This window comes from Ralstonia sp. RRA (assembly GCF_037023145.1).
Classification (GTDB): domain Bacteria; phylum Pseudomonadota; class Gammaproteobacteria; order Burkholderiales; family Burkholderiaceae; genus Ralstonia.
In genome coordinates, this window is sequence record NZ_CP146092.1 from 1,779,311 (window position 1) to 1,835,653 (window position 56,343).

54 protein-coding genes and 3 pseudogenes (1 of these 57 running past the window's edge) are annotated in these 56,343 nt (G+C 63.8%); 29 read left to right on the plus strand and 28 right to left on the minus strand.

All coding sequences use genetic code 11. The annotated features are described in order from the left end of the window. Positions 1-292 precede the first annotated feature (292 nt). Positions 293-712, minus strand: coding sequence for an Hsp20/alpha crystallin family protein (locus V6657_RS26050; RefSeq protein ID WP_048931624.1), 420 nt, complete (start codon positions 710-712; stop codon positions 293-295). 33 nt (positions 713-745) lie between these two features. Further along, positions 746-1,189 (minus strand): Hsp20/alpha crystallin family protein, encoded by a 444-nt coding sequence (locus V6657_RS26055; RefSeq protein WP_048931447.1) that lies wholly within the window; start codon positions 1,187-1,189, stop codon positions 746-748. 461 nt (positions 1,190-1,650) lie between these two features. Here V6657_RS26055 and V6657_RS26060 point away from each other — a divergent pair, with 461 nt between their 5' ends. Together V6657_RS26060 and V6657_RS26065 are read left to right on the plus strand one after the other, a co-directional pair. Next, positions 1,651-2,574, plus strand: coding sequence for a LysR family transcriptional regulator (locus tag V6657_RS26060; RefSeq protein WP_048931448.1), 924 nt, complete (start codon positions 1,651-1,653; stop codon positions 2,572-2,574). A gap of 141 nt (positions 2,575-2,715) precedes the next feature. Then, positions 2,716-3,441: an alpha/beta hydrolase gene (locus tag V6657_RS26065; protein WP_048931449.1), complete on the plus strand. Its 726-nt coding sequence runs from the start codon at positions 2,716-2,718 to the stop codon at positions 3,439-3,441. 60 nt (positions 3,442-3,501) lie between these two features. Here V6657_RS26065 and V6657_RS26070 read toward each other — a convergent pair whose 3' ends face one another. After that, positions 3,502-4,413 (minus strand): LysR family transcriptional regulator, encoded by a 912-nt coding sequence (locus tag V6657_RS26070; RefSeq protein ID WP_048931450.1) that lies wholly within the window; start codon positions 4,411-4,413, stop codon positions 3,502-3,504. A gap of 110 nt (positions 4,414-4,523) precedes the next feature. Between V6657_RS26070 and V6657_RS26075 the strand changes: the two genes are divergently transcribed. Beyond that, entirely contained in the window at positions 4,524-5,720 is a 1,197-nt protein-coding gene (locus V6657_RS26075; protein WP_048931451.1) for an alpha-hydroxy acid oxidase, read from the plus strand. An 88-nt stretch (positions 5,721-5,808) separates the two neighbouring features. Further along, the gene (locus V6657_RS26080; protein ID WP_048931452.1) at positions 5,809-7,116 is read left to right on the plus strand and encodes an MFS transporter; all 1,308 of its coding nucleotides are present in this window, start codon (positions 5,809-5,811) and stop codon (positions 7,114-7,116) included. Positions 7,117-7,192: 76 nt separating this feature from the next. On the opposite strand, the gene V6657_RS26085 is transcribed toward V6657_RS26080, so the two are convergent. After that, entirely contained in the window at positions 7,193-9,208 is a 2,016-nt protein-coding gene (locus tag V6657_RS26085; protein WP_048931453.1) for an ankyrin repeat domain-containing protein, read from the minus strand. A gap of 207 nt (positions 9,209-9,415) precedes the next feature. Then, positions 9,416-9,991, minus strand: a complete 576-nt coding sequence (locus V6657_RS26090) for a TetR/AcrR family transcriptional regulator (RefSeq protein ID WP_048931454.1) — start codon at positions 9,989-9,991, stop codon at positions 9,416-9,418. A 137-nt stretch (positions 9,992-10,128) separates the two neighbouring features. On the opposite strand from V6657_RS26090, the gene V6657_RS26095 reads away from it, so the two are divergent. Next, positions 10,129-10,695 (plus strand): hypothetical protein, encoded by a 567-nt coding sequence (locus tag V6657_RS26095; RefSeq protein WP_048931455.1) that lies wholly within the window; start codon positions 10,129-10,131, stop codon positions 10,693-10,695. 258 nt (positions 10,696-10,953) lie between these two features. On the opposite strand, the gene V6657_RS26100 is transcribed toward V6657_RS26095, so the two are convergent. Continuing rightward, complete coding sequence (locus V6657_RS26100) at positions 10,954-11,901, minus strand: GlxA family transcriptional regulator (protein WP_048931456.1); 948 nt, start codon at positions 11,899-11,901, stop codon at positions 10,954-10,956. 119 nt (positions 11,902-12,020) lie between these two features. On the opposite strand from V6657_RS26100, the gene V6657_RS26105 reads away from it, so the two are divergent. The 6 genes and pseudogenes from V6657_RS26105 to V6657_RS26130 all read left to right on the plus strand — a co-directional run bounded on the left by V6657_RS26105 (position 12,021) and on the right by V6657_RS26130 (position 17,462). Then, complete coding sequence (locus tag V6657_RS26105) at positions 12,021-12,812, plus strand: SDR family oxidoreductase (RefSeq protein WP_048931457.1); 792 nt, start codon at positions 12,021-12,023, stop codon at positions 12,810-12,812. A 327-nt stretch (positions 12,813-13,139) separates the two neighbouring features. Then, positions 13,140-13,406: a DUF2282 domain-containing protein gene (locus tag V6657_RS26110; protein WP_048931458.1), complete on the plus strand. Its 267-nt coding sequence runs from the start codon at positions 13,140-13,142 to the stop codon at positions 13,404-13,406. 14 nt (positions 13,407-13,420) lie between these two features. Then, positions 13,421-13,600, plus strand: a pseudogene (locus V6657_RS26115) (SDR family oxidoreductase); the annotation flags it as partial. Positions 13,601-13,610: 10 nt separating this feature from the next. Beyond that, the gene (locus V6657_RS26120; protein WP_082170070.1) at positions 13,611-14,762 is read left to right on the plus strand and encodes a patatin-like phospholipase family protein; all 1,152 of its coding nucleotides are present in this window, start codon (positions 13,611-13,613) and stop codon (positions 14,760-14,762) included. Positions 14,763-14,787: 25 nt separating this feature from the next. Then, positions 14,788-15,801, plus strand: coding sequence for a YeeE/YedE thiosulfate transporter family protein (locus tag V6657_RS26125; RefSeq protein WP_048931459.1), 1,014 nt, complete (start codon positions 14,788-14,790; stop codon positions 15,799-15,801). Positions 15,802-15,986: 185 nt separating this feature from the next. Further along, the gene (locus V6657_RS26130) at positions 15,987-17,462 is read left to right on the plus strand and encodes a tetratricopeptide repeat protein (RefSeq protein ID WP_137884616.1); all 1,476 of its coding nucleotides are present in this window, start codon (positions 15,987-15,989) and stop codon (positions 17,460-17,462) included. A 20-nt stretch (positions 17,463-17,482) separates the two neighbouring features. Here the strand turns inward: V6657_RS26130 and V6657_RS26135 are convergent, their stop codons facing one another. The 6 genes and pseudogenes from V6657_RS26135 to V6657_RS26160 all read right to left on the minus strand — a co-directional run bounded on the left by V6657_RS26135 (position 17,483) and on the right by V6657_RS26160 (position 22,928). Beyond that, complete coding sequence (locus V6657_RS26135; RefSeq protein WP_021193730.1) at positions 17,483-18,268, minus strand: molybdopterin-dependent oxidoreductase; 786 nt, start codon at positions 18,266-18,268, stop codon at positions 17,483-17,485. Between the two features lie 13 nt (positions 18,269-18,281). Further along, positions 18,282-18,866: pseudogene (locus V6657_RS26140) on the minus strand (cytochrome b/b6 domain-containing protein); the annotation flags it as partial. Between the two features lie 193 nt (positions 18,867-19,059). After that, positions 19,060-19,308 carry a pentapeptide MXKDX repeat protein gene (locus V6657_RS26145; protein ID WP_048931462.1) on the minus strand — a complete coding sequence of 83 codons (249 nt, stop codon included), beginning with the start codon at positions 19,306-19,308 and terminating at the stop codon, positions 19,060-19,062. Positions 19,309-19,733: 425 nt separating this feature from the next. After that, complete coding sequence (locus tag V6657_RS26150) at positions 19,734-20,993, minus strand: serine hydrolase domain-containing protein (protein WP_048931626.1); 1,260 nt, start codon at positions 20,991-20,993, stop codon at positions 19,734-19,736. Between the two features lie 195 nt (positions 20,994-21,188). Then, positions 21,189-21,776 carry a hypothetical protein gene (locus V6657_RS26155; RefSeq protein WP_137884617.1) on the minus strand — a complete coding sequence of 196 codons (588 nt, stop codon included), beginning with the start codon at positions 21,774-21,776 and terminating at the stop codon, positions 21,189-21,191. Between the two features lie 144 nt (positions 21,777-21,920). After that, positions 21,921-22,928 carry an NAD(P)-dependent alcohol dehydrogenase gene (locus V6657_RS26160; protein ID WP_021193725.1) on the minus strand — a complete coding sequence of 336 codons (1,008 nt, stop codon included), beginning with the start codon at positions 22,926-22,928 and terminating at the stop codon, positions 21,921-21,923. A gap of 145 nt (positions 22,929-23,073) precedes the next feature. Between V6657_RS26160 and V6657_RS26165 the strand changes: the two genes are divergently transcribed. From V6657_RS26165 to V6657_RS26220, 12 genes and pseudogenes are all read left to right on the plus strand, one after another. Further along, positions 23,074-23,436, plus strand: a complete 363-nt coding sequence (locus V6657_RS26165; protein WP_021193724.1) for a helix-turn-helix domain-containing protein — start codon at positions 23,074-23,076, stop codon at positions 23,434-23,436. 89 nt (positions 23,437-23,525) lie between these two features. After that, complete coding sequence (locus V6657_RS26170; protein ID WP_021193723.1) at positions 23,526-23,960, plus strand: MarR family transcriptional regulator; 435 nt, start codon at positions 23,526-23,528, stop codon at positions 23,958-23,960. Positions 23,961-24,005: 45 nt separating this feature from the next. Continuing rightward, a pseudogene (locus V6657_RS26175) lies at positions 24,006-25,468 on the plus strand (efflux transporter outer membrane subunit). A 44-nt stretch (positions 25,469-25,512) separates the two neighbouring features. Beyond that, entirely contained in the window at positions 25,513-26,775 is a 1,263-nt protein-coding gene (locus tag V6657_RS26180; protein ID WP_048931464.1) for an HlyD family efflux transporter periplasmic adaptor subunit, read from the plus strand. 66 nt (positions 26,776-26,841) lie between these two features. After that, positions 26,842-28,395, plus strand: a complete 1,554-nt coding sequence (locus V6657_RS26185; protein ID WP_048931465.1) for a DHA2 family efflux MFS transporter permease subunit — start codon at positions 26,842-26,844, stop codon at positions 28,393-28,395. Between the two features lie 26 nt (positions 28,396-28,421). Further along, positions 28,422-28,871: a MarR family transcriptional regulator gene (locus V6657_RS26190; RefSeq protein WP_048931466.1), complete on the plus strand. Its 450-nt coding sequence runs from the start codon at positions 28,422-28,424 to the stop codon at positions 28,869-28,871. A gap of 218 nt (positions 28,872-29,089) precedes the next feature. Continuing rightward, positions 29,090-29,941, plus strand: a complete 852-nt coding sequence (locus V6657_RS26195; protein WP_200900868.1) for a PASTA domain-containing protein — start codon at positions 29,090-29,092, stop codon at positions 29,939-29,941. A 280-nt stretch (positions 29,942-30,221) separates the two neighbouring features. Further along, positions 30,222-31,349 (plus strand): acyltransferase, encoded by a 1,128-nt coding sequence (locus V6657_RS26200; RefSeq protein ID WP_048931467.1) that lies wholly within the window; start codon positions 30,222-30,224, stop codon positions 31,347-31,349. 89 nt (positions 31,350-31,438) lie between these two features. Continuing rightward, the gene (locus V6657_RS26205; RefSeq protein ID WP_031328976.1) at positions 31,439-32,290 is read left to right on the plus strand and encodes a transporter substrate-binding domain-containing protein; all 852 of its coding nucleotides are present in this window, start codon (positions 31,439-31,441) and stop codon (positions 32,288-32,290) included. 12 nt (positions 32,291-32,302) lie between these two features. Continuing rightward, positions 32,303-33,085, plus strand: coding sequence for an amino acid ABC transporter permease (locus V6657_RS26210; RefSeq protein WP_048931468.1), 783 nt, complete (start codon positions 32,303-32,305; stop codon positions 33,083-33,085). After that, entirely contained in the window at positions 33,078-33,761 is a 684-nt protein-coding gene (locus V6657_RS26215; protein ID WP_048931628.1) for an amino acid ABC transporter permease, read from the plus strand. The genes V6657_RS26210 and V6657_RS26215 overlap by 8 nt, the downstream gene beginning before the upstream one ends. Continuing rightward, a complete protein-coding gene (locus V6657_RS26220) occupies positions 33,748-34,602 on the plus strand; it encodes an amino acid ABC transporter ATP-binding protein (RefSeq protein ID WP_048931469.1) in 855 nt (284 codons plus the stop codon). Before V6657_RS26215 ends, V6657_RS26220 begins: the two co-directional genes overlap by 14 nt. Positions 34,603-34,612: 10 nt before the next feature. Here V6657_RS26220 and metC read toward each other — a convergent pair whose 3' ends face one another. Both metC and V6657_RS26230 read right to left on the minus strand, forming a co-directional pair. After that, the gene (gene metC, locus V6657_RS26225) at positions 34,613-35,848 is read right to left on the minus strand and encodes a cystathionine beta-lyase (protein ID WP_048931470.1); all 1,236 of its coding nucleotides are present in this window, start codon (positions 35,846-35,848) and stop codon (positions 34,613-34,615) included. Further along, positions 35,845-37,464, minus strand: a complete 1,620-nt coding sequence (locus tag V6657_RS26230; RefSeq protein WP_048931629.1) for a rhodanese-like domain-containing protein — start codon at positions 37,462-37,464, stop codon at positions 35,845-35,847. Before V6657_RS26230 ends, metC begins: the two co-directional genes overlap by 4 nt. A gap of 163 nt (positions 37,465-37,627) precedes the next feature. Here V6657_RS26230 and V6657_RS26235 point away from each other — a divergent pair, with 163 nt between their 5' ends. Continuing rightward, positions 37,628-38,233 (plus strand): cysteine dioxygenase family protein, encoded by a 606-nt coding sequence (locus V6657_RS26235; RefSeq protein WP_048931471.1) that lies wholly within the window; start codon positions 37,628-37,630, stop codon positions 38,231-38,233. A 7-nt stretch (positions 38,234-38,240) separates the two neighbouring features. Here the strand turns inward: V6657_RS26235 and V6657_RS26240 are convergent, their stop codons facing one another. Continuing rightward, the gene (locus V6657_RS26240) at positions 38,241-39,194 is read right to left on the minus strand and encodes a LysR family transcriptional regulator (protein ID WP_048931472.1); all 954 of its coding nucleotides are present in this window, start codon (positions 39,192-39,194) and stop codon (positions 38,241-38,243) included. A 99-nt stretch (positions 39,195-39,293) separates the two neighbouring features. Between V6657_RS26240 and pcaD the strand changes: the two genes are divergently transcribed. Both pcaD and V6657_RS26250 read left to right on the plus strand, forming a co-directional pair. Further along, on the plus strand, positions 39,294-40,109 hold the full coding sequence (gene pcaD / locus V6657_RS26245; RefSeq protein WP_048931473.1) for a 3-oxoadipate enol-lactonase: 816 nt from the start codon (positions 39,294-39,296) through the stop codon (positions 40,107-40,109). Between the two features lie 76 nt (positions 40,110-40,185). Further along, positions 40,186-40,806, plus strand: coding sequence for a TetR/AcrR family transcriptional regulator (locus V6657_RS26250; RefSeq protein ID WP_048931474.1), 621 nt, complete (start codon positions 40,186-40,188; stop codon positions 40,804-40,806). A gap of 13 nt (positions 40,807-40,819) precedes the next feature. On the opposite strand, the gene paaE is transcribed toward V6657_RS26250, so the two are convergent. From paaE to V6657_RS26295, 9 genes are all read right to left on the minus strand, one after another. Next, positions 40,820-41,920, minus strand: coding sequence for a 1,2-phenylacetyl-CoA epoxidase subunit PaaE (paaE, locus tag V6657_RS26255; protein WP_048931475.1), 1,101 nt, complete (start codon positions 41,918-41,920; stop codon positions 40,820-40,822). Between the two features lie 14 nt (positions 41,921-41,934). Continuing rightward, complete coding sequence (gene paaD / locus V6657_RS26260) at positions 41,935-42,474, minus strand: 1,2-phenylacetyl-CoA epoxidase subunit PaaD (RefSeq protein WP_048931476.1); 540 nt, start codon at positions 42,472-42,474, stop codon at positions 41,935-41,937. Continuing rightward, on the minus strand, positions 42,468-43,268 hold the full coding sequence (gene paaC / locus V6657_RS26265) for a 1,2-phenylacetyl-CoA epoxidase subunit PaaC (protein ID WP_048931477.1): 801 nt from the start codon (positions 43,266-43,268) through the stop codon (positions 42,468-42,470). Before paaC ends, paaD begins: the two co-directional genes overlap by 7 nt. Before the next feature lie 9 nt (positions 43,269-43,277). After that, positions 43,278-43,577 carry a 1,2-phenylacetyl-CoA epoxidase subunit PaaB gene (gene paaB / locus V6657_RS26270; RefSeq protein ID WP_048931478.1) on the minus strand — a complete coding sequence of 100 codons (300 nt, stop codon included), beginning with the start codon at positions 43,575-43,577 and terminating at the stop codon, positions 43,278-43,280. A gap of 11 nt (positions 43,578-43,588) precedes the next feature. Then, positions 43,589-44,608 carry a 1,2-phenylacetyl-CoA epoxidase subunit PaaA gene (gene paaA, locus V6657_RS26275; RefSeq protein WP_048931479.1) on the minus strand — a complete coding sequence of 340 codons (1,020 nt, stop codon included), beginning with the start codon at positions 44,606-44,608 and terminating at the stop codon, positions 43,589-43,591. 152 nt (positions 44,609-44,760) lie between these two features. Continuing rightward, a complete protein-coding gene (locus V6657_RS26280) occupies positions 44,761-46,209 on the minus strand; it encodes a DHA2 family efflux MFS transporter permease subunit (RefSeq protein WP_048931480.1) in 1,449 nt (482 codons plus the stop codon). A 32-nt stretch (positions 46,210-46,241) separates the two neighbouring features. Beyond that, positions 46,242-46,769 carry an SRPBCC family protein gene (locus V6657_RS26285; protein WP_048931481.1) on the minus strand — a complete coding sequence of 176 codons (528 nt, stop codon included), beginning with the start codon at positions 46,767-46,769 and terminating at the stop codon, positions 46,242-46,244. A gap of 233 nt (positions 46,770-47,002) precedes the next feature. Next, on the minus strand, positions 47,003-47,434 hold the full coding sequence (locus V6657_RS26290; RefSeq protein WP_048931482.1) for a VOC family protein: 432 nt from the start codon (positions 47,432-47,434) through the stop codon (positions 47,003-47,005). A gap of 84 nt (positions 47,435-47,518) precedes the next feature. Beyond that, positions 47,519-47,950: an SgcJ/EcaC family oxidoreductase gene (locus tag V6657_RS26295; RefSeq protein ID WP_048931483.1), complete on the minus strand. Its 432-nt coding sequence runs from the start codon at positions 47,948-47,950 to the stop codon at positions 47,519-47,521. Between the two features lie 130 nt (positions 47,951-48,080). On the opposite strand from V6657_RS26295, the gene V6657_RS26300 reads away from it, so the two are divergent. The 3 genes from V6657_RS26300 to V6657_RS26310 all read left to right on the plus strand — a co-directional run bounded on the left by V6657_RS26300 (position 48,081) and on the right by V6657_RS26310 (position 51,098). After that, positions 48,081-48,725 (plus strand): TetR/AcrR family transcriptional regulator, encoded by a 645-nt coding sequence (locus tag V6657_RS26300; RefSeq protein ID WP_048931484.1) that lies wholly within the window; start codon positions 48,081-48,083, stop codon positions 48,723-48,725. Positions 48,726-48,876: 151 nt separating this feature from the next. After that, positions 48,877-49,707, plus strand: a complete 831-nt coding sequence (locus tag V6657_RS26305; RefSeq protein WP_048931485.1) for a hypothetical protein — start codon at positions 48,877-48,879, stop codon at positions 49,705-49,707. A 5-nt stretch (positions 49,708-49,712) separates the two neighbouring features. Continuing rightward, positions 49,713-51,098: an LLM class flavin-dependent oxidoreductase gene (locus V6657_RS26310; protein WP_048931486.1), complete on the plus strand. Its 1,386-nt coding sequence runs from the start codon at positions 49,713-49,715 to the stop codon at positions 51,096-51,098. On the opposite strand, the gene V6657_RS26315 is transcribed toward V6657_RS26310, so the two are convergent. The 4 genes in view from V6657_RS26315 to V6657_RS26330 are tightly spaced (at most 20 nt apart) and all read right to left on the minus strand, a layout consistent with a single transcriptional unit that may run on beyond the window. Then, entirely contained in the window at positions 51,089-51,382 is a 294-nt protein-coding gene (locus V6657_RS26315) for a hypothetical protein (protein WP_048931487.1), read from the minus strand. The two genes, V6657_RS26310 and V6657_RS26315, sit on opposite strands and share 10 nt — an antisense overlap. Beyond that, on the minus strand, positions 51,379-52,314 hold the full coding sequence (locus tag V6657_RS26320; protein WP_048931488.1) for a transglutaminase family protein: 936 nt from the start codon (positions 52,312-52,314) through the stop codon (positions 51,379-51,381). Before V6657_RS26320 ends, V6657_RS26315 begins: the two co-directional genes overlap by 4 nt. Then, a complete protein-coding gene (locus V6657_RS26325; protein WP_048931489.1) occupies positions 52,314-54,884 on the minus strand; it encodes a circularly permuted type 2 ATP-grasp protein in 2,571 nt (856 codons plus the stop codon). The genes V6657_RS26320 and V6657_RS26325 overlap by 1 nt, the downstream gene beginning before the upstream one ends. Positions 54,885-54,904: 20 nt before the next feature. Then, positions 54,905-56,343, minus strand: partial view of a transglutaminase family protein gene (locus tag V6657_RS26330; protein ID WP_048931490.1) — the end only. It continues 2,011 nt past the right edge of the window; only the last 1,439 of its 3,450 coding nucleotides appear in the window; its start codon lies beyond the right edge, outside the window; it ends in the stop codon at positions 54,905-54,907.

Genomic DNA, 56,343 nt, shown 5'->3' on the forward strand with positions numbered 1-56,343 from the left:
CGGTGACTCAGTGCAGTTGAGTTAGATTTGAGTTGTTATTTCACAGGGCCAATGGCCAGTTGCGGCACGTGCGTTCTGGCCGCGCAACACCCTTGCCATTGCATTGCTGATCATGATGCAGCACGCGCTGACTGCCTTGCGCGGCCCGCCCAGGTGACGCACTCGCCACCAGTGGTGCACCCAGCACCTTCCTCTCCCAGCAACCCAGGCGTAACCGGCATAACCAGCGCATGGAATCAAAAGCAGGCGCGAACGCGCCCGCTTCTGAAAAAAACCACGGCGTGTGATCAGCTCAGCCGACGTGGACCTCGATCCGCCGTGGCTTGGCTTCGTCGCGGCGCGGAATCGTCAGCTTGAGCACACCGTCGCGCAGTTGAGCATCGATGCGCGACGCATCAAAGTCGGGGCTGAGCACAAAGGTGCGCGAGAAATGCGGGTGCCGGACTTCGCCATGCTGCAAACGCAGACCGGGCGGTGTGGGCACCATCAGTTCCGCATCGATCGTGAGCGTGCCGTCTTGTACCCGAATATCCAGCTTCTCGCGCGGTACGCCTGGCAGATCGGCATACACAGTAATCCCCTGCTTGTTCTCAAAGATGTCGACTGGTGGCGCCAGCGGTGTCTGCCTCGTAGCGCCCTGCTCCGCCTGCCGCCGTGAAGCAGCCGCATTGCCCGGCTGCGATTGCGTGGTCAATTGGGTTGTCTCATTCATGATGTGCTCCGTCATTGGTCTGCAAGGCGTGGCTCAGCCTTGCACGGTGATCTGGCGAGGCTTTGACGCCTCAGATTTGCCGACAGTGATCGTTAGACAGCCGTTGACATAGCGTGCATTGACTTTCTCCGGGTCGACGTCCTGTGGCAGTTCGATCACGCGGCGGAAGGGGCCCACGAAGCGCTCGTCTGCGTAGACGCGCGTGTCCTCCGTAAGCTCGACATCGGGCCGCTTGCGCTCACCACTGATGCTCAGCAGCCCCTTGTCGATCGAGACATCGATTTGCGCGGGATCGAGCCCCGGAGCAAATGCGACGATGACGACGGCGTCGTCGGTGCTGCCAATGTTGACAGGAGGGAAGGTGCCAATGCGCGTTGCGCGCAGGCTTGCGGGTCCCCCCGCGAAGAGGCTGGCCATCTGCCGTTGCAGGCGGTCAAATTCGCCCAGCAGATCGGTGCCAAAAAACAGATCGCTCATAACTGGCTCCTAAAGGCGAGCCTGCACGGAGACTGAACCGAACTACGCGCTCCAGTTCATCCATCCGTGGCAGGCCACTGACAAACAAATCGAAACACGCAGCGCGAGAACCGCGACTGCATTGACGAAACCTAAAATAGGGAGGCACGCGGAAATTTCAAGGGGCCCAAAAACACCTCATCTGGAGGCGCCGCGGAGCCCAATTGCTGGGGCCCGACAGACTTACCGCGCTTTCCCTGAGCAAAACGATCCCTTATAAATCAATCAGTTACAAATCCCCTGTCTGACAGACTGAATTTTTCGGATCTGTGCTGCGCGTTGCGAGGAGCTCCAGCTATCGTGACGCCGGTTGCGCCGGGTGCCGCCGATCCCCCCTCCAAGATCCCGATGACTTTGATGCCCCAAAAAAGGCCGCACAAACGCTCCGTGCTTCAAGTGATGAACAACGAGGCAAATACAGCATGAGGCCCCTGGATCTGACCCGTTTCGATCTCAACCTGCTGGTTGTGCTTGAGGCGCTTTGGGCCGAAAGGCACGTCGGCCGCGCGGCAGAAAGATTGCATTTGTCCCAATCCGCAACCAGCCACGCCCTATCGAGGCTGCGCACAGCCTTTGATGATCAGCTTTTCATTCGTAACCCCCGCGGAGTCGTGCCGACGCCACTGACCGTGGAGTTGATGCCGAGAGTGGCGGCGGTGCTGGAGTCGGTCAGGCTCGTGGCCAGCCCTCGTGGCCCGTTCGATCCAGGCCGTTTGCAGGCGACGCTTTCGGTGGCAGCCACCGATCACGCCGTACTGACTGTCATCGCCCCTGCTCTGGCCAAGATCCAGGCTGCCGCACCAGACGCCGTGCTGAAGCTCAGGCCAGCCGATAGCGAATCCGCGCTGCGCATGCTGGACGCCGGCGAACTCGACATCGTGCTGGGGTCGGGCTCCTTTGCCGAGATTCCGCAGCGCTTTGATTGCCAACTGGTCCATAAGGAACGTTTCATCGGCATCGCGCGCAAGGGCCACCCGGCTCTGATCAAGCGCGGCAAGAAGCTGCACATGGACCTGGATGACTTCGCTCGACTGCCCCACATTCTGGTCTCGCCGCGCGGCGACACGCGGGGCGCAGTCGACGATGCGCTGGAGAGCCTCGGCCGTACCCGCAAGGTGAACGCCACCTGCCCCAGCTTTCTGGCGGTTCCGTTCATGGTCGGCGCCTCACAATCGATTGCCGTGGTTGCCGAGCGCATCGCATTGCAAATGCAGGAGACCGCGCAGCTGAGCCTTTTTGAATTGCCCTTGGCGCTCCCCACCTGGGAGGTGCTCGTGATTCGAGCCCGAGGGCGCGCCAACGAGCCCGCCGTTGCGTGGCTGACGAGCATGATGATCGCGGGCTGAACATCGGCAGGGGCTTGCTGCCGTCGGGGCGACGGACCATGCATCTCGTGCATCGACATGATGTGTAGATGCCATTGGATCGATTGCCGCGGTCCTCCTAGAGTTGGGGCATCGTTGATTCAGCCCCACCAGGAGCCCCCCATGAAAGCAGAGCCCACCTTGGTTATGATCCCTTGCTTTGCCGGGGCTCCGTGGCAGCTTGACCAGTTGAGCGGCTTGCAAGGTCGCGCCATGCGCACCTTACGTCTGCCGGACGATGTGTGCGAACTGGAAAGGTTGGCCGACTTCATCCTTGACCAGGTGAAGGACCTCGAGCGCTATGTGCTGGTTGGCGACTCATACGGCGCGGTCTCCTCAATCGTGGTGGCGACGCGGCAGCCGAAAGGCCTTCAGGGCCTGGTGATCTCCGGTGGTTTTGCCAAGAGCCCGATCACGTCGCCCTTGCTCAAGACGCTGGCAGGGCTTGCACCCTTCTTTCCCGGGCCGTTTTACCGGCAGACGACCCTTCGGTTCCATGCAGCGCAGTTGGCTTCGACCTTTGACAAGGAGGGGGAGATTCCTTGGTCTACCGGAAAGAGTCGCGCCTTCTTCATCAAGGAGACGCCCCACAAAGCCTACGTCAACCGCATCCGCTCGATCGAGAAGGCAGACTATACGGCCCAGTTGAAGAGGATCAACGTCCCCACGCTGATCCTGACGCCCGAGGAAGACAAGCTGATCGGCAAAGAAGCCGCGGGGATTCTCCTGAACGACATCAAGGGCGCGCAGGAAGTCGTCATGCCGCGCACCGGCCACATGTTCAGGTTCTCGCATCCTGGCGCCTACTCTCGTGAGATCAGGAAGTTTCTGGAGCGGGTATCGCTTTAAGCGTATGCACGTGGGCATGGATAGCGTTTGCGCTGGCAAGTGGCAGGCGCCATCAGCGCATCACAGGCTCATCGCCCCAGCAAATGCGGGGGCAACGGAAAAGTCCACCTGCGTCTGCGCCAATGGCTGCATGGCCGTGATGAGCGCGCGGGCGTCTCCGCGTCGCCACTGGAAGGCGTAGTGCAACGGCGCCAGTGGGGTACGTGCCCCCACCGCGCGCAAGTTCAGAGCACGCACCCAGTATGCGGGCAGAAAACCCACGCCCACGCCCTGTCGCAACATGCCCGCCACAGCGCCCCAGCTGTTGCATACGATGCGCTCTTGCACCGTGGCACGGTTGGCCAGCAACCAGTCATCTAGCAGCCGTGTGGTGCCGGCTCCGGCGGGCAGTGTGACCAACGGGTGCCGTTGCAGAAGCGCCACCGCGCCCAGGCGGCCCGCGCCTGGCAGGCTGGGTGCAGCGGCCCAGGCAAAGTGCGCAGCACCCACGGGCTGCGACAGCAATTCGCTGCGCGAGGATCGGCCCGCAATCACCGCAAAGTCCAGCTCGCCGTCGGCCAGGCGGCGCTCCAGCACACCGCCCACATCCACGTAGGGCTCCAACCCCAGTTGCGGATGTGCCTGCCGCGCTGCCGCCACAAAGGCGGGCAACCAGGTCAGCGCTGAAAGATCACCCACCCCAAAGCGGCAGTGACCCGTGAGCTCGGCCCGCGCATCCAGTGTCTGGCCGAGCGCCGCCATGGCATTGAGCACACCCAGCGCGGCGGGCAGCAGGCGCTCGCCCGCCTCGGTGAGCGCAGCGCGATGGCCGCTGCGGTCGAACAGCGACTGGCCCAGCGCGGCCTCAAGTTCGGCAATGCGCTTGGAAAGCGACGACACCGACAGGTGTACGCGCTCGGCCGCAGTGGCGAAATTGGCGCAGGTTGCGGCCCACCAGAAGGCTTCGAGCTGCTTGATCGACGGTTGAGACATCGTGATTTCGTTTCATAAAAGCGAACATAGTCATTCTAAATATTTCGCTTTAATTCGCAAAACCGTCGCCCTACAGTGTCGCAGCTTTTTCGAGCAATCCGCATTCCTCCATGGCTTCCTACGCTGAACCTTCATCCGTGGCCCTGCCCGCCGCGCTGCGCAACATGCTGTCGCTGCACGACTTCGAGGCTGCAGCGCGTCGGCGCCTGCCCCGGCCCATTTTTGGCTATATCGCCGGCGCCGCCGAGGACAACGCCTCGCTGCGCGACAACCGGGCGGTGTTTGACGAGTACGCGTTTTCCACCCGTGTGCTGCGCGATGTCTCGAAGCGCTCGCAGGCTGTGGAGCTATTCGGCCAGTGCTACAGCAGCCCGTTCGGCATTGCACCGATGGGTATCAATGCGCTCACCACCTACCGCGGTGATCTGGTTCTGGCACGCGCGGCGCAACAGGCCGGCATCGTGTCGATCATGAGCGGGACATCGCTGATCCCCATGGAAGAGGTGGCACGCGAAAGCCCGGCCACCTGGTTCCAGGCTTACATACCAGGCGACCAGGCGCGTATCGATGCACTGATCGACCGCGTGGAGCGCGCCGGCTTCGGCACGCTGATGGTGACGGTGGACATCCCCATCTCGGCCAACCGGGAGAACAACATCCGCACCGGCTTTTCCACGCCGCTGCGCCCCAGCCTGCGCCTGGCGTGGGACGGCATGGTGCGGCCCAGCTGGGTGATGGGCACCTTCCTGCGCACGCTGCTGCGCCACGGCATGCCGCATTTCGAGAACTCGTTCGCCACGCGCGGGGCGCCCATCATGTCGTCCACCGTGCTGCGCGATTTTTCGGCGCGCGACCATCTGACCTGGCGCCACATCGAAGCCATTCGCCGCCGCTGGAAGGGGCCGCTGGTGGTCAAGGGCCTGCTCAGCGTGGAGGACGCACTGGAGGCCCGACGCGTGGGCGCCGACGGCATCGTGCTGTCCAACCACGGCGGCCGACAACTCGACGGTGCCGCCTCGCCCATGCGCGTGCTTGAAGCCGTGGTGGCTGCCATGGGCCCCGATTACCCGGTGCTCATCGACAGCGGATTCCGGCGCGGCTCAGACGTACTCAAAGCCTTGGCGCTGGGCGCACGCATGGTGCTTGTGGGCCGCCCTTTCAATTACGCCGCTGCCGTGGCGGGCGAGGCCGGCGTGGCCCACGCCATCAGCCTGCTGCGAGACGAGGTCGACCGCAACCTGGCCATGCTGGGCGTAACAGGCTGCGCCGAACTGGGGCCACAGCACATCGTGCGACGCCGCGTCTGAACAGCGCCCCCGAGGCTGTCGACAGATCAGACAACGACCGATCCATTCCGCCCGGAATGATAAAAACACACATTAAAAAAGAGACACCATGAACGCTTTTCGCCCTGAATCACCCGATGACAGCAAGACACGCCTGAGGAAAGTTGCCACCGCCACAATCGTTGGCTCCATGCTGGAGTGGTACGACTTTTACCTGTACGCCACGATGGCGTCGATCGTCTTCAGCAAGATCTTCTTTGATACGTCCAACCCGACCAATGCCACGCTGCAAGCGTTCGCCACCTTCGCGATCGGCTTTGTTGCCCGGCCGATTGGTGGCATTTTCTTCGGCTATTTCGGCGACAAATACGGTCGCAAGAAGATGCTGTTTGTCACGTTCTGCCTGATGGGCTTGTGCACAACGGCGATCGGCCTGATTCCAACGTATGCATCCATCGGTTTCTGGGCGCCGCTACTGCTTGTGCTAATTCGAATCATCCAGGGCTTGGGCGCTGGAGCCGAACTGGCCGGCGCCGCAGTGACTTCATACGAACATGCCGCAGAGAACCGTAAAGGCCGCCAGGGATCATGGCCAGCATTGGGCTTGAACCTGGGGCTGCTGCTTTCGTCGCTGACCGTCTACCTGCTCACGATGGCGGGTGATCGCTTCCTGCTCGCGGGTGGATGGCGTATTCCTTTCCTCCTGAGCTTTGTCCTGGTGCTGGTCGGGATGTGGGTGCGCAAGAGCCTGCCCGAAACACCGGAATACGCTTCCTTTGAAGAGAGCCATCGCCAGGAAAAGCCGATTCGAGATCTGCTGACCTCGCACTTCAAAGGCCTTGGCGTGGTGTTCTTTATCGCCGTTGGATACAACGCCATCAGCTACATCTTCAAGACGTTCTCTCTGGCTTATCTCACCCAGTTCAAGGGGGTATCTGCCAGCGTGACGTCGCTGTCGGTAACGCTGGCCAGCTTGGTCGCCATTGTCACGGTGCCGTTCTTCGGTTGGATGTGCGACAAGTTCAGCAGCAAGAAGGTGCTGATGGTGGGCGGCATGCTGTCGGCGCTGTTTGCCTATCCCTTCCTCTCGCTGCTGGGCACGGGGGCCAGCACGGCGATCTACTGGGCCATGGTGATTGGCACCGGTGTTCTGGCACCGATGATGTTTGCGCCGCAAGGGTCTTTCCTGAGCCGCCAGTTTCCCGTGCAGAACCGTTCGACAGGCGTCGGTTCGGGCCGCGAGATCGGCACCGCCCTGGCGGGCGGGCTGGCACCACTGTGGGCGCTGTCGATGGTTGCACAATCGACAACGCATGCCACAGGTGGCGTCGTCGTGATCCTGGTCTGCTCTGGTCTGATGGTTGCTGTCGCAACGCTGTTCGACCAAGGGCGTCGATTCGGCAGCCACAAGAACTGAGCACAGACGCGCTGGCAGAGGTGTCTTGCACGTGTGAACCGACCTCTGCCAACCCAAGCGGGTTGCATTCCGGCGATCAGCCCTTCTTGCGTTGCGCAGCAAGGCCTTCGCGACAGGCGGCGTAGCCCTGATCCGGCTGACCCGCGCCATGCTGGCTTAGCCAGTCCGCCGCTTTGCTGGCATCGTAACAGCGCGCCAGCGCCAGCAAGCTGAAACCATTGGGATCGGTCAGCTTCAGATTGAGCGCCTTGGGGCCCTGCATCATGGCGTCGAGCATATCGACACGGTCATCCATGATCGCGTAGGTGAACGCAGGAAACCCTTTGGTATCGGGCGCGTTGGGGTCGACACCATAGCGCAGCAGCACCTTGAGCACCGCAACGCTGTTGGGACCTTGATTGCTGAGTGCAATGCCCAGCGGGTCGTACGCACAGTCGGTACATGGTTTGCCGGTTGCGGCATTGTTGTAGTGCTTGAGCATGGCTTCAACCACATCGGGCCTCGGCCCCTCCGGCATCCAGGCAATGTTCAGCCGCAGATAGCGGGTCAGCAGCGCATTGCCGCCAACCGGATACGGCAAGTCAACGCGCAAGCCGTGGTTGAGCATGTCCAGGAATTTGTCTGGCGCACTGCGGGCAAAGAAGGCAAGCGACGCATTGTCACGCTCCACACCCGTGATAAAGCTGCGAGACACGTCCCCGCCATGTTTGAGCAGCGGCTCGACGGCGTTCCAGTCGATCGTCTTGCCATTGCGCAGTTCAGCTTGAACCAGTGGATCCACTACGTCTGCCGGCAGCTTGCCTCCGGCAGACGTGGCACGTTGAAATGCGGTGTCCAGCAAGGTCGCATAAAGCGCTGGCTGCCCACGCGCGCGCAACAGCACCTTCGCATCACGCGGATCAAAACCATGCTTGAGCAGGCGGTTCACACCCACCGCGTTCTTCGTGTCGATGACCGAAAAGAACAGCGTGACAGCATCGCGCGGCTGCACCTTGGCGGCCTTGAAAATTGTCTCGAATACGGCGTCGGCAACCTGCGGCTCGAGTGCCCACGGCAACACAGCATGGGCAACCGTGCCACCGGATACCTGGGCATCCAACGCGCCTAGCGCTTGTAACCCGGCGAGTGCATGGGTCGCCTGCGCTTGCGGCATGGCAAGCGTGTACCGAACCACATCCTTCACGTTCTGGGCATCGTCGGCCGGAGCCTTTGGCAGACGTGGCAGGATATCTTCGTTGAATGCGGCGAAATACTCGGCCTGAAGCGGCACGGGCGGGTCGGTATCGAACAGCGGCGTGTTGCGCATCAACCAGTGGCGTGCGGCCGGCCACCATGTGTCTTTGCCTGCCTCGTCGTGGGGCACCTCCCCCGCCTTGAGCAGGATCTTCGCTTCCGCGAGCGTTGCTGCGCGGTCCTCGTGCAAATCAACGCTGGTGAACGTGTCAAGGCTGAGCAGATTGTCGAGGCGCTGGCCGCAGACCACCTCGGCCTGCCGAATGGCCTCCAGTCCGTCGAAGCGTTTGCGGTAGTCAGCAGCCAAAGCATCGAAGGCGGCCTGGGTGATGGCCGACGGGCGCATACCTGGGCAAACGAAACTCGACGCCTCTTTGCCCGGGATCGCCTTAGGCAGTGGCGGCAGCGGTGCCGGCGACGCGCCTTCGGCCGTCACACGATAAAGATCGCGCCCGTCGACCTGGAAGCCCTGCATGACCAGCATCAGCGCATCCGTACCCATGTGATACGTGCTGAAGTTGCGCCCGGTGATCGACGTGGCCTGGTAGGCCGTGCCCTTCGGGGCTTCGATCAGCAACGCTCCCGCGCCAGCCAGCACGCAACCGTGAGCAAAGGCGATCTCCAACTCCGGCTTGTGGGTCACGTCCACCAATTCGACGGTCTCTGCACTCCAACGGCCGTCGGCCTGTTTGGTGCGTGCAACAAAGCCTTTGTCGTTGTGCTCGATCCGGAAAAATGCGGGGGCTCCCTGCTTGGTGGCGAAATCACCTACCCAGGTTTCGCAGGTGGTGGCCTGGCCGGTCGAGGCAGCGGCCAGGCCGGCTGCCTGCAGCAACCCCAGCGCAAGTGCGGTCGACATCAGGGCGTTGCGTAGCGGGAATCGCTGGCGCCGGATGCCACCGTTGCCCCTCGTGCCAGACGACATGCCTGGTCTGTTGCCGGATGGTGCGGGTACTGCAATGAAGACAGTCATCTGTTTGTCTTGTTAGGTTGCTCTACGACAGAAGACGCGCTCGGGTGCACGGCCTGGATAGACTGCCTCGACGCTAGATACGCAGGCCGCACCTCAGCCTTTCGACTTGGCCGCCATCATGGCATGCGCCTGCTCCATCAACTGCGTGGCCACGATCTCGAAGGGCTCAAGGCTCCGCTCCGCCCGGCTGAGAACAACCGCCCCCTCTACCGAGGCGATCATGACGGTGGCAAAGCGCTTGGCCGCGGCTGCCGGTAACCCACTCCGCCGCAGCAACTGCGCCAGTCGCTCACGCCAGGCGCGGAAAACCGTGGTCGCGTGCGACAACAACTCGGCGGAATCCGTTGCCACAGTCACGGCCAGCACGGCGCACCCCGATTCGCACTGCGACTGGGTCAGCACGAAACGCCAGATGGCGAGAAAGCGCTCGACCACGGCGTCAACCGGCATGCCAGCCGTGCTTTCCAGCGCGTCAACCAGCACAGCGCCTGCGCGGTCGACTGCGGCAGCCATCAACTCGTCCTTGCCGCCCGGGAAATGGTGGTACAGCGAACCGCGCGGCGCCCCCGTGGCTGCCAGTACCTCCGAGAACGACGTCGCGTGCAGGCCCCGTTGTGCCAGCAGGCCCATCGCCCCCTCCACCATGCGCTCTCGCATCTCACCCGCCATGATCGGGCACCTCCATTCTTTCCTGGGTTGACAAGGACTATGAAGACCATCATAGTGAATTCAACTATGACAATCGTCATAGCCACGTGATGCCATCTTCATTCGCCACGCCATCTGTTGAGAAAGGAAGAACCGCCATGACTCTCGAAGACATCCGCAGCGCATTGCTCGGCAACTGGATGAGCATCGCCCCCGAGGTACGCCCTAGCGCGCAGAAGAACCCGGACGGCACGCTCAAACCGTTCTACCTGCGGCGAGACTTCACCGTGCTGCCGGGCGACAGATTCGAGCTGGCCGTCACCAACTTTGTCGATCCGTATGGTCAGGTACCGCTGGCCCGCATCTTCATCCGGGGGCATATGTTCTGGCAGGGGGAGCACCCGATCGCCCCGGGTGCGCAGAAGGTGGATTTCATTGCAGACGAGGCGTACGAGGTGACGCCCCTTCAGCCAGGCTTTGCAGAGGTGCTCAACCAGATCGCTGCGCAGGGCTACGCCAAGTGGGAGTCAGGTCAGACGCAGAGCATCTTCGGCAAGAGCTTCGCGCCTTTTGGGTTGGCTGCGGGAAAGCACTTCATGGAGTACGACCTGGTGTACCTGGCGCACGGCCTGTTGTTCTGGGGTGCGCGCAACGTTGACGGACGCGGGTTCGACACCGAGCAGAACCGGCCGACCAACCTGCAGATACCGCTGGCGCGAAAATAAACAACGTCAGGCGATACAAACCCAAAAAGACTCGGGTGGCATGCCCTTGCACGCCGTTCAAGCCGATCTTGAGCCGAGTCGCCTAGTTGAAGTGAAGATTGATGAAGTGCCGCCTGGCGGATTTGCCATGCAGATGTCGGCGATCTATCCGACGGCATCGCCGCCTGGGCCTGCGGGTCGCTGGCTGATTGAGCGCCTGCGTAGCTGGTCCGCGCGGTAACGTCTGGCGCGCAGACTGAGCGGGCCGATGACATGACCTCAGTCCCCCGTGCGCGCATCGCGCCGCACCGCCTGAGGTGGACGGCCAAATCCACGCATGAACGCCTCACGCATATGGCGGCGATCTCGGAAGCCGGTTTCCCTGGCAATGACATCCAGCGGATGCCGGCCTTGCTCGACCATCAGCCGAGCGGCCTCCAGCCGCAGCCCCTCGATCGCCTTGGCGGGCGACTGCCCCGTTTCCAGCGCAAACACGCGACTGAATTGGCGCGGGCTCAAATGCACGGTCTCGGCCAGTTCTTCCACGGTCAGAGAACGGTGCAAATTCCGACGCGCATAGTTCAGTGCATTCTGGATCCGATCCGACTTTGGCGCGAGATCGAGCATTTCAGAATGCTGCGACTGACCGCCCGCCCGGCGCTGATGCATGACCAGCTTGTGCGCCACAGAGCGGGCCATGTCCGCGCCCAGATCCTTCTCCACCATCGCCAGCGCCAGATCCAGGCCAGCCGTCATGCCGGCAGACGTCCAGATCGGGCCGTCGACGATGTAGATGCGGTCTTCCTCGACGTGGATGTCTGGAAAACGCCTCTGCATTTCCCGCCCATACGCCCAATGCGTGGTGGCGCGACGCTGCGCCAGCAAACCCGCCTCCGCCAGCACGAAGGCGCCGGTGCAAATGCCGGCAACACGCCTGGCACGGCTGGCACCCTTGCGCAGGAACGAGACGACTTCGGCAGGGGCCGGTGAACTGACCGGGTCATTGACGCCAGCGACCATCCACGTGTCGACATCGCCCCTGCCGCGCAAGCTTCGCGTGCCGACCGAGAACCCGAGCGACGAGCGCACCTCTGCGCCGCTGACCGAGAAGTTGCCAAGTACATAGAACGGCTCACCGGCCGCCATGTTGGCGTACTCGAACACGGACTGGCTAGCCAGCGCCATGATCTGAAAGCCATCGCTGATCAGAAAGCCGATTCGGTGCATGTCCGTCCTCCGTCAAGCCGTGTCCTGAATCATGACTATATACGTCATTTCAGCCATGACCAATCGAAGCCAGAATGCACTCACGCATTCATCAACCCGCTTCACAACGGAGTGACGTCATGACCCAAGCACATCAAGGTACGGCCCTGATCACTGGCGCATCGTCGGGCATCGGTGCCGTCTACGCAGACCGCCTCGCCCGCCGGGGCTACGACCTGATCCTGGTCGCACGCAACCGCGACCGGCTGGCCGCACTGGCCGATCGCATCACCAATGACACGCAGCGCAGTGTCGAGATTGTCGATGCCGACCTCAATGACCGCACAGCGCTAGCAGCCGTCGAGGCCAAGCTCAAGCAAGACGCAAGCATCACCCTGCTCGTCAACAACGCAGGCGTGGGGACGCACACGCCGCTGCTCGACAGCGATGTCGATGCAATGACGCGGATGATCGACTTGAACGTGACCGCGCTCACGCGGCTGACGTACGCCGCTGTGCCAGGCTTTGTCGCACGCGGCAAGGGCGCCCTCATCAATATCGCGTCCATCGTCGCCATCCGGCCGGAACAGCTCAACGGCGTCTACGGCGGCAGCAAGGCGTTTGTGCTTGCCTTCAGCCAGTCGTTGCACCATGAACTCGCAGACAAGGGCGTGCAGGTGCAAGCTGTACTACCCGGCGCCACCGCCACCGATTTCTGGCAGATCGGCGGCCTTCCGCTGGAACACCTGCCCAAGGAAATCGTCATGTCGGCAACTGACATGGTCGACGCCGCCTTGGTCGGATTTGACCAGCGCGAACTGGTGACGATCCCGTCATTGCAGCCCCGCGAAGAGTGGGATGCCTATGAAGCCGCGCGGCAGGCGATGTTCTCGCACCTGTCCAGCGCGACTCCTGCAGCCCGGTATGCGTAGGAGACGGCGTTCACTGCCACCAGACATGCGGAGTACTCAGTCGTCGCTTGCCTCTGAAGAGACAAGTCGACGACATCGCATTGCTCGAGCGGCCTCCGGCTGCGGTCAGCGCAATCGCATAAGATGGCCGATTCAAGGCCGCCTTTTTTCAACGGCAACGCCGTTTCTCACCTTCAGAAAAATTTTTTCGTTCTCCGTATCAGGAATCTGTCAGTGCGGCGACCAAGTTGCACGGAACGCGTTTGCGCATTGCCGCAGAGCACCGTACAGCGAGGCAATCACGCCTTTGCTGGTCAAAAGACACCTGCTCAATCAAGGAGAACGCAAATGAAACAACAAGCCATCATCGCCGCCGCCCTGGGTAGCCTGCTCGCACTGGGCGCCCTGTCGACTCCGGTGCAAGCGGCAGACGCCGCCGGTAAGGAAAAATGTTATGGCGTGGCCAAGGCCGGCCAGAACGATTGCGCCAGCCCGGGCAGCGCCCACGCCTGCGCCGGCCAATCGAAGATCGACAAGGACCCGATGTCGTGGAAGTACGTGCCGGCCGGCACCTGCGCGCAGATGGGCGGCACGATGCAAGCGCCGTCCAAGTAACGCGTCTCACCGGTACGGCTAAAGCGCGCGGCATCACCGGGCAGCAGGTTGTCGACGAGGTGTTGCTCAAGGCTCAGCCGTCCAAGAGATTCCTGACCATCGATCAGGTGGCCGCGCTTACGGCGTTTCTCGCAAGGGATGCGGCGGCCTCCATGACGGGCGTGGTGATGCCCATCGACGGCGGTCGGACCGCATGGAGACATCATGGCAACCAAGACAGCTCCCACGGCTCCCGTCGCTCCCGACAATGTGCGGCGGATCGGCGCTCAATCGCCCCTCGGACAAACGGTGCTAGTGCTGCAAGGCGGGGGAGCGCTGGGCGCATACCAAGCGGGCGTGTACCAGGCTATGCACGCGGCGGGTATTGAGCCGGACTGGGTAGTTGGCACATCGATCGGCGCGATCAACGGCGCGATCATCATGGGCAACCCGCCCGAGCGCCGAATGGAGCAGTTGCACACCTTCTGGGAACGTACGGAAATCCAGCAAACGGACTTGCAACGCTATTGGGCAAGCCTACTGGGCAACACGTTCACCAACCTGGGAACGTTCACGCGTGGACTCCCCGCTCTTTTCGCGCCTAACCCTGCTGCGATGTTGGGACAGTTTGCTGCCGTGGGTATCGACCACGCCGCCTACTACACCACGGCGCCGCTGCGCCAAACACTCTTGGACCTGGTGGACTTCGATTACCTCGCTCAGCGCGACCATCGCCTGACGGTAGGGGCGGTCAACGCCAATACGGGCGTGATGCGTTATTTCGACAGCCGCCATGAGCCTCTGCGCGTCGAGCACGTGATGGCCTCCGGTGCTTTGCCTCCTGCGTTTCCTGCTGTGCGCGTGGACGGCGAGCCCTATTGGGACGGCGGCATTTATTCCAACACGCCTGTGGAAGTCGTGCTGGATGACAACCCGCGCCGTGACTCCACCATCTTCGCTATCCAATTGTGGACACCGCACGCCAGTGAACCGCAGAGCTTGGCGCAAATCAGCGAGCGACAGAAGGACATCCAGTTCTCTACCCGCGACACGAGCCACGTGCAGCGTCAACAGCAAATCCACAAGTTGCGTCACATCATTCGCGAGATGAGCAAGCGCGTGCCCCCGCAGCTGCGCGACGACCCCGCCATCCGCGAGCTTGCGGCCTGGGGATGCGGCACAACAATGCACCTGGTGCGCCTGCACGCGCCGCGCCTGCCTGGAGAGGACGCGTCCAAGGACATCGACTTCACCCGCCAGGGCATTCGCACGCGCTGGGAAGCAGGCTACAACGATGCCTGTCGTGCCATCGCTCAACGGCCATGGGCCACTCCAGTGGATCCGACGGACGGCGTGATGATCCACGATATCTCGTGATGTAAAACCAGTGATGAACGGCCTTATGTTGACGACTGCGCTGACATCAGTCTGCCTGCTGAGCGCAGGCGTGATGGGTTACGCCATTCAGCGCGGCGCAACCTGCACAGTCGTCGCGGTGACAGAAATACTCGACACGCGCCGCTTCGGGCGGCTGCTCGCCATGCTGGAGGCGTCTCTATGGGTGCTGGCCGTCATCCTCGGATTGAAAATGCTCGGCCTGCGGATGCCAATGCCTCAAGGATACGCATCGACTGGTTTAACGGTGGCAGGGGCGGCGCTGCTTGGCATCGGCGCGGCGGTGAACCGGGCGTGCGTGTTCGGTGCTATCGCCCGCTTTGGCAACGGCGAGTGGGCCTACATTGCTACGCCCCCGGGATTTCTTGCAGGTTACTGGCTAGCCACACATGTCTTTCCCTTCATGACTAACGCACCTTTGCAGCAAGCCGCGCCAGCGTTATCGCTACCGGCATGGGCTGCTGCAACAGTGATGGCTGTCGTCGCCGCACGTGTTGCCTGGACGGTCTATCGCACATTCATCTGCGGTGCCAAATGTCAGGCTGGCAATGTAGGCAATCGAAAGAGCTCGCCACGGGTCACCTGGGCAGCGCGGGCGTGGCATCCCTACAGTGCCACGCTCGTCATCGGAGTCACTTTCATTGTCCTGCTGACACTGGCTGGCGCCTGGACCTACACCGATACCCTCGCGGATTGGGCGCTCGAGCGCATGAGTGCGGCTGCTCTGCGCGGCCCGCTTTTGCTGGCGCTGTTTGCCGGGGCAGCCCTGGGAGGATGGACGGCAGGCCGCTTTGTACCGACCCGCCCCACAGGGACGGCGATAGGTCGTTGCGCGTTGGGCGGGGCCCTCATGGGCATCGGTAGTTTCTGGATTCCCGGGGGCAACGACGGCTTAATCCTCACTGGCTTGCCGCTGCTGTGGCCGTACGCTTGGATTGCGTTCTGCACCATGTGCGTGGCGATCGCAGCCTATCAGTTGCTGAGCCGACATGTCCGGGAGGGTCAGAACAACCGGCCGTAAGGTTGCCTGGCAGTTCTCGACATCCATCACGAAACCCAGCTCACGCTGGTTTCTCGTGTCGGTCTGCATCGCCGTTGTCCTTGCTGTTCCACCCTTCGCTTCATTTCCGTCCGCTTACGTATGCAAGGAAAGCGCCATGCTGAAGGGCCTAGCTATCACTCCACCCGCTATTGGGCGCATTTTCATTGGCAAAATCGCCCATTCTTTGTCAGGAATCGGCGGCGGCCGCGACCAATGTGCACCACGCCACCATCGACCGCTACGCGGCGGGACGTGGTGAGGTGAGTAGCGCTCTCGATGCCCAACCGCAACCCCCTACATTCATGCAAGATGCCATCACACAGGCGCTGAACGCCGCCCTAGCCCGCCACCGCACGGGAGACCTCGGCGCCGCTGAAACGGCATACCGCACCATCCTCGCGGCACACCACAACGACCCCGATGCCACTTATTTCCTCGGCCTGCTGCTGCACCAGACCGGCCGCAGCGACGACGGCATGGCTCTGGTCGAACGTGCGCTGCACCTGCAGCCGGATCGTCCCGAGCGCTATAACGAACTCGGCAATGCCCGCGTACAGCGGGGCGAATTGACCCAAGCGGCCGAGGCGTTCATCCACGCGCTCGAACTGAAGGCGGACGACAAGCTCATCTGGAACAACCTGGGCGCGACCATGCTGGCGCTGGGCATGGCGGACGACGCGGCGACAGCCTTCCAAAACGCCATCGCCCTCGACGCCGACTTTGCCGACGCGCTGGAACACTATGCCAACCTGCTCAGCGCGCGTGGCCAGACACAGGAAGCCGCCCTTTACCATTGCCGCGCCATACTCGCCCGCCCCGAAATCGACCAGCCGGAACAACTACGCCGTGTAGCGCTTTACCGGCTGGGCCGGCACGCAGAGGCAGCAGAAATCTATCGGCGCTGGCTGGAAAGAGAACCGGACAACCCCATTGCACGCCACTTCCTTGCCGCATGCGCAGGCACCGACACCCCTCCACGCTGCGCCGACGCATTCGTGGAGCAGACGTTCGACGACGCCGCGCCGCAGTTCGATCAGAAACTGACCGGGTTGCGCTACCGCGGTCCGGAATATGTGGGCGATGCCCTGCGTCAGTTGGCCTTGCCGCAGGGCTCACTGGATGTGCTGGACGCCGGCTGCGGCACTGGCCTGTGCGCACCACACCTCGCGCCCGTGGCCCGAACGCTGACCGGGGTCGACCTATCGGCCGGCATGCTGGCTCTGGCGCAAGCTGCCGGGCTGTACCACCAATTGGTCAAGGCCGAACTGGGTGAATATCTCGGCACCCACCCTACCCAATGGGACCTGATCGTCGTGGCAGACACATTGGTCTACTTCGGAGGGCTGGAACACATCGCTAGCGCGATGGCAGCCGCCTTGCGGCCTGCCGGCCATGCGATCCTGACATTCGAGGCGCTGGACACCAGCAGCGACGGAACCGATTACCTGCTGCAGCCCAGCGGCCGCTACGCACACAAGCTGACTTACATCGAACGCTGCCTTGCCGACGCCGGCTTTACCGGAATCACCAGCAGGAGCGCCCCCATTCGTCACGAATTCGATCGCGAGATTGCAGGCTGGGTGGTCGTGGCGGAACTGCCGCGTTGGGACCTTGCCGCACCAGTCGGCACCCGCCCCTGAACTGGACAATTAGAAAGCCTTCACGACCCACCGAACCAGTTGTAGCCTTGGTCAACCCAATAGCCACCCGGAAACGTGTTGGTGACGAAGATCTCCATGATGTGCTTCGGGTTCTTGTAGCCGAGTTTCGTCGGCATGCGCAGCTTCATCGGGAAACCGAATTCGGCAGGCAGCCGCATGCCGTCGTACTCGAACGTCAGAAGCGTCTGCGGATGCAAGGCAGTCGGCATGTCGATGCTCTCGTAGTAATCATCCGCACACTTGAAGCCGACGTACTTGGCGCTCGTATCGGCCCCCACTCGGCGCAGAAACTGGGCAAACGGTGTTCCGCCCCAGCGGCCAATCGCGCTCCATCCTTCAACGCAGATGTGGCGTGTGATCTGTTCGGCGTGCGGCAGCAAATACAGTTCGTCGAGCGTCCAAGTGCGCTTACCTGTGACCAGACCTGACACAGTCAATCGGTATGTCGATGCATCGACGTGCGGCACTTCCTCCATCGAGTAGAACGCGTTGAAGGGAAATGGCCGTGTCAGGTCGGCTTCGGTGTAGGTGGGGGCAAGGCGCTTGGGGTCAAACAGCCAGGCCTGCACACGGTCATTCATGCGCGAGACCTTCAACAGGAAATCATTGACCGAGGCGTCGTCTACGAGGGTGCAGCCGGTGAGCATCGTCAAACCACCAAGCGTGAGAATGCGCCGGTTGAACAGGCGCCGCGATGGCATCTCGAGTTCACGGCGCACGTCGATCTCGAGCGCGCGCCGGTCCAGGCGATAACGGGTGACAGCATTGCGGGGCTTCGATGGCATGGTGACTCTCCTTTCAACGCCCGCGGATCATTGCCAGCAGCGACCGAGGAACGAGCGCCGCCATCGTGACGTGGACCACAAAGAAAAGGACGAGGAACGCCATCGCCCAGAAATGCACGACACGGGCTGTGTCATAGCCGCCCAGCAGTGTGCGCAGCAGCGGGAACTGGACCGATTTCCAGATCGCGAGACCCGACAGCACAAGCAGAATCAGGTCGATGATCGCGGCCAGGTAGGCTGCACGCTGGACCGCGTTGTAGACACTCAGATCGCTGTGACTCAGCTTGCCGTGCAACGCTGCCAAGACATCGCGCAAGAGTGTTCCCGGCGTGACCGGAAAAAATTTCCGGAGGATACGTCCGGTGATGCACGCGAGCGTCAAGTACACCGTGCCGTTGATGAACAGCAGCCACATCGCCGCAAAATGCCATTGCAAGGCACCGCCAAGCCAGCCTCCCAGCGTAATGCCGGCCGGAAACTCGAACCATTCATAGATTGGCGAAGCGTTGTAGATGCGCCAGCCGGACAACACCATCGTGATCGCCGCAAGTGCGTTCAGCCAATGGCTCACGCGCACCCACAGTGGATGAATCAACCGCACCGGAACATCCGGCGCGCGGGGAGCAGCAGGAACCGCTCATCATGCAATCTCCTGAAAGGGACATGGCGGGCTGGTTGACTGGCCAACTGTGCACCGTCCTATCCCGCCTGTGGTGACGCCCTGATGGCAGCGCTCATTCACAGAGGGGCACCGCACCACTTGCTGGTCAAGTGGCGCGGCACTATCACCGTTACTGCTTCATCTCATCCTTTTTCATATCGCCCTTCATCTCGTCCTTCTTCATCTCATCCTTCTTCATCCCCCCCTTCTTCATCTTGTCTTTCTTCATGCCTTCCTTTGCCATCTTGTCGTGCCCCATCGCGTCTTTGGCCATCGGGGCTTCCTCTTTCTTGGGCATGGTGTCGGTCTGGGCGAACACGGCACCGGTGCTAACAAAGGCGAAACCGGTGACACAAGCAGTAATCAGTGCTTTCTTCATGGTGTGACTCCTTGGTGGAAAAGGTGAGTGGAACGACTTAGTCGAACATCGTCACCAAAACTGACACGCGATCACAATTTTCTTGCCAACAAATGCGTCCAATGCGTCACTTCTTATGGCTTGGTGACGCTATCGGAAGAATTGCGACGTGGTCATCGCTAAGCGTGCGACTCAACGCGATCCTGTGTCAACCCAAGGCATGCGCTCCAGACTTGCTTAAGCGGGCACGGGGTATGACTGAACGGCGGCGCAGCGCGAATCCGGCCACCGCTCACGGGGCAATGCCGGTGTCACCGGCGAGTCAAGCATTGGATTGACCAGGGAAGCCTGCTGGAGGCATCTGATCCGGGCGCTCGGCATCCTCGCGCAGCAGGATCTGCGCGCGAAGATGCCGGCGTTGAATGGTGCTGAGGTCAGCGCAGCAATTACGCAGCGGCACCCACCTCGGTGATCGCGCTATAGACCAGCGTGCGCAACTGGCGGCGCACCGGATACGCCGAGGACGGCAACACCTGCGTCAGAAACAGGCCGATCAGATCCTCCTGTGGGTCGACCCAGAAGAAGGTGCCAGCCGCACCGCCCCAGAAGAAATCGCCGGTGCTGCCGGGAACCAACGTGGCCGGCTGCGCCACCGTGGTGGCAAAGCCGAGCCCGAATCCCACGCCGTCATAGGCAGCCTCGCTGAACATCGAGCGCGGCGACATGCTCGATATGCTCGCCCCGCCCGGCAGATGGTTGGCGGTCATCAACGCCAGCGTCTTCGGCCCCAGCAGGCGCACGCCGTCCAGCTCACCGCCTTGCAGCAGCATGCGCGCGAAGCGCAGGTAGTCAGCAGCGGTCGACACCAGGCCACCGCCGCCCGAAACAAAGCTGGGCGGCTTCAGGTAGAGGCTGGTGCGCGGATCGTCTTGCAACGCCGGCCGATCGGACACCGCCGTCGAACCAAGCGCCCCCACGGCATAGCAGGCGCAGAAGCGGGACGCCTTCTCTTCCGGCACGTAAAACGCCGTGTCGACCATGCCTAGCGGATCGAATATCCGCTCCTTCAGGAAGGTCTCGAACGGGATGCCGCTGACCTTCCCAACGAGGTAGCCCAACACATCGGTGGAGACGGAGTAGTTCCAGGCCTCGCCCGGCGAGAACTCGAGCGGCAAGCCAGCCAGCTTCTCGATCATCTCGTCCAGCGTGCCCTGCGTGGCGATGTCGCCCAGCTTGAGCTGGCGATACGCCGCGTCAACGTTGGTGTTCTGGTGGAAGCCATAGGTCAGGCCGGAGGTATGACGCAGCAGGTCGACCACCAACATGGGGCGCGCTGTTGGACGCGTCTGGAAGCCCTGCATGAAGCCGCCGGTATAGACACCCAGGTTTTTCCACGCTGGGATGTACTTGCTGACCGGATCATCCAGCGCGATCTTGCATTCCTCGACCAGCATCATGATCGCCACGGACGTGACGGGCTTGGTCATCGAGTAGATGCGAAAGATCGAATCCTCGGCCAGTGGAACTTGCCGCTCACGGTCGGCCTGGCCGAGCACAGAGTTCAGGACCCGCTCGCCGCGACGCCACACCTGGGTCAGGGCACCGGGCAGCTTGCCGGTGGCGATATAGGCGTCATCGATAAAGCGCTCGACCCGCCCGAGCCGATCCCGGGACATCCCATGTGTTTCGCTACGCCGCGCATCCATGCTTTCCCCTTGTACCTTGTATTCACAACTGCGCCGCTGGCGCAGGCTGACAATGGCATGCCGGTGCGTGGTGTTGCTGACCGCGCGTACCGGCCCGATGGCTGTGTGGTGGAGCGCAGGCATGCCCGGCTTCGCCACACGCCGCCATGATGACATTACCCGCGGCGCTCGATGCGCTTGCACCCCCGGAATGCGCTATTGCCATTCAGATTGATCAAGCTCTGGCGGCAGGCTCCAGGCTTGGCTTTCCGCGCGGAAATAGGCCATGACCTGATTCGCCTCGTGTTCCGTATCAATCAGATCGGGCAGCCCCCCATCCGCAGCCTCGGACATTGCATCCTCGTCAGAGGGATCGCGTATGCTGGCAGCCAGGACGCGCTCCAGCACCACTGCCCGTGATGCCATGCCGATGTGCCGGTAGATGTTGGCGATCTCTTGCACGCGCGCCTCCCCAAGGTTGGGGATCGCTGTGTAGCCCTCATTGGCGAAGCCGTCCTCCAGGTCGAAAAGCGCGACGGCATGCTGGAAACCGATGGGGAGAGACTGCAATTCGTCATCCGTATGGCCATGCCCGCTGCGACCGCCACTCGATAGCACGCACACCGGCAGATACTGCAACGCGTCGAAGAACAGGTCGTTGTCTTCGATGGTCCAGAACGCAAGCGGCAGGCGCTTGCCACCCAGTTCGCTTGCCCAGAACTTATGCAGCATGCCGCGCAACGTGAACAGTGCGGGAATCGTATAGATGGGGATTGGTTGGGTGTGGGGCATGACGTTGAGCACTCGAAAAACGCGGCCATCAAATGCACGGCCACAAGGTCTGACATCACCCGCCTTTGCGCGAGTGCCTGCAAGCAATCGAACCACGCACACCATCCAATTGCCCAGCCCGGCACAAACCGCCGAGCTGGGCACTGCCGTCAGATATCAGATCGACAGGCAAAGCTTACCGAAATGCTTACCCGCCGCCTGATGGGCAAACGCCTCGGCAATGTCCTCCAGCGCGAACGTGCGGTCAATCACGGGCTTGATACCCGTTGCCTCGATCGCGCGCACCATGTCGCGCTGTTGGCTGCGGCTGCCGACAATCAACCCTTGCAGCGTCTGGTGGCGCAGCATCAGCTCAACGGTGGGCACCTGCCCGACAACGCCGGCAAGCACCCCGATCAATGCGATGTGACCACCAGTGCGGCATGCACGGATGGATTGCGTCAGCGTGTCTGCCCCGCCGACCTCGATCACCTGATCGACGCCCCGCCCGTTCGTGTACTCCAGCACTTTGGCAGCCCAATCCGTGTCGCGGCGGTAGTTGATGGTGTGATCTGCGCCGAGTGTGCGAACGCGTTCCAGCTTCTCGTCGGACGACGACGTTGCGATGACCGTTGCGCCCATCCGCTTGGCGAACTGCAGCGCGAAGATCGATACGCCGCCGGTGCCGAGCACCAGCACGGTATCGCCGGCCTTCAATTGCCGGTCGACCACGAGTGCGCGCCATGCGGTCAGGCCTGCCGTAGTAAGCGTTGCCGCTTCTTCGTGGCTGTAGCCGCGTGGTGCGTGCGTGAACCAGTGTGCAGGGTGGACGACGCATTCGCGTGCGTAGCCGTCAACGCCATCGCCCGGCACGGTCTTGAAGTCCGACAGCGTCGGGCCGCCGTCCAGCCAGGTCGGGAAGAAGGTCGACACAACGGCATCACCCACTGCGAATTCGCTGACGCCCTCGCCGATGGCCTCGACAACGCCGGCGCCATCGGACATCGGGATGCGGCCATCCGCGCTGGGCAAACGGCCGGTCACAACGCCAAGGTCATGAAAATTCAGAGAGCTCGCGTGAATGCGTACGCGGATTTCGCCAGGGCCGGGCGCGCCGGGGTCGGCAAGTTCGACCCGTTGAAGTTGATCCAATCCGCCAGGCTGGCGCAGGGTGATGGCTTTCATTGAAACGGTTCCTTGGGAGAGATCGAGACAGCGCCGCGGCCGTACACGGCAACACAGCGACAGGTGGGATTGTCGAGCTGTACATCGATCACCGCAAGAACGTACAATTATCGCCAGTACTATCAATTTTGTAGGTACAAACCGAATGCGTCGCAAACCCCAAGGCATCAAGAGCGGCTGCGCGGTCGAGGTCACGCTTTCCGTGATCGGCGGCCTGTGGAAGCCCGTCATCCTGTTTCACCTGCTGGACGGCACGAAGCGCTTCATGGAACTGACGCGGCTGATTCCCAACGCCACACAGCGCATGCTGACGCTGCAACTGCGTGAGCTGGAAACCGACGGCATCATCGTGCGGCACGTTTATCCGCAGGTGCCGCCCAAGGTCGAATATGCGCTGACCCCGCTTGGGGAGTCGCTTGCACCGGTGCTGATCAGCCTGCGCGACTGGGGGCAGTCGTACCGGGAGCGCGAAGTGCCGGACGCACTGCCAGAGGCTGTAGAGGCTTAGCCACCCCATCTCCTGCGTTGTTACAATTCTTCTTTGACAAAATCTGACTTGTCAAATACTGTGCAGTCCAACAACGCAACGAGCAGGCCATGAAGCACTACAACCGCGACAACTTCCAACTCTTGCAAAGCGTGGGGTTCTACATCACCCGGGCCCGCAACCTGACCGGGATGGAGCTGGACGACGCACTGAGCCCACTGGACATCACGAGCCAGCAGATGGGCATTCTGTTGTCGGTGGCGCGCGATATTGCCAATACGCCGTACGAGCTCTCCAAGCTGCTCGGCATCGATACCGGCTTGATGACACGCACGCTCGACAAGCTCGAGCTCAAAGGCCTGCTGGTCCGCAGCCGCAGCCTGGAAGACCGCCGTGTGGTCAACCTGGAGCTGACGGCCAAGGGCGCAGACATCGCAAACCAGGTGCCCGACATTGCCGCCGAGGTATTGAACAACCGGCTGCAACGCTTCTCCCCCGCCGAGTTTCAGGAATTCCTGCGCTTGCTGAAGAAATTTGCGGAGTGAGCCTTCTGGCTCATTTTTTTATCCATTTATCTGATAAATCAGAAAATGCAAAATCAAACGAAACTCGATCACCTGCTCCGCCGTCCTGCCATTGCGCTGTCGGCCGTGTGCATGGCCGTGCTGGCCGGCTGCGCCAACTACGCCGGCATCCATAGCGACAGGCAGATGACTGAGCCTGGCGGCCTCGCCACCACGCAAAGCCTGCCGGCGGAACAGGGCCGCTGGCCCGTCGCAGGTTGGGCCACCAGTTTGGCGACGCGCAGCTCAAAACGCTGATCGACGAAGCCCTGCAAGGCAGCCCGTCGCTGGAGATGGCTCGCGCCCGCGTGGCCGCCGCAGCCGCCGCCAGCGAAGGCGCCAACGCCAACACGCTGCCGCAGGTCTCGGCCAGCTACAGCATCAACCGCCAGCGCTTCTCGGAAACCGCCCTCGTGCCGCCGCCGTATGCGGGCGCCTGGCAGACCGAGAACAAGGCCGCAGTCAGCGCCTCGTACGATCTGGACCTGTGGGGCAAGAACCGCGAGGCGCTGAAGTCTTCCGTTTCGGCCCTGCGTGCGAGCGAGGCCGAGACCGAGCAGGTCAAGCTCACGCTCTCCACCGCTATCGCCCGCGCGTACAACGATCTGGCCCGCCTGTACGCCCTGCGCGACATCGCTGCAGACCAGCTCACCCAGCGCCAGCAGGTGCTGCGGCTCACGCAAGGTCGCGTGACGATGGGCCTCGATACCGATGTGGAAAAGAAAGGCGCAGAAGCCGACGTCGCCAGTGCTGAAGCCACCATCGCCTCACTCGACGGCAGCGTGCAGCGCGTGCGCTACCAGCTCGGCGCGCTGCTGGGCAAGGGGCCAGACCGCGGCCTGGCCATCGCCCGCCCCACGTTGGGCGTGGGCGGCACGGTGGCGCTGCCGGACAACCTGCCCGCCGATCTCGTCTCCCGCCGCCCGGACCTCGTGGCTGCCCGCTGGCGCGTGGATGCCAGTACGCACGACATTGCCGTGGCCAAGGCCGACTTCTATCCGGACATCAACCTTGCCGCTGCAATCGGCCTGGACGCCTTCGGCTTCGGGCGCTTCCTGACGGCAGCCAGCCGCACCGCCAACGTGGGGCCCGCCATCCACCTGCCGATCTTTGATGGCGGCGCGCTGCGTGCCCAGCTCAAGGGCCGCTATGCCGACTTCGACTACGCCGTCGCGCACTACAACGACACGCTGGTCAACGCACTGTCCGACGTGGCGACGCAGCTCTCGGAAATCCGCTCGGTGGATAACGAACTGGCCGCCAGCGTGCGCGCACAGGACGCTGCTCGTCGCGCATTGCAACTCGCACTCGCGCAGTACAAGGGCGGACTGACCACACAGCTCACCGTGTTGCACGCGCAGGCCAACGCGCTGACGGCCGACCAGCAGGTCGCCAGCCTGCGCATGGCGCGCCGTGACCACCAGATTGCACTGGCCTCCGCACTCGGCGGCGGTTACCAGGAAGCACCGCAGAACACGCAAACCCGCTGAACCACCGTCTCCCATCCACATTGCCGGACCAAACAGGTGCCCAAATGAACGCCCCGATCCAGAACGAAACGCAGGCCGTTGCCGAAGCCAACGCCGCCCCGACCACCAACCTGAAGACGCACCGCAAGGCGCTGCTGATAGCACTGGGCCTGGCCACCACCGTGGCCGCTGCCAGCTATGGCGCGTACTACCTGAGCGTGGCCCAGTACCACGAAGATACTGACGACGCTTACGTCAACGGCAACCTCGTCCAGCTCACGCCGCAGGTGTCGGGCACCGTGGTGGCCGTCAATGCCGACGACACGCAGATCGTCAAGGCGGGCGAGCCGATCGTCTCGCTGGACCCGGCCGATGCGGAAGTCGCGCTCGACAATGCCCGTGCCCAGCTTGCGCAGACGGTGCGCCAAGTGAGCAGCCTCTACGTCAACAACACCGTGTACGCCGCCACCATCGCCCAGCGCGAGGCGGATCTCGCCCGCGCACGTGACGACCTGCGCCGCCGCACCACGGTTGCCGAAGCGGGTGCCGTGTCTGCCGAAGACGTCGCCCATGCGCGCGACACCGTGCGCGCCGCTGAAGCCGCACTGGACACCGTGCGCCAGCAACTCGCCAGCAACCGCACCCTGACCGCCCAGACCACGGTGGCCGAACACCCCAGCGTGCAGGCCGCCGCCGCCAAGCTGCGCGATGCTTACCTCGCCAACGCACGCAACACGCTGCCCGCACCAGTCACAGGCTATGTAGCGCGACGCTCGGTGCAGGTCGGCCAACGTGTTGCCCCGGGCACGCCGATGATGGCCATCGTGCCGCTGGACGGCGTGTGGGTCGACGCCAATTTCAAGGAGGTGCAGACGAAGCACATCCGCGTTGGCCAGCCTGTTGAACTGCGCGCAGACATGTACGGCAACTCGGTCACGTACCACGGCAAGGTCGCGGGCTTCTCTGCCGGCACTGGCGGCGCATTTGCCACGCTGCCCGCGCAGAACGCCACCGGCAACTGGATCAAGGTCGTGCAACGCCTGCCGGTGCGCATCCAGCTGGACCCGGCAGAGTTGCGTGAACACCCGCTGCAGATCGGCCTGTCGATGCAGGTGGATGTGAACACGCACGGCGCCGCCAGCATCCCCCGTGCGCAGCCGGCAGTACCGCTCAACACGGCCACGCGCACCGATGTATTCCGCCGCTATGGCGAAGACGCCAACGCCGAGATCGCCCGCATCATCGCGCAGAACAGCACCCTCGATGCCCGTTCGCAAACGCAGCTCGCCCGCGCAGACGCACCGCGTGCGACGGCCCCGCAGATGTAAGCCGCCCCTTTTTTCTCCAACTATCTGACAAGTCAGAAAAATTGACGCAGCCTCTGCGAGGTCATCATGGATGCACAAGCCAATACCGAACCCGCACCGCTCACCGGCGGCAAGCTGGCGCTCGGCTCCCTAGCCGTGGCGCTGGCCACGTTCATGAACGTGCTGGATTCGTCGATTGCCAACGTGGCGATCCCGACCATTGCCGGCAACCTGGGCGTGTCGGTGGATGAAGGCACCTGGGTCATCACGCTGTTTGCGGCAGCCAATGCGGTGTCGATTCCGCTCACGGGTTGGCTGACACAACGCATCGGGCAGGTGCGCCTGTTCGTGGCGACCATTCTGCTGTTCGTGCTGTCGTCGTGGCTGTGCGGCTTGGCGCCCAACCTGCCTGTGCTGCTGGCTGCGCGCATTCTGCAGGGCGCGGTGGCGGGCCCGATGACGCCGCTGTCGCAGGCCATCCTGCTGGGCTCATACCCGAAGCAAAAGAGCGGCACGGCACTGGCGCTGTGGGCCATGACGGCCACCGTCGGCCCGATTGCCGGCCCGCTGCTGGGCGGTTGGATTACGGACCGCTACTCGTGGTCGTGGATCTTCTACATCAACATCCCCGTCGGCCTGTTTGCCGCGGCGGTCACGTGGTTCCTCTACCGCGATCGCGAATCGGCCACGCGCAAGCTGCCCATCGACAAGATCGGCCTAGTTTCGCTCATCACCTGGGTGGCGGCGCTGCAGATCATGCTCGACAAGGGCAAGGATCTGGACTGGTTCAACTCGCCGTTCATTGTCGGGCTGGCGGTGGTGGCGCTCATCGCGTTTGTGTTCTTCCTGATCTGGGAACTGACGGACCAGCACCCCATCATCGAACTGCGCCTGTTTGCGAGCTGCAACTTTCTCTCGGGCACGGTGGCCATCTCGGTAGCCTATGCCGTGTTCTTCGCCAACCTGGTCATCCTGCCGCAATGGATGCAGCAATGGCTGGGCTACCCGGCCGTCAACGCCGGGCTGGCCACCGCGCCGCTGGGCATCTTTGCCGTGCTGCTCACGCCGGTGCTGGGCCGCATCCTGCCGAAGTCCGACATGCGCGTGCTGGCGACCCTCGCCTTTGCCGGCTTTGCGGGCGTGTTCTTCATGCGCTCGGGCTATACCGCCAATGTGGATACGTGGTCGCTGGTGTTGCCGACACTGCTGCAGGGCATTCCCACCGCAATGTTCTTCGTGCCGCTCACGGCCATCATCCTGTCGGGCCTGCCGCCGGAAAAGATTCCCGCTGCCGCCGGCCTGTCGAACTTCGTGCGGGTGTTCTGCGGCGCGGTGGGCACCTCGCTCGCCACCACGGCATGGAGCAACCGCACCATCCTGCACCACGCGCAATTGGCCGAACAAAGCAGCGCGAACAACCCGGCCTATACCGCGGCGCTGGACGGCATCCGTGCCACCTTCGGTTTCGATCCGGCCCAGGCACTCGCCTACTTCGAGCGTGGCCTGGATGCACAAGCCTCCATGCTCGGGCTGAACGACATCTTCTGGATCTCGGGCGTGATCTTCGTGGTGATCGTGCCGCTCATCTGGCTGGCCAAGCCCGTCAAGGGCACCGGCGGTGGCGCGGTAGCCGCGCATTGAAAGCCCATGCATTCACGGAGCCAACGATGTTGCAGATCACCCCCATGCCAGATTCGGCCGTGCTGTTGGATGTGCTCGTCTCGGTCAATCGGTTGCACAGCACGCTGCAGCAACGCGTGACAGAGATGCTGGGCAGCACGGGGCTCTCGCTCTCGCAGTGGCTGCTGCTTTGCCACTTGCGCCACGCAGCCGCGGGCACACTGACGGAAATCGCCGCGACGCTGCATCGGGACATCGGCGGGCTCTCACGTGCGGCCCATCTGCTTCAGTTGCGTCGCCTGATTTCTGTCACGCGCGGCGCGGAGGATCGGCGCAGCGTTCGGTTGTCGATCAGCGCGCCCGGCATCGCGTTGTGCGAGTCGCTGGATCAACAGATGACCGAGCGCCTGACCAGCGCGCTGATCGCCAGCATGGGGCTGCAATCCGTGCACGCGCTGCGGTACCTGATGGAAGGCGCCGCCGCGTCGCTCACGTAGCGCACGTGTCGTCGTGCCGCTTTCAACGTAGCGCGATTGCACGAATAGATACCGATCTATATAGTCCCACCGCGTCAACAACGGCAAGCCAATCAGAACAACCATTGCTGCATCGCTGACTTGTTTCCGTCTCTTAATCTTTTGGCGATTTCCACGCTCGCCTGAAACCCCGTTCTCTCCAACCTTCTTCCATCACGCTCTCGATGCGCGCTCTCGCCATGCCTACGTTTGCAGCCCCCGCCGCACAGACTTCCCTGCGCCATGCCGTGCTGGCGCTGAGCCTCGCGGTATCGTTGCCCGCCGTCGCACAAACCGGCGCTGCAGCACCGCACGTGGTTTCCGAGTTGAAGGACATCCGCGTCAAGGCGACCGCCACGCTGCCCAAAGCAGGCGGCAGCGCAAGTGACCGGGAGGATTGCCCGCAGCGGGTCATCCAGCCGAAGTCGGCCGCTGCCAAGCTGGTGGCCGCGCAAGGCTGGGCCGTCATGGCCGACGTACCGCTGGGGCCCTACCGCGCCGTGAGCTTTGCGGGCCAGATGCAGGCTGCCACCAGCGGCACCTGCGCCGCCACGCAAGGCAACGTCGCGGTGTTCAGCAACGACAAGCTGATCGCGCTGGCCTATGGCAAGTCGGCAGACGACACCGCCATCGGCAACCTCGTCCCGCTTGAGGGCGGCACCGTGCGCCTGTGGGATGGCGACATCGTTCCCGCGCCCGCTGGTGACCTGCATGTCGACGCCGACGGCACGGTGCGGCTGACCAAGATGGCCGACGAAGAGGCTGTCTGCCAGGGCCGTGCCAAGCTGCCGAACGTCTACGGCATGCCGATCGACAAGGCGCGCAAGGCGCTCGCCGCCAAGGGCTGGAACCCGGTGCGTGCCAAGGCCAGTGGCGACCCACGGCAAGCGGCGCTGTTCAAACACGGCATCATCGAAACCGACGACTGCTCGGGCACGGGCATGGCCTATTGCAGCTACAGCTACGCCGGCCCGGCCGGCAGGCTGTCGCTGGAAACCGCTGGCGAAGATGACCTGCCGAGCGTGTCGGGCTACAGCGTCAAGTGCCGGTGAGCGCCTTGGCGCTCGGCCGCTCAGTTGTGTTTCGCGACGGATGAGCGCTGCCGTCAGCGCATCCTTGCCTGGGAAATACTGATTAGCGCGAGCCGATGTTGACGCCCGCGCGTCGGGCCTTGACGCAGAGCACCGGTTGAGCACGAACGCGCCACTGCCCTGGCACACAACGGGCGAGAGCACGGGGCACGCAGCTTGCTAAAGTGGTTGGGTTGCCCTAGCTCGTCCACGGCGCGATGGCGGCGGAACCGCTCGTTGCGCCGCAGTCGTCCCACTCAGCGTGAACCGTTCTTCGTCTTCTCTTCAAAGCATCCAGGCACTGCGAGGCTTTGCCGCGCTCTACGTCGTTGTATTCCATTCCGGCCTGGCGCTGGCCCATACCGACATGCCCGCCCTGGCGTGGCTGACCACGCACGTGATCAAGCGCGGACATGTGGGCGTGGATGTCTTCTTTGTCATCAGCGGCTTCATCATTGCGTGGGTCGCCATCCTGGGCCCCAAGGGACCGGAGGCGCCCGGCGAGTTTCTCGTCAAGCGCGCATTCCGGCTGGCGCCGCCGTACTGGCTGATGTCGGTGCTGCATTCCACATGGCTCAATCCGGTGTCGACTGGCGTGCTGCTCAGCTCACTGGCCTTCCTACCGCAGGCCAATGTGGATGCGCCTTACTTCGGCTATCCCGCGCTCTACGTCGGCTGGTCACTCAACTACGAGGCGTTCTTCTATGCACTGTGCGCGCTGGGCCTGGCGCTGTTTGGCAGACGCGCGCTGTGGCTGGTCGCGCTGATGTTGTTCACCACAACCATCATCGTGCCGTTCTGGCACAGCGGTGTGGTGCCGCGTGATCCGGAGGCGCTCTACGCCTGGGCCACGCCCCTGCAGGCAATGGCCGCCAACCCACTTGTGCTCGAGTTCCTGCTGGGGGCGGGGCTGGCGTGGCTGTATGCGGAACACCGGCACCGCCTGACACCCGCCTTGGCCCATGTGCTGTTGGCGGCCGGTCTGGGCGCCTTCATCGTCTCCGTGATCGGGCCCGTGTCCACGTTTGATCCGCTCGCGCGCGGCCTGCCGGCGGGGGCATTGCTGATCGGTCTGGTGGCGATGGAGTACTGCGGCCTGCTCCGCGTGCCGCGTGTGGCGGTCTGGCTGGGTGAGTTGTCGTATGCGCTCTACCTGGTCCACCCCAGCGTGATCGAAACCACGCATCGGCTGGTGGGCGTGCTTGCGCCGGAGTGGATCGGTACGCAACTCCTGCTGTTTGCCGTCAATCTTGCGCTGACGCTTGCGCTGGCGGCGCTGCTCCATCGCTATATCGAGCAGCCTTCCATTGCGCTGGGCCGCAAGACGATCGACTGGATGGATACCCAGCGGCATGCGTGGCGCGCACGGCTGGGGCTGCAGAAACCGTGAGCACTGCATAACGTTTCCGGTTTTTATTCGTTCACCGCACGACGGGCGTCTCACACAATGGTTGCCTCAGAAACAATCTGTCGCACGCCATGTCTGCTCGTTCTCACTGGTTCCGTTTTGCCCCTACCTTATTGGCTGCTGCCACGTTGCTGGCAAGCACGGCTGCATCTGCTGACGCCACGCTCGACAAGGTCCAGCAGCGCAAGAAGCTGGTGGTGGGAGTGGTGCTATCGGGCGGACCCTTCGGTTCCATTGACCCGGTAACGCAACGCGCAACAGGCTTCAATGTCGACTTGGCGCAGGCGCTTGGGCGCGGGCTGGGTGTGGAGGTGGAAACGGTGCAGGTGCAGCCGTCCAACCGCATTCAGTTCCTGCAGCAAGGGCGTGTGGACATTCTTGTTGCCTCGATGGAGCTGAACCCTGAGCGCGCGGAACTGCTGGCCCACGTGCCTTCGCCCTACTACCGCGTAGGCGGCGTGGCGCTGGTGCCCAAGGACAGCCCCGTGCAGAAGTGGAGCGACCTGAAGGGCAAGGATGTGTGCCTGTCGCAAGGCAGCAGCTACACCAAGCCGCTGGCGGCCGAGATCGGTGCCACGCCCAAGGGCTTCAAGAGCCCGGCGGAATCGCTGCTGGCACTGCGCGGCAACAACTGCGCCGCCGCCGTGCATGACGCCACACTGCTGCAACCGCTGCCGCGCACCAACCCGGAATGGAAGGACTACCGCGTTGTCGGCCCAGATCTGATCCCCTCGCCCACCGTTATCTGGGCACGCAAGGGCGAGAACGACACCGTGGCCGCGCTCGATCGCATCGTGCAAGGCTGGCATCGCGATGGCTGGCTGATCGAGACTGAGAAGAAGAACGGCATCCTGCCGCCCTCGCCCGCGCTGGTCGAATGGCACGAAGCTGCAAAGGGCACCGTCAAAGCGGGCCGTAGCTGACCCGCATTCCGCATGGCTGACGATCTGCTTCTGCGCGTGATTGCGCTGGTCCGCCATACGGGCCTCGACTACGGCTTCCTGGCCGAAGCCTACGAACGGAATGCGCTGCTGCAAGGCGCCAGGCTCTCTCTGCTGGTGATGTTCAGCACCGTGGTGTTGAGCCTCATCTTTGGGGTGGTGCTGGCGCGCTTGCTGATCTCACCGCGCCGGCGTGTCGCGCAACTCGCCCAGGGCTTTGTTGAACTCACCCGCAACACACCCACGCTGGTGCAGTTGTGCTGTGCGTTCCTGGTCGTCAACACACTCATCACGCAAGCGCTGGCGCAGTGGCAGTTGCGCAACCCGCTCACGCCGTTCTTCTGGGCGGTGACCATTCTCTCGCTGCACAAGGCGGCCTTTCATGCCGAGGCGTTGCGCGGCGGCATCGAGGCCGTACCGCCCGCCATGCTGGAAGCGGCAACGTCATTGGGCTTCAGCGCACGTGAACGGCTGTGGCGCGTGCAGCTTCCGCTGGCATTTCGTGCCGCGCTGCCTTCGTTGATGAACAACACGGTGGAACTGGTGAAGGCGTCGTCTCTGGCCTCGGCCATTGCGGTGGGCGACATCACCTACAGCGCGCTGATGATCTGGACCCAACGCGACAACGTGCTCGAATGCATGGTGCTGTTACTGCTGTTCTATGGCGTGGTCACCTATGCCGTGCACGCAGCCGGCGTGTGGATCGAACGCCGGCTGCGCATGCCGGGCTATGGGGCCACGGGCCACGCTGCTGCAGGAGGGCCCGCCCATGCCTGACACCCTTCTTGGGACGCTGCTGCACTGGTCGCCGGCACTGCTGCGGGGGTTGGCCATCAATATCGGCATCAGCCTGCTTGCTGTTGGGCTGGGCACGTTGATCGGGCTGGCCGTCGGTGCGCTGCATCTATCGCCGGCACGCTGGGTGCAACGGTTTGCCGGCAGCTACGTCGTCGCCTTCCGGAATGCGCCCTGGCTTGTGCTCGTGTACGGCATTGCTTACGCCGTGCCGTTCGAGATTGTCGTGCGCGGCCATGTGTTTCCGTTTCCCGATTGGCTCAAGGTCACGCTGGCGCTGGCACTGCCGGCAAGTGCCCACGTAGCGGAAATCTTTCGTGGCGCGGTGCTGTCGATTCCGTCTACGCAGTGGGAGGCGGCGGCATCGCTGGCCTTCACGCGCCGCGACATCCTCTGGCGCATCGTGCTGCCACAGTGCCTGCGGCGCATGCTGCCTTCATGGATGAACCTGTACGCGGTCATCACCATGGGCACCGCCATGGCCTCGCTGGTGGGCGTGCATGACCTGCTCGACACCGCGCAGATTGCCAGCAACACCGTCAACCGTACGCCGTTCACGGTGCTTACCTATTTCACTGTGCTCGGGTTTTTCCTCGTCTATTGCTACCCGATTTCGCGCCTGACCCGGCGCCTGGAGCGCGCCCATGTCCTCACCTGATCTGCTGCCCCTTGATGCGCCTGCTACCAGTGCTCCGCTCGTAGCGTTGCGCGATGTGCATCTGACCTTCGGCACCACAACTGTGCTGCGCGGCATCGACCTCGACGTGCATCGTGGCGAGGCCGTGTCGATCATCGGGCCATCCGGCTCAGGCAAGTCGACGCTCCTGCGTTGCATCAGCGGGCTGTTGCGGCCGCAGCGCGGCAGCGTGACGGTGGACGGCATCCGCGTCGACCAGCTCACCACCGAGGCCGACACGATCGCCCTGCGCAAGCGCATCGGCTTCGTGTTCCAGCAATACAACCTGTTTCCGCACCTGAGCGTGCTGGACAACCTGACCGCCGCCCCCGTGCGCGTGCTGGGCCGGACAAAGGAAGAGGCCGAAGCCGATGCGCATGCCCTGCTCAAGAAGGTGGGCCTGGCCGACAAGGCACGCGCCTATCCGGGCCAGCTCTCCGGCGGCCAACAACAACGCGTGGCGATTGCCCGCGCGCTGGCAATGCGGCCCGAGCTGATCCTGTTTGACGAGGTGACCTCGGCGCTCGACCCTGAGACGGTGGGCGAGGTGCTCAACGTCATCGGAGAACTGGTCGACGATGGGCTGACCTGCGTGCTGGTGACGCACGAAATGGCCTTCGCACGCGCCATCAGCGATGCGGTGGTGTTTACCGAGCACGGCGTGGTGGTGGAACGTGGCCCGGCCGAGCAGCTCTTCTCGTCACCGGTGAGCGAGCGCACGCGGGCATTTCTGTCGCGCGCGCTGTCGGGGCACGCCGGGGCACGGCCGCCTGCGCATGCGCCGTGGCACGCCGCCTTTGCAAGCGCGGCGTTTGCTGTCTGATCCCCCTCTCCTACCCGCCGATGGCGTGCAGCTCTGCCACGGGGGCGTGCTGCAGCGCCTGCTCCAGATCGGCAATCAGGTCGTCGGCATCTTCCAGGCCAACGTGCAGGCGTAACACGGCGCCGCTGCGGTTCCATTGCGCATGGTCTGACAAACGCTCGGGCGCAACCACCGTGACAAGGCTTTCATAGCCACCCCACGAGGCGCCGATGGCGAAGAGCCGCAAGGCATCAACAACACGCTCCGCAGCATACTGATCTGCGTCCTTGAGTACGAAGGAAACCAGCCCGTTGGCGCCCGAGAAGTCGCGCTTCCACAGCGCGTGGCCGGGGTCGTCCGGCAATGCCGGATAGAACACCTGCCCCACGCCCGGCTGCGCCTGCAACCATTGCGCGACGCGCGTTGCGTTGCGCTGGTGCTGCGCCATCCGCACGGGTAGGGTGCGCACGCCACGCAAGGCCAGGTAGGCATCATCCGCGCCAATGGTCAGACCCAGCACATCGTGGGCGGCGGCAATGCGGGCGGCCACGGCCTCGGTGCGCGCAATCACGGCACCCAGCATCACGTCGGAATGCCCGGCCACGTACTTGGTGGCGGCCAGCACCGAGACATCGGCCCCCGCATCAAGCGGACGGAACAGGATGCCGGAGGCCCAGGTGTTGTCCGTTGCCAGCACGATATCGTGGCGCCGCGCGACACGGGCAATGGCCTCAAGGTCATAGATCTCGTACAGCAGCGACCCGGGCGACTCGGTAAAGATCAACCGCGTGTGCGGTCGAATGGCGGCTTCCAGGCGCCCATCGTTGGGCTCGACATACGACACCTCGATCCCCAATCGCTGCAGCAGCACGGCATCCAGCCTTCGCACGGGTGCGTAGATGCTGTCGGTCACGATCACGTGGTCACCGGGCGAAAGCAGCGCCAGAAACGTCAGCGCGATGGCCGACAGGCCCGACGGCACAAGGAACGCCCGCACGCCGCCCTCCAGCGCCAGCAGCGCATCTTCCAGCGCGCGGTGCGTTTGCGAACCATGGCGGCCGTAGCTGGCGATGTTCTCGCCGGCCTTGCGGCGCGCATGCACGTCGTGCAGGGCAGCCGTGCTGGCATGGCGCACGGTGCTGGTGCGTTCAACGGGCACATTGACGGGCGCGGCTCCGTCAACAAACGGTGGGCTGCCTGCGTGGATGATGCGTGTGGCAAGCGCTTCGGGCACGTTGTGGGATGCGCGGGTGAATGTGCGGGTCATGGGGCCACCACCTCTGCCGTTTCGTTGACGATTGCACTCGGGCTGCCGAGCGCAAACAGCGCGCGCTCCTGCGCATCGAGTTGCGCTACCAGCCCGATCTCCCAGGCGAGATAGCCGCGCGCGGCGTCCAGGTTGCCGTCATGGCGATCGTGCACGAAGAAGAGATAGTCAATGCGCTCGGCGTCTGCCGGCAGTTCTGGTGTCGCCTCAAGCGGATACCCGGCGGCATGCCATGCAGCAACGCCACCCTCGAGACGCCGTACGGAAGCCGCACCCTGTTCCAGCAGATCCACCGCCGCGAGTGCGCTAACTGCAGCGTCATCGTCCACCAGCACGACCTGTGCGCCGCGCACGTCGTGCAACTGTCGCCGTGTGGCCCAGCGTGCGCCGGGAATATGCGCCGTGCGATAGGCCGCGCTGCTGCGCAGGTCGAACAACACGACTTCCCCATGCGCAAAGGCGTTGCGCAGCGTGCCCGCGTCGATCCCCACAGGGGGTGCCGGCTGCCAAGGCGTGTCGCGTGTTGCCAGCAAGGCGGCATTCGCTTCGCTCAAACCGCCTTCCAGCACTGCGGCATCATGCCCCTGCTGGCGCAACCAACTGGCGATCACGGGGGCGCGGATACCGTCATCGTCGAAGACGATCAACCAGGCGCCACGCACACCGACATACTGGTCCGTCGCCTGCAGCAACTGGCCGCCCGGCGCATGCACGGCGCCGGGCAGGCTGCCGCGTGCAAAGGCATCAGCCGTGCGGACGTCAAGCAGGAAGACCGTACGCGCCCCTTGCTGCCGCTCGGCTTGAACCGCCGCCGCGGTAACTGTCGACACGGCAAAGCGTTGGGACAGATCCGCCACGGCCTCTTGCGCGCGCCGGCGTGCCGGCACGTCGATCGTGTCTGGGTAGCGGCGGTCGGCGCCGTGCTCCAACGTCAGGCCGTGCAACTGCCAGCCTTGCGTACCGTTCTCCAGCGCGTAGATCGGATTGGGCAATCCCAGATTACGCAGCGTCTGCGCACCGATGATGCTGCGTGTGCGCCCCGCGCAGTTGACGACAACCGGTGTGTCGTCATCCGGCACAAGCGCATGCACGCGCAGTGCCAGCTCGCCGTTCGGGCAAGCAACGGCACCGGGAATGGTCATGCGGCGGTACTCGGCGACGGTGCGCCCATCCAGCAGCACGTGGCGCTTGTGCTCGCGCTGCCAGGCGGCCAGCTCACCCGCCGTGATGTGTGGTGTGTGATAGGTCAGCTCAGCCAGTTCACCAAATGTCTTGGATGGCACGTTGATGCCCTTGAACAGCGCAAACCCGGCGGCCTGCCAAGCGGCATTGCCGCCTGCCAGCACGTGCACGCTGTCGTAGCCAAGATCGAGCAAGCGCCGGGCAGCCAGCACGGAGAGCGCACCACCATCGGCATCCGTCACCACCAGCCGAACGTTGCGCCGGGGCGCCAGACGCACGGCGTCGATCTCCAACCGGCTGTACGGTGCCGGCGTTGCCAGGAAGAGATGTCCTTCGCCAAATTCACCAGCCTCGCGCACGTCGAACAGGGCGATCTCAGCGCCGTCGTGGAGCCACGCCTTCAACGTGACGGCATCAATGGAAGGAACAGACATGCGGGCCTCGCGCGTAACGGAAAGGCCCATGGTAGGCACGCCGGCCCGCGCGCGAGAACGAACCGATGCGTCTATGCATATGCAGGATGCTGCGTTGGTGGCACGTGCCCGGCGCTCTACACTGGGGCATCTGTCCTCTGTCCTTTACCGTTCCCAACGCGCCATGAGCCTCGCCCAGCAACGGGACCACGCGGTCCGTCAAACCCTCATCGCCATTCGTGCCATTGCTGCGCAGGATGGCATCACCTACGCGTCACTCACCCGCATTGCTGATCGGCTGCAGGAATTGGCCGCGCAAGAGGCGCTGTTCCCCTTCGACGCCTTCCCGCCGCCACCGGCAGACGAAGCCGATGCGTCCAGCCGCTACCTGCTGCATGAAGAGGCCGACAAGACCTTTGCGCTGTACCTGAACTCGATCAACCCGGGCAAGATCACGCCGCCGCACAACCACACCACGTGGGCAGTGATCGTTGCACTGGAAGGCGAGGAATTGAACCGCGTGTACATCCGCACCGATGATGGCCGCGACCCTGAACGGGCCACGCTCGCCCTGTCGCGTGAGGTGACTGTGCAACCCGGCACGCCGATCACGTTTCTTGCGGACGACATCCACAGCATCCACGTGGTCGGCAACAAGCCCACGCGCCACTTCCACCTGTACGGCCGCGCGCTGGAAACGCTCACTGGCCGCGTCGGCTTTGATCTCGCCACGGGGCGCGTGCTCAACTACAACCGCAACTACATGAGTGCGACCAAGCAGGCCGCCTGACCGCGTGCTACGTCGTCTTGCGCGCGGCGCCTGCCGCGGCTTGGCGCGGCATCCGGCCCAGCACCGGCTTCAGCACCGGCGCCTGCTGGGCCAGGAAATCCCACAACCGATTGGCAACGGGCCCGTACGGCCGATCACGCCGGCGGGCAACGACCAAGTCCTGGATCATGCCGGGGAAGTGCTTGCCTGCAATCGATAGCAGACGCCCTTCGCGCAATTCCGCCTCGATCATGAAGCGCGGCAGATGCCCCCACGCCATACCGTGCACGATCAGCTCCTTCTTCATCAGCTGATCCGGCACGAAGCACTGCGGGGCGCCTTCCACAACGTAGTGCGCCTGCGGTGACGGCTGACGCGCCGAATCGTTGATCACGCATTGCATGAAGCGTTGCATCTGCTGCGGCGTGAGGCCGGACGTTGGCGCAAAAGGCAAGAAACCCGGCGCGACCACCGGCACCATCGCAATCTTGCCCAGGTCGATCCACTCCATGCGCACATCGCCTTTCGGCACACGGTGCACGATCAGATCGGCCTCGTCTTCCAGCAGACGCTCCCAGGGGCCGGTCACGGCCTCGAACTGAAGTTGCAGACGCGTTTGGGGGCACTGGCCGAAGAACTGGCTGAGCAACGCCAGCACCGGCTGCAATGGACACAGATCGCCCAACACCACGCGCAACTCAGCTTCCTCCCCCATGGCCAGTTGCCTGGCGTGGGTCCGCAGCTCCTCGCTCTCCCGCAGCAGCGATTGGACCTTGCGATGGAAGGACTGGCCAGCGTCCGTCAGCTGCACCCGGTAGCCACTGCGGTCCAGCAGGCTCAAGCCCAGTTGCTCCTCCAGCTTGGCCACCGCAGCAAACACCGAGGGGTGCGATCGGTGCAGCCGGTCAGCCGCCGCCTGAAAGCTCCCCCCTGCCACAACCGCATCGAAGCACTGCAGCTCATGGAGCGTGAAGTTCGACATTGTTTGTTTTATCTACAGAGTTCTTTCAAACTTTATAGTATCTATGAAACAGCCCGAATTCTAGGATGACTCCACCTCAAACACGTTCTGGAGCCCATCATGGAATCTCACAACACCCTTTCGTTCATCACCGCCGGCGACGGCGTACGTCTGGCCTATCGTTTTGACGGTTCGGTCGACAAGCCTGTCCTGCTGCTATCCAACTCCATCGGCACCGATCTGCATATGTGGGACGTGACGGTGCCACAGCTTGCCGAGCACTTCCACGTGCTGCGTTATGACGCGCGTGGCCACGGTGCGTCCGACGCGCCCACCGGGCTGTACTCGCTCGATCGACTGGGGCGCGATGTGGTGGAGCTGCTCGACGCACTCGGCCTGCAGCGCGTGCACATGCTGGGGCTTTCGCTGGGGGGCATCGTGGCGCAATGGTTGGCCATCCATGTGCCGGAGCGCATTGACCGCCTGGTGCTGTCGAACACCGCTGCCCACATCGGCCCGGTGCAGTACTTTGACAACGCCATTGCGGAGCTGCAGCGTGCCCCCGACATGCAAGAGACGGCCGAGACCTTCCTGCGCAACTGGTTTCCGGCACACATGCTGGAGGCAAATGACCCGGCGGTCGCACCGTTCCGCCGCGCGCTGCTGGCAACGCCGCGCGAGGGCATCATCGGCGGCTGGACTGCCGTGCGGGATTCAGACCTGCGTCGCACCATCGCGCTCATCTCGCATCCCACGCTGGTCATTGCGGGCCGGCACGATACGGTGACGTCTGCACGCCACGGCGAGGAGATCGCCGCCGCCATTCCGGGCGCACAACTGCGCATGCTGGACACCGTGCACCTTGCCAACGTGGAGGCGCCGGACGCGTTTATCGGGCTGGTGCTGGATTTCCTGGCCGTGCACGCGACGGCATAACGGATCGGCAACGATGCGCCGCAACCCGCCCGGTTGCGGTTAACATGGCGGCCATCCAACCGATGTGCCGCCAGACATGTCCCGCGTCAAGAACGAAGACGAATTCGAGCTGCGCCGCGAAAGCGTGCTCGACACCGCCGCTGAAGCCTTTGCGGCCGACAGCTACCCGAGCGTGTCGATGAACCAGCTCGCCGCCGCCTGCGGTGGCTCGAAGTCGCGCCTGTATCACTACTACGAAGGCAAGGAAGCGATCCTCTTCGATCTGCTCGACCGCTACACCACGCGGCTGGCCGATCTGGTCGAACGCGCGCAGAGCGATGCGCTGCACGCCAAGCTGTCGGCGCGGGCCACGTTGCATCTGCTGATCCGCACCTTCCTGGCCGAATATGCGACGTCGCGCACGCGGCACGTGGCGCTGCTCAATGACGTGAAATACCTGTCGCCAGAACAGCGGGACATCGTGCTCGCACGCGAGCGGAACGTGGTGGCGGCCGTGGGCTGGCAGCTCGGCGCAGCCTACCCGGACAAGGTGGACGAGGCTAACCGTACGCCCATCACGATGATGCTGTTCGGCATGATGAACTGGACGTTCACCTGGCTCAAACCCGATGGCCCGCTGTCGTATGAAGGCTATGCCGAGATGGTGATCGAAATGCTGGAGAACGGGCTCGGCGGCCCGAACGGCAAGAAAGACTGAAGCTCAACAACCATCAGCGCTCGTCATAGCTCACGACAACACGCTGCGTGAGCGGCCGCGCCTGACACGTCAGCACAAAGCCTTGCTGGATCTCCCAGTCTTCCAGCGTGAAGTTCTTCTCCATCTCCACGCGCCCCTCCAGCACCTTGGCGCGGCACGTGCAGCACACGCCGCCCTTGCACGCATAGGGCAAGTCCAGCCCAGCATGCAGCGCGCTGTCGAGCACCTTGGCATCTCCCGCCATCGGCACGTCGTGCGACTTGCCGTCGAGCACCACCGTCAACGCCACATCGCCAGCCACAGCCGCACGCTTGCGCGCTTTGGCCGATTCAGTCGAGGCGTCGCCCACCGGCACGCCAAAGCGCTCGGCATGCACGCGCTCACGCGGCACGCCTCGCTCCAATAGCGCAGCTTCCACGGCATCGATCATCGTGGATGGCCCACAGATGAAGGCTGCGTCGATATCGCCCGGGGGGATCAGCGCATCCAGAAAGGCATGCGCCTTCGCACCATCCAGCCGCCCGTTGAACAGCGCAATCTCCTGCGCCTGACGCGACAGCACGTGATACAGCGCAAACCGATCGAGATAGCGGTCCTTCAGGTCTTCCAGCGCCTCGCCAAAGATGATGCTGTCGATGCTGCGGTTGCCGTAGACCAGCGTGAAGCGGCTGTGCGGCTCCGCAGCCAGCGTGGTCTTGATGAGCGAGAGGATCGGCGTGATGCCGCTGCCGGCAGCAAAGGCGACGTAGTGGCGCGCACTCTCAGCGGCCAGCGGCACATAAAAGCGACCGTCCGGCGGCAACACATCGAGCGATTGCCCCACGCGAATGCGGTCGTGCAGGTGGTTGGAGAACACGCCGGCATCCACACGCTTGACGGCCACGCGCAACTCGCCATGCGCGTCGTAGTCCTGCACGGAACAACAGATGGAATACGAGCGCCGCACATCGCTCTGCCCTGTCTCGGGCACCGGCATGCGCAGCGTCAGGAACTGGCCCTGCTTGAAGCGATAGGCATCGCGCAGGTCGTCCGGCACATCGAAGCGCACGGAAATCGTATCGGCCGTCTCGCCACGCACTTCGGCAACACGCAGCGGGTGAAATTGCGGGGTCATGGCGATCGTTTCGTTCAGTAGGGCTTGAAGTAGTCGAACGGCTCACGGCATGCACGGCAACGGTACAGCGCCTTGCACGCGGTCGAACCGAAGGCGGAGATGAGCACCGTGTCGTGCGAGCCGCATTGCGGGCAGGCGATGTGCTCGCCCTGCGCCGGGCGCATCAGGCGAATCGGGCGCGCGTTGCCCACCGTCACCACGTGGGCCGGCGGTGCAATACCGAAGTCACGCAGCTTGCGGTGCCCTTCGGGCGTGATCCAATCGGTCGTCCACGCTGGCGAGAGCACGGTGCACACACGATATGCACCCACATCCGCCGTCTGCAGCGCGCGGCTCACGTCGTCGGCAATCTGGTCCATCGCCGGGCAGCCGGAATAGGTGGGCGTGATGGTTGCCACCACGGTGCCACTGCCGTCGATCTGCACGTCGCGCAGGATGCCCAGTTCAGCAATCGTGACGACGGGGATCTCCGGGTCGGTCACGGCGTCCAGCGCGGCTCGGGCGCGTGCAAGCCGTGTGACCACATCGGCGGAAGCAACGGGCTCGACTACCACGATGCCCCCGGAAACTGGCGCGCCAGCCCCTGCATTTCAGCCAGCAGATAGCCCATGTGCTCGGAGTGCTCGCCGTGTTTTCCGGTGCTGACGTAGGGGCCGGACTCGGGCAAGGCAAGTGTGGCCTCAGCCAGCGCGTCGTTCACCGTTGCCTGCCATGCAGCCTGCAGATCGGCAACGCGCACGCCAATGCCGGCATCGGCCATGGCATCCTCGATGGCATCAGCGGCAAAAAACTCGTTGGTGTAGGGCATCAACCAGTTGAGCGCCGCCTGGGCGCGTGCATGCGACACCTCGGTGCCATCGCCAAAGCGCACCAGCCAGTCACGCGTGTGCGCGAGGTGATAGCGCATCTCCTTGACCGACTTGGCGGCGATGGCGGCCAATTCTGCATCCTTAGATGCGGCCAGTGCCTCCCACAACGGCACCATCAACGCGGCATATAGGAAGTGGCGGACGATGGTGACTGCGTAGTCGCGCGCCGCAGCAGATGTGGCAACCAGTGGCCCCGCATGGGGCAGTTCGAGCAGTGTGTAGTTGCGGAACGCGCTCTCTGCACGCAAGTAGGCGTAGTCGTCTTCGGTGCGCAGCGTGCCCGTCAGAGCGCCTTCAAGCTGGCCGGCATGTGTATAGAGCAGTCGCGCCTGACCGATCAAATCGAGGCTCAGGTTGGACAGTGCAATGTCCTCTTCAAGCACGGGGCCACGCCCCGTCCACTCAGCGTTGCGCTGACCAAGAATGAGTGCGTTGTCGGCCAGACGCAGGATGTACTGCAGATGCGCGTTGGAAGTCATCGCCACGGCTCACATGTGGTTGACTTCATCGGGCAGCCGATAGAACGTCGGGTGCCGGTAGATCTTGTCGGCCATCGGGTCGAACAGCATGGGCTTGTCATCGGGCTCGCTGGCGGTGATGGCGGCCGATGGCACGACCCAGATCGAGACGCCCTCCTGCCGGCGCGTATAGACGTCGCGCGCCATCTGCAACGCCTGCTTGGCATCGACTGCATGCAGGCTGCCGCAGTGCTTGTGCTCCAGGCCCTGCTTGCTGCGGATAAACACTTCCCACAGCGGCCATTCGTGTTGATGCGTGGTTGTACTCATGCTGTGGCTCCTCAGGCGGCTTGTTCGGTGGCGGCCGCACGTTCGGCCTGTTTGCGTGCATAGGCAAGCGCGGCTTCGCGCACCCACTCGCCTTCTTCATGCGCGCGCTTGCGGGTGACAAGGCGCTCACGGTTGCAGGGGCCATGGCCGTCAAGCACACGCTTGAATTCGGACCAGTCCAGCGGCGAGAAATCGTAATGGCCACTCGCCTCATTCCACGTGAGCCCTGGGTCAGGCAACGTCACGCCCAACACACGCGCCTGCTCGACGGTCGCGTCGACAAAGCGCTGGCGCAAGTCATCGTTCGAGATACGTTTGATGCCCCAGGCCATAGTCTGCGCGCTGTTGGGCGATGCGGTATCAGGCGGCCCAAACATCATCAGCACCGGAAACCACCAGCGGTTGACGGCCTCCTGCACCATGTCGCGCTGCGGTTGCGTGCCGCCCATCATGGTCAGTAGCGACTCAAAGCCCTGGCGCTGGTGGAACGACTCTTCCTTGCAGATGCGGATCATGGCGCGTGCATACGGACCGTACGAGCAACGGCACAGCGGCACCTGGTTCATGATGGCCGCGCCGTCCACCAGCCAGCCGATCACGCCCACGTCTGCCCACGACAGCGTCGGGTAGTTGAAGATGGAGGAATACTTGGCGCGCCCTTCGTGCAGCGCGTCGATCATCTCGTCGCGCGTACTGCCGAGCGTTTCGGCGGCGGAGTAGAGATAGAGACCATGACCCGCCTCGTCCTGCACCTTGGCCAGGAGGATGGCCTTGCGCTTGAGCGACGGCGCACGGCTGATCCAGTTGCCCTCGGGCAGCATGCCCACCACCTCTGAATGCGCGTGCTGCGAAATCTGCCGCAATAGCGTCTTGCGGTACGGCGCGGGCATCCAGTCCTGCGGTTCGATCTTGTGGTCAGCACCGATGCGCGCGTCAAAGCGCGCCTGCAATTCGGCTTCGCCTTGCGGCACAGCGGCCAGCTCCTGTTCGGTGGGCAAGCCGCCAGGCTGGTCCAGGCTTTGGGTGTACATACGATCCTCCGGCCCCGCGTTGGGGAGTGCTGGATGTGCGTGCCCCGCCATTCAGGTCATGCCGGAGCTGGATCGATTATAAACCGTCCGACCGGTCGGTCAATAACGGATTACACCGCATGCCTCGATTGAGACATGCAGTGTGAATCAGCTTAGATGGAGGCGGCGGAGGACGCCTGATCCTGTGTGTGCGCGTGTGCACGTGTCCGCACGAAGGCGCCGGCCAGTGCAGAAGCCAGCACAGCCGCAATGGCCCCCAGCAGGAAGGCCAGGTGATAGCCGCCATTGAGTGCGGTGGCCGCATCGGCTCCTGCAGCAGTCAGGTTGTTCGTGCGGGCTGCCGCCAGGCTTGCGAGAATCGCCAGCCCCAATGCGCCACCCATCATGAATGACGTGTTGACCACGCCCGAAGCCAGGCCAGATTCATCCGGCGCGACATCGCTCATCGCCGCCAGCAGCACCGGGTTGAAGGCCACGCCTGCACCCAGGCCCAGCAGCAGCATGCCCGGCAGCACGTCCAGCATGAAGTTGCCGCCGGCCGGCGCGCGCGCAAACAGCATCAGCCCGACGGCCGCCACCAGCAAGCCCAGCGACAGCGGCGCCCGAATGCCAAAGCGCATCACCAGCTTGGCCGACAGCCCCAGCGAGAACACCGCCATGATGATATTGGCCGGCAGGAAGGCCAGCCCCACCTGCATGGCGCTGTAGTTCAGCACGCGCTGCATGTAGAGCGCCGAGATGAAGAACCACGCGAACATCGCCGCCGCCCACAGCACGCCCACCACGTTGGCCGTGGCCACATTGCGCAGCGCGAACATGTGCAGCGGCATGAGCGGATGCGACACGCGCGATTCAATGACGAGAAACGCGACCATCAACGCAACGGCGATCCCCAACTGGGCAAGCGTTTGCGTGGACGTCCAACCGACGTCGTTACCGTGCACGATGGCGTACACCGCCAGCATGAGCGATGTCGTCACCGAAATGGCGCCCGCCACATCCAGCTTGGCGCGATCCGCCAGCGGTTTGCCGGCCGGCAGCAGCGCCACGCACGCGGCGTACACCGCCACACCGATCGGCAGGTTGACCAGGAAGATCCAGTGCCAGCTCAGCGCGCTGGTCAGCAGCCCGCCCAGCAACACGCCGATGCTGCCGCCGCCTGCGCACACGAAGCCGTAGATGCCCATCGCCTTCGCACGGTCCGCCGGCGAGGTGAACAGATTCATGATGAGCGACAGCGACACCGCCGACACCACGGCCCCGCCCAGCCCCTGGACCGCACGCGCCGCAATCAGCAACCCTTGCGAGTTCGCCAGCCCGCACGCCGCCGAAGCCAGCGTGAACAGCGTGATCCCCAGCAAGAACAGCTTGCGATGCCCGAATAGGTCGCCCAGTCGCCCGCCCAGCAGCAGGAAGCCGCCAAAGGTCAGCATGTAGGCGTTGACCACCCACACCAGCGAGGTTTCGGAAAAGCCCAGATCCGCCCGGATGGACGGCAGTGCGACGTTCACGATGGTCGTGTCCAGCACGATCATCAGCACGCCCAGGCAGAGCACGATGAGGGCAAGCCAGCGCTTGCGTTCGTCGATGCCATGCGTCATGGAACCACTCCTTTGATGTGCTGCGACTCCTCTCAGGATTCCGCAGCCGATTTGAGATTGGCGAGACCGGCCTCGAAGTCCTTGCCGATCACCGCGTCCATGCTGAAGAACAGGCCCATTACCTTCGAGATGAATGGGCTCGGGCCGTACATGGCCCAGGTCACATGGGTGAGATCGCCCGCAGGCCTCAGCGTGAATTCCGCTGTGTTGTGGGCTTCGAAGGGTTTCAGGAAATCCAATTGGATCTGGATGCGTGCGGGCGAGGAGGAATCGACGATCTCCATGCGCCCGGCGCCGACCTTGCTGGAGCCTTCCCACGCATAATTCGCGCCCTTGCCATTGGTCGGGCCGCCGTAGATGCGCTTCATTGCCGGGTCGAGCTTTTCCCACGGCGACCAGGCGGTCCAGTGGTGGAAATCGTCGATCAAGGCAAACACCTTTTCGGGCGGCGCCTTGATGTCGACCTCGCGCTGCACGCGAAAGCTGTCTGGCCGCGTGGCCGCAAACCCAAGCACGGCAACAATGGCAACGACGATGACGATCGCAATGATCTTCAGCATGAAGAGAGTCTCCAAGAATTGGGGGCGGCAGGTGAAGGACCTCTCGCGCGGGTCAGGCGAAAGGTCGCGGCCAGAGCGGCCGGTCACCCAGGGGTGGTTTCGTTGATATTGGTAAGGCCCGGGTGAGCACGCAGTCTAGCACCGGACAATCACCCAATGCCAAGGCAGGCTTTCCCAAGGCTTTGTGTGGAGCGGCCACCGCTGGGTGGCCGCATTCCAGTGCCCAGCGCCGGTTACATCGGCTTGGGTGCGATCACCATCCACGTGATCCCAAAACGATCGGTCACCATGCCAAATGCGTTGGCAAAGAAGGTTTCCGACATCGGCATCGTCACCTGACCACCGTCACCCAGCGCCTTGAACGTGCGCTCAGCCTCGGCCTTGTCAGCCACGCTCACCGACAGGCCGAAGCCCTTGAAATCGGCCTTGCCCGAAGCCATGCCGTCGGATGCCAGGACCTGCGTTTCACCCACGCGGAAGGCTGCGTGCATCACCTTGTCGAGCGGGGGTGCCATGCCGCCACACTGCTCGGCGGTGGGTTGCGCATCCTTGGGCGCATCCTTGTAGTGCATCACCACATCAACCTTGGCGCCAAGCGTCTTCTTGTAGAACTCGAGCGCTTCCTCACAACGGCCTTCGAAAAACAGATACGGTTGAATTTGCATCACAACTCCTTGGGGTAGGTAGGGACTGCAACGCCGCGTGTTGGGTCACGCGGTCGGGGGGAAGCCTCTCATCAACGGACGCTGTCAATTGCACGCCGGTTCGGGCACCGGCATTGGCACGGAGGCGTGCTCGTGCACCACCAGCCAGCGGCCATCGATCTTGCGGAAGCACACCGTGGCACGCGTTTGCGCATCATGCTTCGCGCCATCGCGATAGCGCGCACGCAGGCGGTTCACGCTGAAGCAATAGGCCAAGTCGCCGCTCACCTCAAGGTGCAACTCGACAAACTGGAAATCTGCCTGCCCTTCCAGCGCATCGAACCAGCCCTGCCAGTTGCGCCGGTAGGCATCGACACCCTTCACAAACAGCGGCGGCATGACATCAAACACCACCACATCGGGCGCGTAGTGACGCATCACAGCGTCCACGTCCTTGGCGCGCACGGCGGCGGCCCACTCCTCGATCAGCGCACGCAACTGCGCTTCATCATTCGCGGCATTTGTTGCAGTTGTCATGTCGGCCTCCGATGAAGAAAAAAGCACCTTGGAATCTACGGCCACTGCGTCTAGTGTTGACTTGTGAACACTGTCCACAAAAGATAGCAGACATAATGGACAGTGTCCACATAAAGCTTGCGGAGATTGCATGACCCAGGAACCACCCCGCCCGCCCGCGCGATCGACCTATCGCCACGGCGATTTGCGGCGCGCACTGCTCGACGCCGGCATTGAGCTGGCGCGTGCCGGCGGCCCAGATGCCATCGTGCTGCGCGAGGCAACGCGCCGCGCTGGCGTTGCACCGAATGCGGCCTACCGGCACTTCGCCGGGCGACTGGATTTGCTGCAGGAGGTGCGCGCGGCGGCGCTGGCAGCATTGGCACGCGCGATGGAAACGGAACTGGATGCAATCGACCCCACCTGGCCGGAAGAGGCGCAGGCCCGCGCCTCCTTGCGCGCCATCGGCGTGGGTTACCTGCGCTTTGCGCAAATGGAGACCGGCCTGTTCCGCACCGCGTTTGCCGTGCCCGATGAAGTGGAGAACGACGCCGACCCGGACAAGGCCGGCAACAGCGGGCTGAACCCGTTCCAGTTGCTAGGCCTGGCACTCGACCGCATGACCGCCGCCGGCGTGCTCCCAGCCGAGCGCCGCCCGGGCGCTGAATACCTCGCATGGTCTGCGGTGCATGGGCTAGCGCTGCTCATCATCGACGGCCCGCTACGCGGCCGCCCACCCGAGCAGACGGGCGCCATCGCCCTGCGCGTAGTGGAGATGGTTGAGAACGGCCTGTAGCCGTTTCTGCGCGCAGGTTCTGACGACATGCGCAACGCTTCGTTCGTCTGCGCCGCCTTCAATGCAACGATGACAGCCTTGTCGCGCCCGCCCACCCGGCGGCTGCGCACACCGATCCACCGGAGCCAACCTCCGCGACCAGGATGTCAACGTGACCCAAACCCACCTCGAAACGACGCCCGCGCGCTATGGCGCGGCGCTGGAGAAAGACCTCTTTGACCGCGTCGCCGCCGTGCACGCGCCGCACCTGCCGCCCTCGCGCACAGAACCACCGCGCGATGCGCAAACCCCAGAAGAACGGGAAGGAGTGATTGACTACGCGCTGTGGAACGCCGCGCACGATCTCTTCATCGTGCAACTGGCAAGCGCCGGCCTGGACCGGCTGTTTCGCGACGAGCCCGACTTCCAGCTCGCGCTCTCACGACAGATTGGCGACGACGGCTTTCATGCCGTGGCCTCGCGCGAGCGCATCCGTGTGCTGTCCGGGCACGACCAGATCGACCGCATTGCGCAAGACGTACGCCACCACTGGGACATCCTGGGCGACTACCCGCTGACCAGCCAGGCTGCCTTCCTGGCGTGGGAGTTCCACTACGAGCATCACATCCTCGCGCGGCTGCAGGTCAACCGGCGCACTTCGCGTGTGCTCGATCTCGCCAACCGCGACTTTGCCGAGAACCGCATCATGCCGGACGAAGAGGTGCACCGCATCCTCATCACCGAGTGGTGGCACAACAAGCTCAATGCCGCCTCCGACGCGCAGCGCGAGCAACTCGTTGGCGAAGTGCTGGAAGCCGACGACAAGCTGCAAGTACTCCTGGGCGACTACCTGCGTGAATCATGGGCGCTGAACGAACGCGCGGCCGGCATCGATACGCGCAACTATGTTCCGCTTTACGACGCATGGCGGCGCGAAATCCTTGGCGTGCTGCTGCAGCGCCCCGCTGATGCGCTGCCCACCCTCACCAGCCTGGGCGCCTGAGCACGATGACCAAGAAGCAAATCCTGCTCAACGCGTTCAACATGAACTGCGTGGGCCACATCAACCACGGCTTGTGGACGCACCCGCGCGACAACTCTGCCGACTACCGCAAGCTCAGCTACTGGACCGATCTTGCCAAGCTGCTGGAGCGTGGCCTGTTCGACGGCTTGTTCATCGCCGATATCGTGGGCGTGTACGACGTCTACCAGCAATCGGCCGACCTCACGCTGCGCGAGTCGATCCAGTTGCCGGTGAACGACCCGTTGATGCTCGTCTCGGCCATGGCGGGCGTGACGGAGCATCTCGGTTTCGGCCTGACCGTCAACCTGACGTATGAAGCGCCGTACCTGTTTGCGCGGCGCTTTTCCACGCTCGATCACCTGACCGACGGGCGCGTCGGTTGGAACATCGTCACCGGTTATCTGGACAGCGCTGCCCGCGCCATGGGTCTGCGCGAACAGATCGCGCACGACGAGCGTTACGACCGTGCCGATGAGTTTCTCGATGTGGTCTACCAGCTATGGGAAGGCAGCTGGGAAGACGACGCCGTGCTGCGTGACCGCGCAGCGCGCGTGTTTGCGCAACCCGACAAGGTGCATCGCATCCACCACCATGGCCGCTACTACAACGTGGAGGGCTATCACCTGAGCGAGCCCTCTCCACAACGCACGCCGGTGCTGTTTCAAGCGGGGTCTTCTGCGCGCGGGCAGACGTTTGCCGGCCAGCATGCAGAGTGCGTGTTCCTGTCTGGCCAGAGCCGATCAGCCACGCGGGATCAGGTCACGCAGTTGCGGCAGGCGGCTGTGCAGGCCGGGCGCGACGCCAACGACGTCAAGGTCTTCATGGGCATCACCGTCGTTGTCGACAAGACAGAAAAGCTCGCGCGCGAGAAGCTGGCCGAGTATCAGCGCTATGCGAGCGCGGAAGCTGGCCTCGCGCATTTCTCGGCCGGCTCGGGCGTCGACTATTCGACCTATGCGCTGGATGATCCGCTGCGCCCGGTAAAGACGAACGCGATCGAGTCGTCCATTCGCCGCGCGACCGGCGGCGACACGCAGTTCACCGTGCGCCGCCTGCTCGATCAACTCGCCTTGGGCGGTCGCTACGTGACCATCGTGGGTGATCCGCAGCAGGTGGCCGACGCCCTACAGCAATGGGTGGAGGAAACCGGCATCGATGGCTTCAACCTGGCGCGCACCGTCACGCCGGAAAGCTACGCGGACTTTATCGACCTCGTGGTGCCGGAACTGCAGAACCGCGGCGTCTACAAGACCGCCTACGCACCAGGCACGCTGCGCCGCAAACTGTTCGGCGTTGACAGGCTGCCGGACGCACACCCCGGGGCGCAACGTCGGCAGCACGCCCTGGCAACGTTGGCGGATCAACCCTGAGCGCCGTCGCCCGCGGGGGCACCCAGCATGCGCTGGAAGAGCGGCAGCAACGCTTCATACGTGCCCAGGTAGCCCGTTGACCCAGCATGGCGCGACGCCCGCGCTGCGCAGAACAGTTCATTGCGCAAATCGGCAAGCGAGGCGCGCCGGCGCTCGCGTGCGGCGCTGGTGCACGCCTCAAACGAGCCCAGCTCTTCATAGCCGTTGAATGACATGGCGAAAGCGAAGACGCCTGACACATCGGCCGGATCAGGCAGGTCCTGCCAAGAGATGTTGTTTTTCATGATGCTCCCCACTGCACGACATCGCCGGGCCCCTCATGCGGCCGGACTTCCTGCACGCTGACTGCAACGTCCACCTGATGCTCACCGCCGCCCAGGATCATGCCGCGCAGCAGTGAGACATCGCTGTAATCCCGCCCGATGGCCAGCGTGACGTGATCCAGATCGGCCAGCACATCATTGGTCGGGTCCAGATCCACCCAGCCGCTTTCCGGGCAGAACACCGACACCCACGCGTGCGACGCATCGGCGCCAATCAGGCGCGGCTGCCCGGCCGGTGGCTCGGTGCGCAGGTAGCCGCTCACGTAGCGCGCGGGCAAACCCAGCGCGCGCAGGCAACCGATCATCACCTGTGCAAAGTCCTGGCAAACGCCCCGGCGCAGCACAAATGCTTGCGCGGCCGGGGTATCAAAAGCCGTAGCGGTGGGCGCGTATTCAAAGTCGGCATGGATGCGATGCATCAGGTCGATGGCACCCGCCACCACCGCCATGCCGGGCCTGAAGCTCTGCCGCGCATAGGCGTGCAGCTCAGGGCGCAGCGCAATGTTGGGGGAAGCAAAGCAGAACTCCGCCTCCGGATAGAACGCCGAGCCCGCCTGATAGCGCAGGCGCTGCGCCACCGATTCCCACGCCGGCGTGGCGGCCGGATCCAAGCCGCTCCAGCGCGGCAGCAGGCGCACGGTAGTTTCGCTCTTCAGCAGCAGGCTGTCGTGCGGCGTGTCGAGCGCGAAATACAGCACATCGTTGCCGAAGCCGTCGATGCGGCTGGTGACGTACGACGGCGAGGGCTCGATCTGTTCCTGGTGCGCAACGATCTCTTGCCACGCACAGGCACGCGGGCGAATGGTCGCCAGATGCTGCGCGGTCTCGACTGCGGTGGCGTAGTGGTAGACCGTGCTGTGCGAGATCGACAACAGGGCGGCGTGCACGTGCATCAGGCCACCTGCGCGGTCGGTGTGCTGGCGTGGCTGAAATAGCGCGCACTGATCTCGTTGGAGGCGGCGGCCATGTAGTCGCCCAGCCGATCGCACACATCGATCAGATTGGCGTACCGGCCATCGGCATCGGTCTCGCACAGGGCTTCGAGCGAAGGCAGCGTTTCAACCACGGGCAGCATGTCTGCGAACGGTGTGCGCCGTGTATCAGCGGCGGCTTGTTCGATCTGTTCCAGCTTGGTCCGCAGCCGCGCATACACGCCGTACAGCCCGCGCGGGTTGGTCGGCTCGACCACCAGCAGGTCGAGCAGCGCCGGCACCTCCAGCCGCCCTGGATACAGCAAGCGGTACGTGAGCGTGCTGTCAAACAGTTGCAGCAGCAGGTCGAACCCTTCTGCCGTGGCGAGCTTGCCTTCTTCGGCCACCACACGCAGCAAGGTCGTCATGGCCCATACGCGTTCGATGTGCCGGCCGGCAAACAGCAGGCGCCACGCCTCATCACGCGTCATGCGATCGCCCTGCGCGCCACTGATGGCGGAGAGCTGCGTACTCAGATGCTCCAGCAGATCGACCAGCACGACGCGATCGTGCTGGCCGTCCGCCGTCAGGTGGGCAAGCCCATCGCGAAAATCGTTGCGCGCGGCCAGGATGGTGCGCCAGTGATCATTCGACAGCCGCCCACGCACCTCGCCCGAAGCACGCGCCTGCGCGGCCAGGCATTGGCCAATACCGGTCGTACCCGACTGCTCGCTCAGCCCTGCCACCAACGCGCGCTCGAACGCGCCCGGGCTGCTGCGTGCAAACACATCCGCGCTGAAGATCAGGCCACATTCAGCGGCCAGTTCCGTCAGCGTCGCGAACATCGTGTCGGCGTCGTTGGCTTCCAGCGAGCCGAGGATCAGCCGACACAGGCGCACGCCATTCTCAGCGCGCTCGCCGTAGCGGCCGGACCAGAAGAGGTTCTCGGCGGCACGGCTCGATACGGTGCGGTGCTTGCGCGCCAGATCGGCCGGGCGCATTGGCGAGGGCAGCAAGGTGAACGGCGCCGTCGACTGCGGCTGGCTCGACAACACCCAGGTGTCGACACTGCTGCCCCCCATCTGCATCGACGCGGAAATCTGCCGTTCGGCCGCCAGGCGCGTGAACCCACCCGGCATGACATGCCAGCCACCGGAAAGATCTGCGATGGCATATACGCGCAACACGGAGGGCCGGCCTGCGAGCATGCCGGCCTCGTAGCGCGGCGTGCAGGGATACGGCAGCGGCGCCTGGATCGTGAAGGCTTCTGGGGCGCGATCGATGCGCTCGCGCCAGTTGGCCAGCGGCTGCGGGCCTTGTGCCATGCCGGGTGGCCCGTCTGGCCTGTCACCAGGCCAGGTCGGCAGCAGCAGGCCTGCGGTCAGTTGGGTCTGCGCTTCGCTGCGGGCCAGGGTTTCGCCGCACCACCAGGTCGGCACGCTGGGTAACGCCAGCGGTTCACCCAGCAGCGCTTCGGCAATGCCGGGCAGAAAGCCAAGCATGGCCGGCGATTCGGCAAACCCGGCGCCCGGCACGTTCGACACCATCACGTTGCCCGCGCGCATCACCTGCAGCAGGCCCGGCACGCCGATGGTGGAATCGGCACGCAGTTCCACCGGGTCACAGAACACGTCGTCCAGACGGCGCAGCACGGCGTGCACGCGCTCCAGGCCATTGAAAGTTTTCAGGTAGAGCTTGTCACCGCGCACCGTCAGGTCTTTGCCCTCGGCCAACGTCACACCCAGGTAACGCGCGAGAAAAGCGTGCTCGAAATAGGTTTCGCTGAAGGGCCCCGGCGTGAGCAACGCAATATGCGGCGAAGCACCCGCCTCGTCGCCGCGCATGGTGGTGCGCGCGGCAGCCGCCAGTGTGGCGATCAATTGGGAGTACGTGGGCGCCAGGCGCGTGGCGTGCAGCTCGCGAAAGGCATCGGCAAACAGGCTGGAGACGATCAGCCGATTCTCCAACGCATAGCCCAGGCCCGAGGGTGCCTCGGTGCGATGGCTCATGACGGTCCAGGTGCCATCGGGCGCGCGGGCCAGGTCCACCGCCACAATCTGCAGATACTGCCCACCCGGTGGCGTGAAGCCGCGCACGGCACGCAGGTAGCCCGGATGGCCGAACACCAGCGCGGGCGGTAACAACCCACGCGCCAGCAACGTCTGCGGGCCGTAGGTATCGGCCACGATGGCGTTGAGCAGTCGCGCGCGCTGCGTCACGCCCTGCTCGATCACGGCCCATTGGGTCTCGTCAATCAGGAAGGGCAGCAGGTCGAGCGCCCAGGGGCGCGGCTCACCCTTGTCGGCGTAGACGTTGTAGCTGATGTCGTTGTCACGCACCTGCTGCACCACGGAGGTGCGCGCCTGGTCCAGCCCGGCGACACCCCCCTCACCCAGTTGTGCGAAGAAGCGGCGCCACGGCTCGCGCAGGGCACCGGAGGCATCGCGCAACTCATCCCAGTGGCCTTCGCGCGAGGGCAGCATGCGCAGCTGGGTCAGGACATCCGCATGGGGGGCGGCGGATTCGAGCGGCAGGGTCGACTGGACAGACAAGGTGGGGTTCGCAGGGCGTTCTAGTGGCGGCGTAGATCCAGCGTAAACGGAAATTCCAGACTGCGCTCCTGCGCCTGCACTTCCAGGGCCCCAGGCGTATGCCCGGTCGTAAAGAAGCGCGCGCGCCGCCGGCTTTCCGCCTCGTATGCGTTGACCGGAAAGGTCTGGTAGTTGCGTCCACCCGGATGCGCCACATGATACTGGCAACCACCCAGCGAGCGGCCCGTCCAGGTGTCGGCCAGGTCAAAGGTGAGCGGCGCGTGCACGCCGATGGTCGGATGCAGCGCAGAGGCTTGCGACCACGCCCGAAAACGCACCCCCGCCACATGCTCGCTCACGCGGCCGGTTGGTTGCAGCGGCAAGGGAATACCGTTGACCGTGACCACGTGCCGGTTGTCGTTCAAGCCCAGCACACGCACCTCCAGCCGCTCGACCGACGAATCGACATAGCGCACCGTGCCGCCGGCGGAGCCCTCCTCGCCCATCACGTGCCATGGCTCAAGCGCACCGCTCAGCGTGAGCGAGATGCCGCCGGTATGCAACTCGCCCACCAAAGGGAAGCGGAACGAAAAATGCGGCGCAAACCAGCGGCGCTCGAAGGCGTAACCGGCTTCACGCAGATCCGCCAGCACATCGTCGAAATCCATCTGTACGAACGTCCCGAGCAGGAAGCGGTCGTGCAGCTCGGTGCCCCAGCGCGTCAGGCGCGTGGTGTACGGCGTGTGCCAGAAGCGAGCGACCAGCGCGCGCAGCAGCAGTTGCTGCACCAGGCTCATGCGCGCGTGCGGCGGCATCTCGAAGCCGCGCAACTCCAGCAGGCCGAGCCGGCCAGTGGGCCCGTCGGGCGAGTAGAGCTTGTCGATGCAGAACTCGGCGCGGTGCGTGTTGCCGGTTACGTCGATCAGGATGTTGCGCAGGATGCGGTCGATCAGCCAGGGCGGCACCTGGGCACCGCCGTTGCCCCCCATGCCAACCGCGCCAAGGCGGTCAAGCTGCCGCTGCAACTCGGCAAAGGCGATTTCCAGTTCATAGACCTGGTCGTTGCGCGCCTCATCCACGCGCGGCGCCTGACTGGTCGGGCCAATGAACAGCCCCGAGAACAGGTACGACAACGATGGGTGGTTGTGCCAGTACGCGATCAGGCTGGCGAGCAGATCCGGCCGACGCAGGAACGGGCTATCAGCCGGCGTGGCCCCGCCCAGTACGAAGTGGTTACCGCCGCCAGTGCCCGTATGGCGGCCGTCGAGCATGAATTTCTCGGTGCTCAGGTAGGTCTGGTGGGCAGATTCGTACAGGTATTCCGTATGGTCCACCAGCTCGCCCCAGTTGGATGCGGGGTGGATGTTGACCTCGATGACGCCGGGGTCGGGTGTCACCTGCAGCAGCTTCAGGCGCGGGTCACGCGGCGGCGGATAGCCTTCGATGACGACCTGTACCTGCAGCTCGGCAGCGGTGGCCT

Excerpts from the sequence above, each read along its gene's own strand:
- V6657_RS26085 (WP_048931453.1), bottom strand. The coding sequence starts at position 9,208 with ATGTCGACCGCACTTGCGCTGGGGTTGCTGCAGGCAGCCGGCCTGGCC.
- paaB (WP_048931478.1), bottom strand. The coding sequence starts at position 43,577 with ATGAGTACAACCACGCATCAACACGAATGGCCGCTGTGGGAAGTGTTT.
- V6657_RS26300 (WP_048931484.1), top strand. The coding sequence starts at position 48,081 with ATGACCCAGGAACCACCCCGCCCGCCCGCGCGATCGACCTATCGCCAC.
- V6657_RS26110 (WP_048931458.1), top strand. The coding sequence starts at position 13,140 with ATGAAACAACAAGCCATCATCGCCGCCGCCCTGGGTAGCCTGCTCGCA.
- V6657_RS26080 (WP_048931452.1), top strand. The coding sequence starts at position 5,809 with ATGAACGCTTTTCGCCCTGAATCACCCGATGACAGCAAGACACGCCTG.
- V6657_RS26100 (WP_048931456.1), bottom strand. The coding sequence starts at position 11,901 with ATGCACCGAATCGGCTTTCTGATCAGCGATGGCTTTCAGATCATGGCG.
- V6657_RS26070 (WP_048931450.1), bottom strand. The coding sequence starts at position 4,413 with ATGTCTCAACCGTCGATCAAGCAGCTCGAAGCCTTCTGGTGGGCCGCA.
- V6657_RS26150 (WP_048931626.1), bottom strand. The coding sequence starts at position 20,993 with ATGGATGCGCGGCGTAGCGAAACACATGGGATGTCCCGGGATCGGCTC.
- V6657_RS26220 (WP_048931469.1), top strand. The coding sequence starts at position 33,748 with ATGTCCTCACCTGATCTGCTGCCCCTTGATGCGCCTGCTACCAGTGCT.
- V6657_RS26180 (WP_048931464.1), top strand. The coding sequence starts at position 25,513 with ATGAACGCCCCGATCCAGAACGAAACGCAGGCCGTTGCCGAAGCCAAC.
- V6657_RS26050 (WP_048931624.1), bottom strand. The coding sequence starts at position 712 with ATGAATGAGACAACCCAATTGACCACGCAATCGCAGCCGGGCAATGCG.
- V6657_RS26215 (WP_048931628.1), top strand. The coding sequence starts at position 33,078 with ATGCCTGACACCCTTCTTGGGACGCTGCTGCACTGGTCGCCGGCACTG.
- V6657_RS26285 (WP_048931481.1), bottom strand. The coding sequence starts at position 46,769 with ATGCTGAAGATCATTGCGATCGTCATCGTCGTTGCCATTGTTGCCGTG.
- V6657_RS26055 (WP_048931447.1), bottom strand. The coding sequence starts at position 1,189 with ATGAGCGATCTGTTTTTTGGCACCGATCTGCTGGGCGAATTTGACCGC.
- paaC (WP_048931477.1), bottom strand. The coding sequence starts at position 43,268 with ATGACTTCCAACGCGCATCTGCAGTACATCCTGCGTCTGGCCGACAAC.
- V6657_RS26210 (WP_048931468.1), top strand. The coding sequence starts at position 32,303 with ATGGCTGACGATCTGCTTCTGCGCGTGATTGCGCTGGTCCGCCATACG.
- V6657_RS26065 (WP_048931449.1), top strand. The coding sequence starts at position 2,716 with ATGAAAGCAGAGCCCACCTTGGTTATGATCCCTTGCTTTGCCGGGGCT.
- V6657_RS26105 (WP_048931457.1), top strand. The coding sequence starts at position 12,021 with ATGACCCAAGCACATCAAGGTACGGCCCTGATCACTGGCGCATCGTCG.
- V6657_RS26310 (WP_048931486.1), top strand. The coding sequence starts at position 49,713 with ATGACCAAGAAGCAAATCCTGCTCAACGCGTTCAACATGAACTGCGTG.
- V6657_RS26075 (WP_048931451.1), top strand. The coding sequence starts at position 4,524 with ATGGCTTCCTACGCTGAACCTTCATCCGTGGCCCTGCCCGCCGCGCTG.
- V6657_RS26135 (WP_021193730.1), bottom strand. The coding sequence starts at position 18,268 with ATGCCATCGAAGCCCCGCAATGCTGTCACCCGTTATCGCCTGGACCGG.
- V6657_RS26195 (WP_200900868.1), top strand. The coding sequence starts at position 29,090 with ATGCCTACGTTTGCAGCCCCCGCCGCACAGACTTCCCTGCGCCATGCC.
- V6657_RS26090 (WP_048931454.1), bottom strand. The coding sequence starts at position 9,991 with ATGGCGGGTGAGATGCGAGAGCGCATGGTGGAGGGGGCGATGGGCCTG.
- V6657_RS26160 (WP_021193725.1), bottom strand. The coding sequence starts at position 22,928 with ATGAAAGCCATCACCCTGCGCCAGCCTGGCGGATTGGATCAACTTCAA.
- V6657_RS26060 (WP_048931448.1), top strand. The coding sequence starts at position 1,651 with ATGAGGCCCCTGGATCTGACCCGTTTCGATCTCAACCTGCTGGTTGTG.
- V6657_RS26170 (WP_021193723.1), top strand. The coding sequence starts at position 23,526 with ATGAAGCACTACAACCGCGACAACTTCCAACTCTTGCAAAGCGTGGGG.
- V6657_RS26295 (WP_048931483.1), bottom strand. The coding sequence starts at position 47,950 with ATGACAACTGCAACAAATGCCGCGAATGATGAAGCGCAGTTGCGTGCG.
- metC (WP_048931470.1), bottom strand. The coding sequence starts at position 35,848 with ATGACCCGCACATTCACCCGCGCATCCCACAACGTGCCCGAAGCGCTT.
- V6657_RS26235 (WP_048931471.1), top strand. The coding sequence starts at position 37,628 with ATGAGCCTCGCCCAGCAACGGGACCACGCGGTCCGTCAAACCCTCATC.
- V6657_RS26145 (WP_048931462.1), bottom strand. The coding sequence starts at position 19,308 with ATGAAGAAAGCACTGATTACTGCTTGTGTCACCGGTTTCGCCTTTGTT.
- V6657_RS26125 (WP_048931459.1), top strand. The coding sequence starts at position 14,788 with ATGTTGACGACTGCGCTGACATCAGTCTGCCTGCTGAGCGCAGGCGTG.
- V6657_RS26165 (WP_021193724.1), top strand. The coding sequence starts at position 23,074 with ATGCGTCGCAAACCCCAAGGCATCAAGAGCGGCTGCGCGGTCGAGGTC.
- paaA (WP_048931479.1), bottom strand. The coding sequence starts at position 44,608 with ATGTACACCCAAAGCCTGGACCAGCCTGGCGGCTTGCCCACCGAACAG.
- V6657_RS26120 (WP_082170070.1), top strand. The coding sequence starts at position 13,611 with ATGGCAACCAAGACAGCTCCCACGGCTCCCGTCGCTCCCGACAATGTG.
- V6657_RS26280 (WP_048931480.1), bottom strand. The coding sequence starts at position 46,209 with ATGACGCATGGCATCGACGAACGCAAGCGCTGGCTTGCCCTCATCGTG.
- V6657_RS26240 (WP_048931472.1), bottom strand. The coding sequence starts at position 39,194 with ATGTCGAACTTCACGCTCCATGAGCTGCAGTGCTTCGATGCGGTTGTG.
- V6657_RS26250 (WP_048931474.1), top strand. The coding sequence starts at position 40,186 with ATGTCCCGCGTCAAGAACGAAGACGAATTCGAGCTGCGCCGCGAAAGC.
- V6657_RS26205 (WP_031328976.1), top strand. The coding sequence starts at position 31,439 with ATGTCTGCTCGTTCTCACTGGTTCCGTTTTGCCCCTACCTTATTGGCT.
- V6657_RS26290 (WP_048931482.1), bottom strand. The coding sequence starts at position 47,434 with ATGCAAATTCAACCGTATCTGTTTTTCGAAGGCCGTTGTGAGGAAGCG.
- V6657_RS26095 (WP_048931455.1), top strand. The coding sequence starts at position 10,129 with ATGACTCTCGAAGACATCCGCAGCGCATTGCTCGGCAACTGGATGAGC.
- V6657_RS26185 (WP_048931465.1), top strand. The coding sequence starts at position 26,842 with ATGGATGCACAAGCCAATACCGAACCCGCACCGCTCACCGGCGGCAAG.
- V6657_RS26190 (WP_048931466.1), top strand. The coding sequence starts at position 28,422 with ATGTTGCAGATCACCCCCATGCCAGATTCGGCCGTGCTGTTGGATGTG.
- V6657_RS26315 (WP_048931487.1), bottom strand. The coding sequence starts at position 51,382 with ATGAAAAACAACATCTCTTGGCAGGACCTGCCTGATCCGGCCGATGTG.
- V6657_RS26230 (WP_048931629.1), bottom strand. The coding sequence starts at position 37,464 with ATGTCTGTTCCTTCCATTGATGCCGTCACGTTGAAGGCGTGGCTCCAC.
- paaE (WP_048931475.1), bottom strand. The coding sequence starts at position 41,920 with ATGACCCCGCAATTTCACCCGCTGCGTGTTGCCGAAGTGCGTGGCGAG.
- V6657_RS26320 (WP_048931488.1), bottom strand. The coding sequence starts at position 52,314 with ATGCACGTGCACGCCGCCCTGTTGTCGATCTCGCACAGCACGGTCTAC.
- pcaD (WP_048931473.1), top strand. The coding sequence starts at position 39,294 with ATGGAATCTCACAACACCCTTTCGTTCATCACCGCCGGCGACGGCGTA.